Here is a 45,624-nt window from a genome sequence, read left to right as displayed (position 1 = left end):
TCGAATTCTTCAGCAGCTGCGTTCAGCCCATACTCAAAGGATGTCGCAATATCTCCTAACTTACGCTGTTCCCAAGCTAAAGCAAAAGGGCCGCGGCATTTACCGCGACCCAGACAAAAACCGTCACTCGTTGGCGATTTCGATATCGAATCCACCCTCTAGTACAAAGCGCTTCAATAAGTCAGCCGCCTTTACGTTCACCCTAAACAAAGGCACTGAACCACCCTCAATCGATTCAAAAAACGCTTTGGCACGCACTTTATCGACGCTATCCTTCAACCTGTCGAATCTTCCATACTCATTGAGATTGGCTTCCGTCAAATCAAGCGACATCAAGTCAGACAGCAAACCAGGATCAACCCCAAGTGCCTCGACGATGCCATCAAGCTGCTGGTTTTTCGCGCGATGAGCGTACGCGGTGATGTAATCCCTAAGCGTCTTGCCCTCCTCCGGAACCACATCGCCACGCTCAACGTCGTGTAGAAAGAGCTCAGCAAGCTTCTGATCTTCTTGAGATAAAGTTGCAAACGATCGATGCAATTCCTTCGATGCCGCCTCTACATCCCCGTCATCATGCAATGCCTTGAGCCATTTGACGAAATTAGAATTCATATAGTCGGTGTCAATACGCCCCGTATCAATTTCGGTAAGATGCCCGTCCAAATCGTAAGGCACACTGGGAACGCTGCCTCCCGGCTTCCTCTCGAATAGCTCTTTATAACGTTGCGCGAGAATAAGATACGTGCGCTCGTCTAAATCGGGCTTTGCAATTTCAACTATGCCGTCATCACGCTCAAACTCGTACGCGTCACGACCCCATTGGAACCCCTGAATCTGAGCAGACTCAAGAAAACGGCTCATCTCAACGAAATCCTTTGCGAATTTTCGTCGCGCCTCGCGCGATTCAGGCAGCCTATCAAGGTCATGTACGCCATTGGCCTCGAACAGGCTCGTAATTTCCAACAAGCGAGCGTTCATCAAGGCGATATTCTCAGGAAGCTTCTGAACGAAAAGATCGAGTGGCTTATCGCCTGAATACAGCTTCACAGCAGCATCGATAAACCCCTTCATCGTATGAGGTTTGCGATAGTAGCGAATTATTCCGAAACGCTTTTCGGGCCCAAACAATCGATTCGTTCGACTGAAGGCCTGGATAATGTTCTCGTAGTCGATAACCTTATCCAAATAGAGCGTGTTCACCCATTTCGAGTCGAAGCCCGTAAGCATTTGATCGACGACAATAAGCAAGTCGATTCGCTGATCGCGTTTCGAATCAACCGCGGTATAGGGCGTTTTATGCGCAAGGCGAGCGGAAATGTCTTTTTTCATATTCGCCCAGGTGGGAATGGAGTATTCCTTGTCATATGCGGCATTGTAATCACTGATTATCTCTACCAGCGCGTCTTCTTTTACGGTTGCACCGCCGTTGTTATCTATGCTCGGGTCGAACAATGCAGTGATTTTCAACTGGGGAGCGCTCTCCTTGATGCGCCGATAGTAGCTGATCGCCTCGGGAATTGAGTTTGTTGCAAGAATCGCATGAAACCTATTGCTGCGAGACAAAACGGGGAATTGCTCAATGATATCGGCTATAACCTGACCCTCATGCGGCGTATCCTCATCATATTGGGAAGACTTCAGGAAGTCCTCCACGCCCTTAATACGCTCCCCCGCACTGTCAACCATGGGGCCCATCGGCGCCGACTCCATGTAGTAATAGAAAATCTCACTTTTCCTGGGGTCGCTTACGGCGTCATCAACACTTTCCGCTTTAGATTGCTCCAAAGCAACAGCCTCACGAACGTCTTTATCGCGATACGTCGTCACCATATACGGGTCGAAGCCAAGCACATTACCATCACGAATACCATCAGCAATGCTATAGCGATGCAGGCAATCGCCAAACACCATTGCGGTAGTTGCGCCCTTCTTCTGGTTCTCAACTTGGATTGGCGTACCCGTGAACCCGAAATAGAGCGCATTAGGGAAACTGCGGCGAATATCCTGCAGCATGTCGCCAAACGTAGACCTGTGACACTCGTCAAGAATAAAAACTACTCGCTTTTTTGCCATGCGGTCTAATTCGGCCTGAGTGATACCGCCCTCACCCGCTTTTACCCTGCTCATCTTCTGGATAGACGTAACGATAAGCGTATCTTTGGGATCGCTGCTCTGCACAAGCTTATGGCGAAGAACATCCGTGTTCTCCGTCGCCTGAACGTCATCCTCGTCATCGGCAAACGCCCGATACTCCTTAAGGGACTGCGTTCCCAACTCGATGCGATCCATGAGGAACACGACCTTATCGGCGTCTTTCGAGTCAGCAATGAGCTGCGCCGACTTAAAGCTCGTCATCGTCTTGCCCGAACCGGTGGTATGCCAAACGTAGCCACCGGGACGTCCGGGAGCCCCAGCAGGAGTAGGCGCATCCCAATCGCATTTGCGAACCCTGTCCGATATAGCACTTGCGGCAAGATACTGATAGCTGCGCATGACCTTCAAACAGCCATCCCCAGAATCGGCAACCGTGTAGAATCCAATAAGCTGATGGGCCATGGGGATGGAAAGCAACTGCGCCGTAAAGCGCTTCCAATCATCCGCCCCGGGGTGTTCGTTAGCGCAAAACGGTTCGTTATTGAAGTCGGCCCAATGAAAGAAATAACTATCGTTAAATTTGGCCGACCCGGGATTAGCGAAGTAAACCGCGTCATCAGGATTCATGGCGACAAAAATTTGAACCAAGCGGAATATCCCCGTAAATACGCCTTCATGAGCATACTTTTCAATTTGATTGCATGCGTAGCTAATGGGGACGCCGCTCTTTTTCAGTTCGATATGGATAACGGGCATACCATTGATGAGCAGGCAGATGTCGCCACGCCTATCACTAATAAGTTTATGCTTGGCAGCGTATACGGGCTGTTGCGCAATCTGGTAACGACTTTTACCACCGGCAATCTCTCGGCGGTCGTATATCTTCAGACTCACTTCCTTGCCGAAGTGAAGCGCGTCAGAGGGATTGTCGCGCTTAATGGCGACCGTTTTCCCATTGATAAAACCATTTAGAGCAAGTGGCGTCTTCAGCGCTTCGACCTGCTCGATAACCTGGTCCATCTCACCTTTGGTAAGCGGGCACCCATTCAGACGATCGATGTCGGCATTGTTCTGGAAGAGGATGTCGGCCCAATTTTGGATCAAATCGGCTTCGGCGGGATATTTCAACACGCCACCCGCATCATCCCATCCATGCTGCTTCAAAACAGCAATAACAGCCTCTTCGAAGTCGGACTCCTTGTCGTAGAACATCTCAGCTCCTATACGAACATCTTATCGAGCATGGAACGCTTGACGTTTTGCAGCAATTCGAGCTTACGCTGATGAAGAGTGATGAGGTTTTCGATGCCGTGTAATAACGAACCGATTTTGGTTTGCTCCGAAATCGAAGGGAACACGATGTCAACTTCTTTGAGGTCGTCGTTATGAAGATGAACAATCGTCTTGCCCTGTGCGCGCCTGGCCATCTGTTCGTGGGGGCTTGCGCCAGTGATGGCGAACGCAAGAAACACCTGCTCCAATTCAGATGACGGACGTATGATATTGAGGTCACCGCCCAGCATAACCCCAGGTTGAGCTACGGCGGAGGCTACTGATATATCCTCCGCGGTCTCTCCCGAACCAGGCACTATCACCTCGTTACCTTGACTTCTGACAGAACCCTCTCGCTCGACTGCAAACGTATCAACATTTGAAATGACCGTTTCGTAGTTCGTATAGAGGCGACCGTACAAGATTATGGGTGTTCCCTTTTCCGTCAAGTCAGACTTTGAATAGCCTTGTCCCTTGGAAAAATCAGCGAGCTCGCCCAACTTACGCTGTTCCCAAGGGTCAGTGAAACCCTTGAAACGAATTTCGGGAACCGATTCACCCGGCTTCGGGAACATCTTATCGAGAAGAGCCTTCTTGGTTTGCGTAAGCATGTAACGCTTACGCTGATGAAGAGTGATAAGATTGTCGAGGCTGTCAAAGAGCTTTGAGATCTCAGTCTGCTCCTTACGAGACGGCAGGGTGAATTCGTATTCGAGCATGGTGCCAATGTTCAACGTTTTGTTGCGCCCAGCACCACTTGGAGAGGCCAGCCAAAGGTAGCGCCTAAAGTTTTCGTCCAGAGTTGCGTAACGAAAGAATCCCGGCTCCATGTCGTCATGGAAACTGAACTGAGGAAAACGGTGTGATACCAGCGCCTTTGCATCGTCCTCAGACGTGATTGCGACTGCGTGCTCCCACGCGAAAACGATGTTTACGACAAGGTTGTCTGCACGGACCTTTGAGAGCTCCTGTTCCTCGATTTGTTGACCCGGTTCGACTTCTGTAAGAAAGGTCCCCTTTGCATGGCTGCGCACGCCCATGCGAGTGTATCCATCACGTGGAGTCGGCACCAGCTCTTTATATCTATCGGTGATGTCACCCAACTTACGCTGTTCCCAAGGGTCAGTGAAACCCTTGAATCGGATAGATGGCACATTTGCATTCGACATGCTACTCACCACCAAGCAGCTTTTGAAGCTCAGCAATACCCGCCATATCCGACTCATTACCTGTCAGCTGACCAAGCATCGTTACGAGCTCGTCTTCGGCAGACGAAATCTGATTGCAAACATCTGCGTACGTCGTTTCGTATTTAGAGCAAAGCGCCTGAAGTTTGGCGGTGAAATCCTTAATAGCCCCTTCAGGAAGAGACAGCAATTCGGCATAGAGAGGCTCAACCCATTTTGCGGCAAGCATGTTGCGGCACTGCGCATCATCCATGCCTTCGATAACCCCCTTTGTCTTCTCCTGAACAGCCGGAATAAGTGCCTTCAACTCCTTTTTCAGACCCTTTTCCTCGTCAAGCAGCAGCTGTGCCCCAACCAACGACTTCTCGAAATCCGTCTGGGGAGACTGTCCGATAGACTTAACCACGCGCTTCAACTCCGCAGCCACAAACGCATCGCCCGCATCGTTAATCGCCTTTGAGGAACCCTTTTCATCCTCGTCCATGCTCTCGAGGATTTCGGCCACTTCCTGGTCGATAGCAGAAATGCGCTGCTCCTTAGCTCTCATTGCCTCGATTTCGCCTGCAAGCAAACGCTGTTGCACAAGCTCAAAGGGCAGCACGCGGCCCACCCATCCATCTTGAACTTCAACGTCTTTGCCCTTTTTGCTTTTCACGACCATGTTAGGGTCGACCCTACGAACAGCGTCGAAACCTTCGGTTTGGATAACTTCCAAGTCAATGGCAATCCCCTGCCAGGCATCATCCAGCTTCTGATACGCAACGTACGCATCAACAAGGGGGACGTCTTTCAACATGCCCGCGATGACATCGGCAAGCTCCCCTTCCTCCGACAAGGCATCAACGCTTTCGGGCCGTTCGATTAAACGCACGCTCATCTCCCGAGGGAAGGAAGAGACTCGCTGCTTATAACGGTCAAGATACGAACGAACGTCATCATTCGCGCGAACCGATGATGCGATATCGGAAACAGCAAGTCGAAGACACGATTCGCCATCGTCGCGGAAGAGCTGGGCTTTCAAACTAGGCCAAGCAGTCCAATACGAATGCAACGTCTCGATTTCACCCCGCGGAACGCCGCCGAACATGGTCGCAAAGATATCCCAGCTCTCGGTCGGCTCAGATGAATCAACGTACCTGGGAATATTGAGGTTGTAGTCGTTTTGGCGAATCTCTTCGATAGAAACCGAACGACTGAATCCCTCAACGTTGGCGTTAGACGTAACGGCATCGACAATGCGCTTGATATCGCTGGACTGCAGCTTGTTGTTCTTGCCCTCTTTAACAAAATGCTTGCTCGCGTCAACAATCAGCACATTGCTATCCTCAGCAGTGCGCTGTTTGCGCAACACCATAATGATGGTGGGAATACCTGTACCAAAGAAAATGTTGGCAGGCAAACCAATAATCGCCTGGATATGGCGATGCTCTACCAAATTCTTGCGGATCGCACCCTCCTCGCCCCCGCGGAATAGCACTCCATGGGGCAGAACGATACACATAATGCCGTCGTTGCGCAGATGGAACAAATCGTGAAGCAGGAAGGCATAATCCGCTTTCGACTTAGGCGCTACACCGTAATCAAAACGAGGGTCGATGTCTTTTCCATCCGAATCCCAGTTTTGCGAATAGGGAGGATTGGAAACAACAGCATCAACGAAGAGGGGGTCATAGGTCTCTTCCTTATTCTCGAGAGAATCGAACCATGGCCAGTCATCCTCGAGCGTATCGCCGTTGCGCACGACTATGTTATCCGGCAGGATGCCGCGCATTACCAAGTTCATACGCGTGAGATTGTACGTATTCTCCTTTAGCTCCTGCGCGTAATACTTGATGCCATCGGGGTCGCCATTTCGACGAGCCACGGCTTTGCCGATGTTGATGAGCAAGGAGCCTGACCCACTCGTCGGGTCGTAGATTTTGATTTCCCCGCGCCCGGAAAGATGCCAAGCAACGATCTCGCTCATGAGCTTGCTTACTTCGTGAGGCGTATAGAACTCGCCAGCCTTCTTTCCGGCATTCGCAGCAAAGTTCTCGATGAGATACTCGTAGATATATCCCAGCACGTCGTAATCCTGGCGCCCATCCATGGGGATATCCTTGATAAGGTGGATTAGGTCGCGCGCCGCCTTCGACTGACTACGCGCATCGGTTCCCAGTTTCGACAAGCCCGTTTGGAGCGTTTCGAAAATGCCATCAAAAACTTTCTTATGAGCGGGGCTTATGTTGCGTTCGAACGCAGAGAGCGCGTCACGCACATCGGCTATCTCGAAATCCTTGCCCTTTGCAATCCACGTTTGGAATAGGTTGTCATACGCAATGAAGTAGCCGCACTCGTCTTTAACGAAATCAACCGTGCCCTGATCTTCCTCGGTAAGAGTAGGTAAATCAGCCTCGGTAAAATCATTCGCCTTCAGGCGAGCAATCTCCGTTTCAGAGAGAAACTTATAAAAGATGAACCCGAGAATATAATCTTTGTACTGACTAGCCTCGATAGTAGACCGCATCTTATTGGCGGATTCCCAAATCTTGGCAGCCAATTGTTGTTTGTTCATCCCTTATTCTCCTTAGCGCGAATAGCTCTAAATTCAAGCTAGTTACCCTTTCTTCCGCGCCAGAAAGCCCCGGCAAGCAAACGCAGAAGAGTGACGAGCTTCGAACGATTATAGGCCAGCAAGCACACTCGTCAGACTTCGTATCGTAAATCGAAAGAGACGATTCGGTGTCCAGCCTTACGGACAAGCATGCACACTCGCATGCATATTCGGTATTTATGCTGCATGCAGCACTTTTACCGATGTTTGCACGAAGGAACCAAAGCTAGATTCAACCTTGCTTAATTCAGGCATCAAGAAACAAAGGATGCATACCCGCGAAAACAGAAAGCGCCGCACCCAAAGGGCGCGGCGCATGATGCGATATGTAGCTTCGCCTAGCGCTGCGGCAGAAGCGCGGCGCGGACCGGCGAGAACGACGTGGTGCGCGTCCAATAGCCCTTCACCTGCGCAGCCGAAGAGAGCGCAGCGGCCGCCTGATGTGACTCGCACACGGCAAACGTGCCCGACCCGCTGCCGCACAGCAGCACGTCGGTAACGCCCGGCGCCTGGGAAGCGAACTGTGCGATTTCTGCTAGCTCGGGCAACAACTGCTGCGCCGGGGCTTCCAGGTTGTTGAACAGCGGAACCTGCGTGGCCTCCGTTGCCGCACGCACGGATTCCAGCTGAGCGGGCTCGGGATACACCGGGTTCTCGTCGAACGCACGATACGCCTCCGCCGTGGACACGCCGCCTTCGGGACGAATGATGACCACGGAATCGCGACGCGGAGCCAGCGTAGCCACCGGCTCGTCACCACGGCCCTGCAGCAGCATGCAGCCGCCATGCAGGAAGAAGCGCACATCGGCGCCCAGCTGCTGCGCCACACGAGCGACCGCCTCGTGGTCGGCGGGAATACCCCACAAATGCGCAGCACCCAGCAGCGCAGCCGCAGCATCGGCGCTGCCGCCACCTAGCCCCGTCTGATGCGGGATATGCTTTTCAATGACCAGGCGAATGCATTCGTCCTCTTCGCGCCCCAGTTCCTGCGCCAACGCACGCACCGCCTTGCACGCCAGGTTGTCCTGCGAGGGAATGTCGAGAGGCTCGATGCCCTCACGCCAGATGACCGTGGCCTCAACCTGCAGGCCGCTGCCCGCATCTACGTCTACCTTCACTTCGCGCAACGGCTGAGCAGCATCGCAGGGCTCCAGCAGCGTAACGTGCTCGCCCGCACCCACATGCGTCATACGCACGCCATCGTGCATAGACAGCGCATGCATAACGGTAAGCGCATTGTGGTAGCCGTCTTCCTGGCGTTCGCCAATGCCCAGGTAAAGGTTCACTTTCGCGGGAGCGATAAGATTGATGGTCTTCACGGTAATCCTTCGTTCGTGGTCGGGTTACTTGGTTGATAGTTCATTATTCGAGGCAGCAGCCTCGGCCTTCGCCGCCTTGCGCGCGGAACGTCGCGCCGCAAAGAAATCCTTCAGCAGCTGCGAGCATTCCTGTTCGCATACGCCCGCCGTAACGGGGAACGCATGGTTCAGGCGCTCGTCTTCGTTGATGCGATACAACGTGCCCAGCGCGCCGGCCTTCGGATCGCTGGCGCCATACACGCACCGCGCAATACGCGCCTGGTGCATGAGGCCCGCACACATGATGCACGGTTCCAGCGTGACGTACACCGTGCAATCGGAAAGACGCCACGCTTCCAGTTCGCGCGACGCCTGCAACATGGCCAAAAATTCGGCATGCCCCGAAGGATCCATGTCGCGTTCGCGCCGATTGCACGCCTGCGCGATAACGCGCGGCTCCGCAAGCGGCTTGCGCGTACCCTTGTCGATAGGATGGTACACGACCACCGCGCCAATGGGCACCTCGCCCGCTGCGCCCGCCAAACGCGCCTGTTCCAAGGCAAGCTGCATGTATTCGATATCGCGTTCTTCCATAACGCTCAGAATTATATGGTAAGCTAACGCGAGCGGTATGCGCATTCGCACATGTCCATCGAATACGGAGGAATGGCCGAGTGGTTTAAGGCGGCAGTCTTGAAAACTGTTGAGCTGAAAGGTTCCGTGGGTTCGAATCCTACTTCCTCCGCCATGAATGTCGATCAGGTTCAGAAATGGACCTGATTTTTTGTTTTCCCTCCACCATCCCGCGCGTCGGGCGGGGTTGCCCCTTCGGGGCACCCGCTCCGCTGTTCGCTTGTTTTTGCCCTCAACGGGGCAAAAACATCGCTCATGCGCTCGCTGGTTCATGTATTTACACGGTTGCTTGGCTAAGCCAAGCAACTTCAATTTCTGCTTTCACAGTGCCCCGAAGGGGCAACCCCGCCCGACGCATGTTATCCCTGTTTGCAAAAAACAGGCCCTTTCCCTGCTAGCGCGCGGGGCGGAGGAAGTGGGATTCGACCGCGGGTCTTGCGCCCAGTTTTCAATACTGCGCTGGTGAGCGGGAATGGAGCATTCTTTCTCGCAAGCTTTCTGGGTCAGTTCCGAGACGCCGATTTGTCGCGGGCTTTCGCGAATCGCCAAAAAAGACCACCTGAGGGGCGCGCTGCATGAAGCGATTGTGACGCTTGGATGTCGTTCGAGGCTAACGGGGAAATTGCTGGTCAAGGCGGTGGGAGTAGGAGTATCCTCGGCAAGGAGAGAGTTAGACATACCAAACTGATTGGACCTGCACTATGTTCGTACACGAATACGGAAACCCAGACGACCCCACTGTTATCCTGCTCGCACCCATGATGATGTCGGGGGAAGATATCTATCGCATGATGAGCCCCCACTTCGCGAACTCGTATCACATCATCGCGCCCGACCAGGGCGGTCACGGCGATGCTGGTGCATACGTAAGCGCCGATGACGAATGCGCGCAGCTGAAGCACTACCTGGTAAAACAAGGCATAACGGATATCGAGCTGGTGTACGGTTCCTCGCTGGGCGTCGCCGTTGGCTGGCGCCTCTTTCTGGACAACGGCTTCAACATCCATCACGCCTGGTTCGATGGCGTGCTCTTCCGCGAAAGCGCGCCCTTCTTCGAGTTCGCCTTCAAAACCATGTTCAAGCAGAAGAAGCGCTCGCTCTCCAAGCACTCCGTTGAGGCATCGAAGGGACTCGAAGACAAATACGGACACGAGCGTGCCGTGATGATGACCAGGAACTTCAACCGCATCACCGACAGCGATATCGATGCCATCTGTCACACCTGCTGCAATTACCCCCTTGCGAAGCTCACGCCCGAACAGCAAGCACGCTTGCACCTTGACTACGGCAGCAAGGACCCCACATTCCGCCAATCCCGCCGCGGCATCGCCACGTGCATGCCAAACGTTGGCATTACCATTCGCAAAGGCTACCCGCATTGCGGATACGTTGCCGCGCACACCAAGGAATACGTGAAGGAAATCGAAGAGTTCATCCATGCGTAACGCACAAGCGTAGGTTTCGGCTAATAGCGTCTAACCACGAACAAGGGAGGTTCGTTCACGCGAACAACTCGCGTGTCGCGAGCGACAACCGCAAACATACCTCCGTCGCTTGTTCACGCAGGGCATAAGGAAAGGGCCCCGGAGGGCCCTTTCCAAGTAGATGCCGCTTGCGCAACAAGCAAGCAGGACTAGCCGTTTACGGCAACGCCATACCAGGCGGTACCCTCGTCATTCCAGCCAAGCGAAACGAGGTTCTTGTGCTCGCTTGCGCTCGTGGTGAAGTTATGCGCACCCGAGATGGCATTCGGATTGTATTCGCGCAGCACTTCCACGGACTGAGCGTCATCGGAATACCAACCGATGCCCTCGTACTTCCAACCGAGCCCACTCAGCCAATCACGCTCCTCGGTGCTCATCGTGTAATGATGATCGCCGCCATTGGGGTTGTACAGGCGATAGACCGGCGTCGCGGAGCTGGAAGGCGCATACCAGCCAATGCCCTCATACGTCCAGCCCAGAACCGTAAGGCCATCACGCTCTTCCTCGGAAGCCGTGTAGAAGTGCTCACCCGAATTGGGGTTGTACAGACGGAACAGCGCCTGAGCCGAAGCAGGATCGGAAACGATTAGGAACGTAGTGCTCTGCTCGCCCTCGTAGCTGCCCATTCCGGTAATGGTCACCGTAGCGGTGCCAAGCTCGGTATTGTTCTTGTATTCCACCGAGTAGTCAACGTTCTCCTCGAGCGTGATATCGCCGTCGGTCACCGTTACTTCAGGCTCGATAGCCTCGCCCGTGAAGACCTGGTTCGCAATCGCAGAAATAGTGCACTCCGAGAGGTCACCCTTATGAACAACGAGCAACGAATCGGTCTGATTCCACAGACGCTTGCCGGCAATCGTGGTACCAGAACCAGCCAGGTATTCATCGGTAAGGGAACCCATTACCGTGCGCACTTCGTTGGTGGTCGAAGCGTTGGCAACGTTGTACGCAACCGCATCGGTAGCGGTCGTCTGAACCGCCGACGTGCATTCCGTAATGGAAAGCACCATGGGAGCAGCAATATAGCTCGTAGCATCCGTTTCCGAAGACGTCGTGCTGGGGAAGAACTTCAGCTGCGAATTCGCCTCGTACGTCAACTCGTTGGTCGCCTTGCCCTGGGAGGCATCGCCACCCCAGCTAACGTAGTCGCCGCTGCCCCACGCCACGCCCGCGTCGCTCAGCAGATCGGTTAGCGATACGTACGTCGCTGCCGTCGTCACGTTCCAAACGCCACCCTTGTAATACAGGCCCGAAACAGGCGAACCGCTGCTCTGCAGCGCCTCGAATTCTTCTTGGGTATAGCTCTTGGCCAGCGTCGCATCGTGATTGCCCGTCTTCTGATAAACGGAAATCAGCGACGCACTATCTGCATACGCCTGAGCAGGCTGCGCAACCGCGCCCGCCACGGCAAGCGCAAACACACTCGCCGCAAACAGTCCCACCACCTTTCGTATTTTGCTCGATTTAAGCAACGCACTTTGCACGCGTTCTCCCATCCTGCAACTCCTTCCTTTATTCTCATCCGCATTTCTTCTTTGTTGCGGATAATTACCAATGCACGGATGCCCTCATGCCCGCCAATGAGACCCTATGGGCATGTCCTTTTCCGGAAAAGGACGCCTTCTCGCGCTCTACGAACGCATTTCCCCAGGTCGCTTCTTCCGCTTATGGCCCATGCCCCCCGAAAACCGTCCTTTTCCGGAAAAGGTACGCGGGAGCATGGGAAACGGCGTCAAAGCCCAACCGTTGGACGGCAAACCCTGCGCAACCCACCAAGCCACACCACTACAGGCCGTACCAGCCAATACCCTCGGCACGCCAGCCAACCTTCACGAGCATGTCATTCTCTTCCTTACTCGTGGTGTAGTTATGAGAACCAGACTGGGCGTTGGGGTTGTACTGCCTGTACAATGCAACGGTCTTGGCGTCGTCGGAATACCAGCCAATGCCCTCGTAGACCCAGCCAACCTTCACCAAGCCGTCGCGCTCCTCCACGCTTGCCGTGTAGTGATGGTCTCCCCCATTCGGGTTGTACAAACGATACACGGGCGTGTTGCTACTCGAGGGCGCCGTCCATCCAATGCCCTCGTAGACCCAGCCCAGCTTCACCAAGTAATCGCGCTCGGACGCGCTTGCCGTATAGAAGTGCTCGCCGCCATTGGGGTTGTACAGACGATTCATGGGCACTGCTTCCGCCACGATGGTGAACTGCGCCGTGGCGCTTCCCGTCCACGACCCCACGCCCGTAACGGTAACCGTGGCGGTTCCCACGTTCACGTTATTGGAATAGGCAAGCGTATAATCCGTACCTTCGGCAAGAACCGCGTTACCCACACTTACCGAAACCGTGGGTTCGATGGCGCTGCCCGTATAGTCGTACGTAGACGCATCGAAGGAAATCTGCGCGTCTTCCAGGCTAAACGGCACCAATGTAAAGCGCGCGCCACCATTCGTGCCAGCTACATCGTCACTATTCGCCGCAACAAGCTCACGCACAGCAGTCGCACTCGGATAACACGTAACCGAAACGCCAGCGCAACCCGCAAACGCTCCCTTGGTCCTACTCGTCGCAATAGACGACGGCAAAGAAGGATCCTGCGTCAGGAACGTAAGCGACGTAAGGCCCGTACACCCCTTGAACGCCGAAGAATCAAGCACGTCAACGTATTCGGGCAACGTAATACTCGTAATGTTCGTGCAGTAGGCAAATGCGTGATCGCCAATAGTGGTGAGCTTCGAGCTCTCGGCAAACGTCACCTCGCTCAACGTACCGCCGTAGCTGGTATTCGCCGAGCCAAAGGCGTAGTTTCCGATGGTCGTTACCGTAGCGGGAATAGACACGGCACGAACCTTCAGCTTCGACGTATTGGCAAGGCTGCCCTCGTAGTCGGTCTGCAGCTCGCCACCGAAAGCGTTGCTGGCAATAGACGTCACCTCGTAGGCAACGCCATCGTGCTCGACTGCAGCGGGAATGGCAATATCCACGTAATCGCGCTGCGAATATACTTCCACGCCCGTAACGGCAGCCGTAGCCGTCTCAGTGTCATAGCTATAGAGCAATTCATACACGGGGGCATCGGCAATCTGGAATGACCCGGAAATCGTGCCCGTATAGGCGCCCTTGCCCGTGGCGGTAAACGTTGCCGTGCCCGCTTCCACGTTGTTCTGGTACTCGATGTCGTAATCGGTTCCACACGTAAGCTCGGCACCACCGTAATACAGGGTCACCGGCGTAAATGCCGTTCCGTCGTACACCTGATCGGGGGCGCTGTAGGTGGCATACGCCAGATCGAGCGCTTCGCCCGAGTCGGTGATATTGAAGAACATGTTCGCGTAGTTGATGAAGTTGGAGTTCGAAACGTAACGCACCGTTACGGAGCCAATCGTGCTTCCACCCGCAACGCCAACATTGTTCTTGTCCGACGAAGCCGAATTGCCGTCATCGGAATTCGCATTGCCATATACGAGCCTGTAATCCACGCCCTCTTCCAACGTGTGCGTTACGCCATTCACCGTATATGTAACCCCGGAAACAGTGGGCTCAACAGGCGTTCCGCCGGCATACGGAAGCGTGGTAGAAGGATTGGACGCTTCTTCACTATTAGAGGTGGACTTCACCCACGGATACGTTTGACCGGCATACGTCAACACGACGTTGTCGTAGCTGCACTCGCGAAGCAAATCCACGGGCTTAATGCGATACGTGCCCGTAGCCTGAGTGCCTGCGGCAAAGCGGGTGGAACCTTCGACGGGCTCGATGGTCACGGTGTACGCTCCCGCGTTCGTAGGCGCATCGGTTTCATTGCCCTTGGAATCCTTCACGCTCACGATGCGATACTCGGAAGGATCAAGCGTAACGGTTCCAGACGTCACCTTCAGAGACGCCTCGGTGGGCATCTGAGACTCGTAATTGAAACTCACTGCGGTGGCGGTAACCGTACACGACGCGATGCTGCCCGCAACGATGCTATACGACACACCCGAAATGGTCCCCGAATACGCGCCCATGCCATGTATGGTAGCCAAATAGCCATCGCCCAACTCCACGGCGCCCGCTTGTGGCTCGACGTAGAAATCGACGTTCTGCACGAGCTGTTGACCCGCCAACGTTACGCTCACGGAAGGTACGCTTTCGCCACCTGTGTAAATAGCGTTCTCCGTTACGACGGCCGTACCCGCAGAAAGGTCATTCGCGGAGGTCCAGGGCGAATTCCACGAAATCATGGGGTAACCCATATTCGAATCGAAGCTTTCCGCATCACCATCGGAGGAAACCCAGTACGTGCTCCAACCGCCCTTGTTGGCCATCGTATTCAGAAGGGCCACAGCATCGGAAGAGCGCAGCTGCTCAGCCGTGTACACGACATTATTCGACACGGAACCCGAAGCCTCCGTCTCGTCCTCTTCATCGCCGTAAACGCAGTTGTCGTTTTCGACCACACCCTTCAGCGAGATGTTGTCGTGCGTATACCCATCGTTCTGGCCAACGATACTACGCTGGCGCATGCCGCTCTTGGCCAGAATGGTGCCCTCGTTATAGCAGCCATAGCACTCGGGGATGGGAGAAGACGGCTCGTAGACGTTCGTGGTCTCGTCCTTCTTTTCGTAATGCACCAGAAAGCCCGCGATGCCCGATGCGTAATAACCGCTCGCCACATCTACCGAACGCGTGGATTCGTCTTTCCACGTACCGCTCATGATGGTTGCAAAGTTCGCGCAGTAGCACACATCACCATGCGCATTGCCCACGATGCCCGCGGGGGCAGGCTTGTTCCAACGCGTGGCCACCACAAACGAACGCACTTCGGTGGTGGTATCACCCGAGGTATACGTCTTGTACATGTTCATGCAACCCGAGATGGTGGTGTAGCTACCCGTGGCGCCGGCAATGCCACCCACGGAATTCAGGCCATACAAATCGCCGTAGTTCACGCAATTGGAGAGTACAAGGGCGTCTTTTTCGTTGCCGTCGTCGCCCGAAGCAATAGTGGTGACGTTGTCTTGCTGCATGAAGTAGCGCAAAGACCCCACAATACCGCCCACGCTCGTGCCGTGCTCGGCGCGAATGTACCCAACATTAGACACGCTGTCATTCGAGGCCTGCTCGCCATTCACGCAGTTCGAAACGGAACCCTGGCTATACCCCACGATGCCACCCACAGCTTCGCTGCGGGCATACGCGGTGCTGCCAAAGCGATCGACGCCCGAGGTGCTTGGCGTATCGACGGTGATCTGGGCCACGTTCGTGCAACCCGATATGCTGCCATGCTGCGACGCTTCTGATTCAACCGCCTCCGTCGACGTTCCCACACGCGTCTCATCACCGCAGAAGCCCACGACACCGCCTACGTACTGCACGATGCGCGAAGTCTCCAGGTCGGTTTCCGGCGTGGTACCCGACGACACGGTAAGCGCCCCCGCATTCGAGCAGTTGGTTACACTACCGGCGCACGTGCCCGCCACGCCGCCCACATAGCCCACCATCTGAAGGGCACCCTTGGTCTGCACCGCATTTGAAGACACCTGCACGGAAGCTGCATTCGAGCAGTTGGACAGCGAGCCGCCACAATACCCGGCAACCATGCCCACGTGATCGAACACAAGCGTGTCGCTTTCCGCCACGAGGCTTGCATTCGAGCCAATGGCAACGTTGCTCACGTCGCCACCCACATACCCAAAGAAGCCCAGGTAACGTGTACGGTCGATAGCGTCGGCATCGCTGGTGCCCACGCAGATGCGGAAGTTGTCGAAGGTGCTTCCCCCGCCATCGAACGACCCAAGGAAGGGATGCTCGGCGCTACCGATGGGCGTCCACGACATGCCACCAAAGCTATACGACCCGTTCCAAGACTCGGCCACCGTAACCGTAACCCCCTGGAACGTAACCGCCTCATCGGCTACGCCGTCGCCATCCACGTCGGCCGTGCCATTTACCAAATTGGCAAAGCCGCAAATGTCGCCCACCGTGCTCAGCACGTAGGAGCTCTGGCCTGGCGTATACCAATCATACGTGGGGTCGGTCGACAAGGCGCGCGCTACGCCCACGCCCACCACCAGGCACGCCGCAGCCAAGGCCAACGCCAAAACGGCTGCCATCCCTCGTTTCACTACGCTCATCAGACATGCATCCTTCCCACGGACCCTTCCGCCTTCGATACGCTATTTGCCTGCAACGCCCTTTGGGCTGCGCACCTGCATGCGGAATCGCACGAACGACTCCACGCCACCCGCGGCAACAAGCCCCGCCGCACTAGGCAGCGCAAAGGGCTCGAACGGGTTCTCAACATCCAACTGATCGGCAATCGACTGGTTATTGCTTACCGCCTGGAGCACCGACCAGGCACGCTCGTTGGCGCTTCCATCCTGCGTCTCCGCTTCCTCTTCGGAAGTGGAAGCGGGGGTGGTATCGTCGGCGGTTCCCTGCGCGCCGCTATCAGCTTGCTCGGTGACATCCGAAGCGTCATCTTGCCCAGACGCCTCGCCCGCTACCGTAGCGTTGGCGGAATCGCTACCCGAACCGCTTGTCGCATTTGCCGAGGTACTCCCCCCTTGCGATGAGCCAGAATCGGCGTCGTCGCTTCCGCTCCCCGTTCCTTCCGAGGAACCATTCGTTGCCGGTGGGGACCCCGCCAAGACGATATGAATCGTATGAATCCACTTGATCTGCTTGCTCGTGGTAGTGCCACCATCCTGCGTGGCGCCGAACAGCAGACGGAAACGCGTTGCGTCGGAAAGCTCGTCGGCGGAATACACGGTGCACGAATTGACCGCTTCCTTCGAATCGATGGCAATCATCGGCCACACGGGCTCCGCCTCGGCATAGCTGCCGATGTCAATATTCGGGTAGAAGTAACGGCCCGTCTCACCCAGCAATGACCAGCTGATCGTAAAATCGCTATCGTACGCCTTGACCTGCAGGCTCTTCACGCCGCCGCTGGTATCCACCCCCGCAGCCTCCAGCACGTCATACAGGTTCGGGCCACGACCGGTAAGCGTAATGTACGAGCCGCCACCCAGGGCGGTATACGCCTTTACGCTCGTGCCAAGGGCCTCAAGATCGTCTACCGTGAAGGTCTTGGAAATGGCAATGACGCCCGGTTGGGTCTCCCATTCGGCTTCGATAGTGAGCGTATCCTGCGGGTGGGCGTCGCTACCCTGGCCGTTATCGTTTTCATCGGGCATGATAACGGCAATGCTGCCGGTCACCAGCGCCCCGCTTTCACCAGCCGTAGAGGACGCCACGACTTCATTCGTAGCAGCCACCGACGGACGGTATATGCCCTCCTCGCTTACGGTGCCAAACGCGCCCACCGTCACGCTCCACGTAAGATCGGGAAGCTCGCCGCCCGTTTGCGAAGCAAGCCCCGACGCAGGCGTAACCTGATACACCGTGCTCGAGCTCGCAACGGGGTCATACACCGTTACCGCAGCCTGCAGGTCCAGTTCGGCCGTTGCCAACTCGGAGCCCTTGGGAAACGAATACGATCCATCGATGGGGACGCCGTCTTCGCCGCACAGCACAATCTTCGTAACGAACGGCGCGGTGTCTTGCCCCGTAATGGTTACATTCACCTGGGCTTCAAGTGTGGAGCCATTCGTCTCGCCCGGCTTCGTGGTAGAACAGGTGACCGTAACGGTGCCGTTGGACTTCGCCGTGAGTTCGCCGGAACGGGCATCGATCGTTGCCACGCTTGCGTCGTCCACGCTCCACGTCACATTGGAATACCCGCCCTCGGAAGAGCCATCATCCCAAACGGAAAGGGCGTCAAAGTCAATCTGACCGCCGCGCGAGCTAATCTCGGCTGACCCCGCCTTGCTCGTGGCGTAGGCATACACCGTACGCGGGCTGTCATGATCGTAGATGCCGATATCTTCGACGTAATGCGTCGTTGGCTGCGTAGACGAACCACCGGAATTATCCAACGAGCCACTGGAATCGCCCGTCGAGCCCGATGCGCCCGAAGAAGTACCATCGCTCGCGTCGGAAGACCCAGCAGCGAACGCTCCCTGCGCGCCCCACGTAAGAGAAAACGCCAACACGAACGACAAGGCTATACGGCAAACGGAAGAAACCCTCATTAGTCGGCACCTGCCTGACGTTGCGTAAGCGCATCATTCGACAACCCACTCGAGGAAGAGCCGCTCTGCGCGCCATCACCCGAATACGTATACTTCGCCTGGCGCCCCACGGGAGGATAGCTGTTCCCCAGCAGGTCGAGCGCCTGGTCGACGGTAATATCGCACCAATACATACGACTATAGAAGTCGCGCGTAACATCTACCATATCGACATCGTAGGCATCGGGATACAGCATGTTGGCCAGCCATTGAATGCCGATGAAGCGATTGACTCCCGGCGGACGATCGAGCCACGCGAAGGGCGCATTGGGCATGGTATACACGCGCTCATTCTTCACCGCGCGAATGCCTGCCCACGTATCCTTCGTGCGAATGATTTCGTCGGCACCGCCGCGAATGGTATCGTCCCAAGCCACGATGACCTCGGGGTCCCAGGCTATGACCTGTTCGAGCGACACATTGCTCATACCCAAGCCCTGGTTGGCATCCACCGCAGCTACGTTCTTTGCCCCTGCCACCGCAAACGCGAGCGCATGCTGGCTCTCGTCGGGCTCCGTTTGCAGGCCCAGCGGACCTTCCGCGTAATACACGCTCACGCGCTGGGATTCCGGCACCGTAGCCACGGCGGAAGAAACGCTCTCGTAAACGTCTTCCAGATAGGTGGCCAGCTCCTCCGCGCGATCAGCGCACCCCAGGATGTCGCCCAGGAAGCGATACGCTTCGGCAATGCGGCTGAAGCTGCCATCGACCAGAACCACGGGTATGCCCGTCTGGTCCTGCAGCTTTTCCGCTTCCGAGATATTCGACGCCGTAAGGTCGGTGCCCGAGACGCTGAATACCACCTGCACGTCGCGCGCAATGAGCTCCTCGCGGTCGATTTCCCCATTGGAAGACAGACTTCCCAAGTTGGGCAGGTCAGCCATGTAATCGGGCATCATGGCAAGCTCCTGCTGCGAAAACGTGATTGCTGTTCCCGCCTGAAGCTGCGGAATAAGGCTGAATACGAAGACCTGCGCCAACGCGCTCGTAAAGTAGACGCGCTCGAGCGAGGAGGCAACCGGCACCGTCACTTCACGCCCCGCATGGTCGGTAATGGTGCGCTCGCCCAGCAACAGCTCGTCGCCAGCAGCAGAGCGACACCCCGTAAGCGCCGAAAGCCCACCCAGCGGCAAAGCAATGGATAGCGCAAGCGTACCACCAAACTGAATGAAGCCGCGACGCGACATGCCGCACGCGTTGGGGGTACCCCCACCCACGCTGTTTTCGCTAACCAGAGACGCGTTCGCGCTCATCTTTCCCCTATGCACTGCAGAACTCCTCCTCGTCGGCAGGCACGCATACGCGCTTAAACCGACCGTCTTCCAAACGCACATCAAGCACATCGACCCTCGTCTGGTAGATGCGCTGCAGAACCTCCGTCGTAATCGTTTCGCCAGGCGTGCCCTCGCAAAGCTTCTGCCCCGCATCCATAACGACCACCTTGTTTGCGCAGTACAGCGCATGATCGGGGTCGTGGGTAACCATAACGACCGCCATGCCGGCACGCGCCAGCTTGCGCATGCGCGCAAGCACCAGCTGCTGATTGCCGAAATCGAGACTGGCGGTGGGCTCGTCCATAACCAGCAAGCGCGGCTGCTGAGCCAGCGCGCGGGCAATGAGCACCAGCTGGCGCTGGCCACCCGAAAGAGCCGTATAGTCTTCGCCCGCCAGCCCCTCTATGCCCATCTGGCACATGGCATCGAATGCAATGCGGCGGTCCTTCGCGGAAACGAACGAAAGCCTGCTCAGGTAGGGGGTGCGCCCCATAAGGACCACGTCGCGCACGGCAAAGGGAAACGGCGGCGTATGCTCTTGCGGAATGTAGGCGAATCGACGCGCCAGCGCGCGCTCATCCATGGCGAGCACGTCTTCCCCATCCATGGAAACGCATCCCGCCGTGGGGTGCAGTAGCCCCATCGTGTTCTTCAGAAGCGTGGTCTTGCCGCAACCGTTTGCGCCGATGATGCAGCAAAATTCGCCCGCCTCCACGCTGAAGCTCACGCCGTGCAGTATTTCTGTAGCGCCATACGACGCATGCAGGTCCTTCACTTCCAGCAGGGCCATTACTTCCACCCCCTCATGTTGTGGCGGAAGATGATCACGAAGAACGGGACGCCCATAATGGCGGTCAGGATGCCAATGGGGATTTCCACGGAGAGCATCAATCGGGCGATATCGTCCACGATCAGCAAAAACGTGGAGCCGATAATCATGCTGGCAGGCAAAAGCACCCGATAATTGGGCCCCACCACGGCACGCGCCACGTGGGGCACCACCAGGCCTACCCAGCCTACAATGCCCGAAACGGCAACCGAGCAACTTACCACCAACGTGCTTGCGAAGATGACCACCAGGCGCACCAGGCGCGTGTTGATGCCCATGCTGCGCGCTTCCTCGTCGCCGAACGAAAGCACGTTGAGCTTCCAACTTTCCAGCAACAGCAATGCGAAGCCGCCCAGCATGGGAAGGATGATTACGGCCAACTGATCGGCGTCTTCGCTCGCAAAACTACCCATCAGCCAAAACGTAATGGAAGGCAGCTTGTCGTTCGCGTCGGCCAGCAGCTTCACGACGCTCGTACCGCTCTGGAACAGGGTGCTCACCAGAATGCCGCCCAGCACCAGGCCAAGAATGGGGTCGTACCGCACGAGCTTGTTCAGCCACACCGCCAACCCCACGGCCAGCATGCCGCCACAGAAGGCGAAGAGCTGAACGTAGGCATTCGGCAAATCCAGAAGCAGCGCCAGGCACGCACCGAACGAAGCACCCGCGCTAGCGCCCAAAATGTCAGGCGAAACCAGCGGATTCTTGAACATGCCCTGATAGCTGGCACCGGCAACGGCCAGGGCGGCACCCACCAAGAGCACCACGCAAATGCGCGGAAAGCGTATCTTGAACAGCACGTTATCCAACGTGTTATCGATGGGAGCACTCGGATCGATAAGCTGCGCAAAATGAGCTATCACGCCCTGGAACCATTCCACGGGCATGACAGGGTACCTACCCAGCATGAAGCTACCAAAGAACACCACCACGAACGCGGCAACGATACCCAGCTTCACCCACGGCGAGAGCTTGCGATTGAGAGCACGCTCCGCCTCCTGGGCAAGATGTTCTTCAATGATGCGTTCCTCTTGCGCGGCTGCTGATTCTCCTCTTACTTCCGTCATTCAGAGGAACCTTCGCTCGAAGAGGAATCGCTGGAACTCGCACCGTCGCCGTCTTCCAACAAGTACAGCTTTCCCGTATGCGGATCCTGGTATACCGTGCCCTTCTGAATGTAGCCGCTTCCGCTGCTATCGGGGTCTTGCAGCTGCTCGATATCGGCATCGGAAACTTCCTGGGATTCGTCGATTTCGACTTGCGTAGCTGCGGAAATGTTAACGTTGTACGCCACCACCAGCGCAACCAGAATGCCGCACGCAAACACGAGCATGGCGTCGCTTAGGTTGGCAAGGCCTGCAAGGGGATCGCTTTCCGCGTGCATTCGGCGCGTGTGCCGGAACGAACCGGCATCACCATAATACCCGGCCATTATGCTTGCGCCTTTACGGAATCGTGCGCCATTTCCTGCGCCAGAGGCTCTGCATCGGGAACCTTGGACGCTCCCACCGCACCATTGGCGAACACGATGGACGCAGCAGAACGATTTGCATCCATGGTCGTTTCACCGGGCTGTTTAGCGCTGGGGCCAAAATCCGCTTCGCGCATATCGCCAATCTTCTGCAGCATGGTGGCCATGGCGGAATCGAGCGCCGTCATGTAGTTCTCGTACCAACCACGGCGGACCTTCGCCACGATCAGGCAAACCACAGCAGTGGCCAAGCCCGCAACCGTCGTATCGAACGCAACGATAATGCTCTGCGAAAGCGACGTGACGTCACCCGTTCCCAGCGCCGCAATGCCCGGACCCAACGGGATAAGCGTACCCATAAGGCCCAACATGGGAGCAACCTTCGAAGCGATATCGTTACGGCCCACCACCTTATCGCGGCGCGCTTCCTCTTCGGAGACAGCGCGACGAATAAGCGCCAGCAAGCTATCCCCCGGCAGTGCGCGGTACTCGTATACGGTGAGTAGGGCATCCTTCTGACGATTCAGAAGGCCCGACGTGCGAACCACCTGCTCTATTTCGTTAGGGGCAGCATCGTTGAGCGCTGCAAGGAACTGGGGCATCGTTACGTGGAAATGCCGCCGTTCGGTAATTCCCTCCACCACTACGCTTCCGATGCAAAACAGGGCATACCCCATAAACACCAGCAAGAGAACGACATCGGGCAGCAACAACGCCTGCGACGCATCGTGCAAAATAACGCCCAAATACGTCTGATTTGATACAACATCCATACTATTTCTCGTCCATTATTCATCGCTACGTATAATGCACGTCGCAGTATATTCCTGTTTCTAGATAATGTCTATCATGCAATGCCTATGATTTCGGCGAAAAACGCCCAGCCATGAACAAGGGACGGAGGGCATAAGGAAAGGGCCCCGGAGGGCCCTTTCCAAGGAAGGTACTCGTTCGTGCGATTAACGAGTGGTGGTTAGCTTACTACGGCAACAGCGTACCAAGCAGTGCCTTCGTCGCGCCAACCAAGCTTCACGAGATTCTGGTGCTCGGTCTCGCTGGTGGTGAAGTTATGCGAACCAGAAGTCGCATTCGGGTTGTACTCGCGCAGTACTTTCACGCCCATGGCGTCATCGGAGTACCAGCCAATGCCCTCATACTTCCAGCCAGCCTTCGTCAGCATGTCGCGTTCGTTGACGCTGACGGTGTAATGATGGTCGCCGCCATTCGGGTTGTACAGACGATAGACCGGCGTATTGCTGCTGGAAGGCGCATACCAGCCGATGCCCTCGTACTGCCAACCAACCTTCTTCAGATTATCACGCTCGTTGGTGCTCTGCGTGTAGAAGTGCTCACCCGAATTCGGGTTATACAGGCGGAACATCGGTACCGACTCGACGATCTTGAACGTGCCGGTTGCCGTGCCCGTGTAGTTGCCCTTGCCCGTTACGGTAATGGTGGCAGTGCCCACTTCCTTGTTGTTGGAGTACTCGACCGTATAGTCGGTGCCATAAGTAAGCGTTGCGTCGCCAATCTTCACCGTGGCCGCAGGCTCCAGCGGAGCACCCGTGTAAGCCATGTTGGAAGCCGTCACCGTTGCCTGGGAAATCGGGGCCGCGGAGATTTCGGTATCAAGCTCTACCGGGTCAGTGTCATACCCAGGAATTCCCGCTTCCAAACCATCAGCCCAAACATAATTGTTCGTGTTGACCAGCTTAGCAATAACGGTGTATTCATTAGCGTTGATAGCGGTAGCATCCTCACCCTCGGGGAAGGTTGCATCGGGATCAGGCAGGGCCGACGACATGTGAAGTCCGCCATTGTACAGGCCAAGCGTATAGCCCTCGCCGCCCTTCACGAGCGTCTGAGCGGCGCGGTTGTACACCAGGCCCTCAGCCGCCGTGGGCTTCTCGACCTTAGCCGGGTTTATGGTGCATTCCAGATGAACCATCCCATCGAGATTGCCGATGAGATCCCAGCGGTAGTTGCTTGAGCTGAGCGAAGCAACTATCTTGTAGTCGCCCGCGTCGGTGCCGATAGCGTCAGACCCTTCGGCAAGGGGCTCGCCATCATTCACGGTCAGCTGGTAGCCCTCGCCACCGGCGACCATCACCTGGCCATCAGGGTCGTAAACAAGCTCGTCAGCGACAACCTCCGGAGCTTCAATGAGCTTCGGGTTAACCGTGATGGTGCTGACCTTGACGCCACTTGCCTTGTCAGCCCATTCGGTGTTGGTCGTGTCGTTGAGCGAAGCAACCACAGAGTAGGTGCCCGCATTTTCGACCGTAACGCCCGCTTCGGTAATCACCGCGATCGGGTCATCCGAGCCAGGAGCGAACGTGTAGTCATCGCTCGCCTCAAGCACAAGCTGGCCACCTGGGACGTAGTCCTTCTCGACCATGTCCACAGGAGCGTCAATGGGCTTCTTGGCGATTACGGCATCAAGCTCCTGATCAATGATGGCGCCGTTAGACCACATGTAGTGATCGGGGTCGGCCAACGTTGCGGAAATGCGATACGTTCCCGCCTTAGTAGCGGAAATATCACCCGTGAGCTGATTGAGCTCCGCACCAGCGGCAAGTGCCTCAGCGCTGGGGACGAGGCCATACTTGCCCAAGCTGCCCTTGGCAATCACCTGGGCATCGCCGTTATACACTAGCTCGCTTACGACATCGGGAACAGCGATCTTGCCCTTCGAAATCATGGCGTTAATGGTCTTGTTCTCGGTGGTGTCATCAGGCCAAACATAATCTCCCGGATTGACGAGCTTTGCGTAGACCACATAGTTCTGGTTCTCGATGGCCGTGGCATCCACGCCAGGCTCAAGCCATTCGCCATTGTTGATCTTCAGCTGATAATGCTCGTTGCCAGGAACGATTACCTGAGCTTCTCCCGTGTACTCCAAATTGGAGACAGCCTCGGGAACGGCAACTTCGAATTCGCTGATGGTAACTTCCATCTTTATAGGATCAGTAGCGGGATCGGCATCCCAAGCATAGTGCTCATCAAGCGTAGCAGTAATCGTATAATCGCCAACCTCGGTTGCAAGCGCATCGCCCGTTTCCTCGTCGATGGTCACGCCGGAGTCCTCGGTGGAAAGCGTGTAGCCCTCGCCGCCCGCAACGAGAACCTGGGGCTCGCCCGTGTAGGTAATCAGCGGCTCATACTCAGGCTTATCGACAATGATGCGGTCAATACTCACCTCAGCGACAAAGGGGTCGATATCGGGATCGAGGTCGGGATCAGACGCCCATGCATAGTTGCTATCGAGCGTAGCGGTAATCTTGTAGTCGCCAATCTCCTTCGCAATCGCGTCGCCCGTCTCCGCATCGATGGTCACATTCGGGTTGTCGCACGTGAGCGTATAGCCCTCGCCACCCTCAACGAGAACCTGGGGCTCGCCCGTGTACTCGAATGAAGAAGGATCGGGGATAGGCTTTTCAATCTGCTGACGCGCAATGGAATCGCCAAAGACAATAGGCGCATCGGGATCATCGCCAGACGCCCATTCATGCCCCTCGTCCAGCACGGCGGTAATGGCGTAATCGCCAGCGGCCGTACCAACCAGACAGCCCGTTTCTACATCAACGGCCACCGTTACACCGGCAGGATACTCAAGCGAATAACCAGAATCGGTAAGCAACGTAACACGGCCCGTTATGGGGTCAACCGTTTGCGAGACAATCGTGGCATCGCCCAAGTCGACAAGCGGCTTTTCGGTGCCATCATAGACATATGCCTCATGATTGACCTTCGTAGGAGCAGGCGTTTCGATCTTCACGATGGAAACGTTGAATTCACGCGGATCAGGATTCGACGTCAAGACCTCGTCGGACCACACGTAGTTATTTTCGGAGTCGCGATACGCCTTGATGTTATAACTACCAACGCTCGTTGCATACAACTTTCCATTGTCGTATGTGACATTAAGCGGATAGACCAGGGAATAACCCTTATTCGTATAGGCAATCGTTTCGCCCTCGTGCTCATAAGAACGCAGCACAACGGCGCCCTGGAGGTCCACCAGCTCGATAGGCTTGCCCGTCCATTCCGTAGTGTTGCCTTCAACGGAAACGGTGGGAACGGTAATGACGGCCTCGCCAATAGTTGGGTTCAGCGTAACGGGATTCGTTTCCGTGCCTTCATCAGCTTCGCTCCACGCATGGTTATCGTCGACATAGGCAACCACGTTAGCATACGTGCCTGCTGCCTTTGCGGTAAACTGATTGCTCGAAACTTTCAGGCCATTCTCGGCCTCCGGGTACACGATATAATACCCGCCATCCGTCTCGGCCTTATTGGTCTCGGTAAGGTCATTACTGGGAGTGACATTCGTAACCTCATAGCCACCCAAGTCGATAACCTGCTGGTACGCACCCGTATACGTGAGCCCCGTAAGAGCCTCGGGCGCGGACACGGGCTGCCTAGCAATAAGGCCCGTCACGCTAACAGCTTCGGTGCTGTCATCCGACCAAACATGATTGCCATCAAGCGTAGCCGTAAATGCACCATACTCACCTGCATTTACCCCAACAAGCTGACCATGATCTCCTTCAGAAAGAGTGAATCCATCGAGATCAGTGCACTCGATGATATAACCAAGATTAGTTAATGCGGTAATCTCGGTAGGACTATCGAGATCGTCGTAATTCCAGCTGGTTATTTCACCCTCTTCGCCCAAATCAATAATCTGCTGGGCCTTGCCGTTATACACCAGCTCATCAATAGCCACCGGCACCTCAACGGGAGCGCGGTCGATGGTAGCTTCGATAACCTTGTCAGCCGTAGTTTCATCTTCCCACATGTAATTGGGAGTAGCGCCCGTGTTCAAAGGCGCAAGGGAGGCGGTAAGAGTATAGGTAGTGGCCAGGGTGGCAGCAATATCATTATTGCTATCTCGCTCGGGAGCGACGCCAGACCCCGTGTTTTCGATTGAGTAACCCGCGCTCGTGACAATAGGATGGACGGGGAACGCACCAGACTCATACGTAACGCCCTCGCCATAGTCGATAATCTTCTGAGCCGAACCCGTATACACCACATTCTTGACAGCAGAAGGTATCGGAACAGACTTCATCTGAATCGTGCCCGTAACCGTAAATTCACCCGTCGTGCCATCGGGCCACGTGTAGTTAGCCGGTTCGTCCAGGTGAACCAGAATGTCATATTCCCCTGCATTCACCGCAGTGATTTTATCGGCATCGAAATCGACGGTGATACCAGCGCCATCGAGATAGTAAATCGTATAGCCCTTATTCGTGTTGACTACGTTATACGTAACCCCACCATCGTCGGGCGTAACAGTGCCGCCATTGGTAAGATTCGTACCCGTTTCAAAGTCATACAAGCTTTGAGCTTCGCCAGAATACACGACATTCTCGGCGGCGGTAGCGGGATTGACAATGTCGGCGACAATGGCCGTTTGAACGACCTTCGGATTGGTAGTTCCGTCAGCCCACGTAAAGCCATCAAGCAGCGTAGCGATTACGCGATACTCACCCAAGCGTTTAGCCTGCACGAACTCGTCCCCATCATGAGCGCTTGCGGAATTATCGTACTCAAGCGTATAGCCAGCATCCGTGTCAGCAACAACCCTGCCGTCGTACTCCGTGGGGTCACCCACGATTTGACCGCCCTTCAGATCAACGATGTTCTGCCAGTCGGCATAATCGAGCACGGGGGCAACCGCAACGGGAGCGTTCGGAGCCTTGTTAATCGTCCACATCTCTTTAGAATCAAGATACGTGCATACGTATCCCGATTCGACCGCTTGATACGGAACCTTGTTAGAGCTCAGCACGTTTGCGTGCACTAATGCGCAATCGGGGTCGCCTCCAACCACATGGTCCTCAGAAGCTTGAAGGATCGTCGGGGACGCGCTCTCGCTGTACACCTCCACGAAACCAGCGTCTGAAACATTGATGGCATCCAGGCCCTCTGCGAGCGCCGCCACAAACGACGCATTTTGAACAACAACCGAGCCGCCGGTAACACGCATACCGGCTCCGGCAGTCGAAGTTAGACTCGTGTTATCAACGATAACGTTGCCGCCAGATGCATCGACGGCGGCACCTTTCGCGGAAACGCTAGCATGAACAAGGCTCACATTGGCGCTGTCTTCCACCGTAACCCCAACGCCTTCAGAGTAAATGGTAGGCGCAGCAGCAGAGCCATTGGCTTGCCATGCAGAGGTGCCCACAATATCAACGTCAGCAGATTCCCGAGCCAGAATGCCTCCGTTCAACGCACCGCCATCCATGGAGAAGATGCCACCAGTTATAACGGCGTCATTCCCATTCGTCGCGGACACCTCGCCTCCATGCATGTAGAACGAGGCGTTCGGATTCGGAGCGACCACAACCGCGGTACCATATGAATCATATGAATCCGCGTCGAAAACAATCTTGCCAGATTCAAGGGTGAGGACGCCGCTCTGAATAATAAACGCCGGCATATCGGTACCGCGAATCACCGCACTATCCTGAGAATCGGAAATGGTAACAGCGGCATTCGCGCCATCAACAACGTAGATTACGTCTTCCCCCATCTCAAGCGTCTTGCCTTCAAGCAAAAGCGTGATCTTCTTCGAAATGGAGGTTCCCTTGGATTCCTGCGAATTGCCAATCATGGTGATGGTGGCTTCTGAGACGGTATCATCCGCTTCGATAGCCTCAATCGCATCGGTTAGCGTTTCGTAGTACTGGTTATTCCAGACACAAGAAACGCCCACCGCAGGTTCGAGCTGACTAGAATCGTCGCTCGCAGGTGCAAGCTGGGCGTTACCCTGAGTAGCAGCCCCGACAGAATCTGCCTGCGTTGTAGCATCTGACAAAGCTGGCGTTTGCGCAGTGTCAACTGATTCCTGAGCGGAAGGTTGCGCAGCCCCTTCCACCACTTGAGCCGCGGCTGGCGAAGCGGTTTCAAGTTCGTCGGCATGCGCCTGATACGGGACGATGGGTGTGAAACCCACCACCGTAACGACGGCCATGAAAGCGCTTAGCACCCCCTTGGCGAACTTCATACGCGAGTCGCGTATGCTTGCAGACCCACTCATTCGATCACCTTCCTCAATCGCACGGACCCAACCCCCATAAGTAAGGGCGATGAACGATGGAATGCAGGTATAGAGCGAGCGACGCAGACCCACTCTGCCCCCTTCATACCAACTTCACAATTGTAGCATCATTTGAGGTGGCAAAAGTCCCAATTCGTGGATTTGCTAGCACATTTTTTTCGTTACGGAACCGTCATTTTAGAAATAGTCGCTCAGTTCACAGAATTCCTAGAAACCGTACTTTATCAGGGGAAATGATATCGTCCCGCTTTCATACTATACGAATCCGACAGAATCGCCTTCCCCAATCGCGGTAACAGGGAGGCAAGAAGCGTATCGAGCACCGAATGCAGTTCGCGAAGGTCGCACCCACGCTTCTTAATGCGCTTAACGTCTTTCTTGAATTGAGTGGTAACGACCAGCCTAAGAGACATTGCTACACCTAGTCATCGAGCTCAAGCGCTGAAAACATCTCGTCGACCGACGAGAACGACTCGCCGCGCGCCTTGCCACTCATAATGTCGCGCGATTCCTGAATAGCCGCTTCGGTTTCAGCGTTATAGCGAGGCTGACGCACGTCGAACGGAAGACCGCCTTCCATGACGGACTTATGCAAAAAGATGTTAATGGCCTCGGTAAGCGTCATGCCAAGGCTCGAAAACACCGATTCGGCGTTGGCCTTCACTTCGGGGTTTACGCGCATATTGATTGTCGCAGACTTAGCCATAATGCAACTCCTTTTGTAATGGCAATGCATATACATTGTATCACCCTAGATATACATAGAGCAACACGCCAGTAGCAGGGCGTAAGCGAAGCGAAGCTTCACGCAAATCCGCGCCCAACCCCGAACAGCGCCAGTAAAAGCATGAATCAACGAGCGCACGAGTCCGGCGCACCCACCCGTAAACAAAAGAGGAACGCGAGGGAAAACCTCACGTTCCTCTATGGCTCCAGCAACACGCGCCGGACGAGCAGCGGAGCGGGTGCCCCGCCGGGTTATGCGCCCCGCCGCCCGGGACGACTCGCAGGTCAAGGGTTAGATGCTGAAGAGCCCGAACTGGGCGCCTACGTAAGCGACCAGAATGATGACGAGCAGAACGGGACTGACATATTTGATCATGATAGTCCAGACGCCCTCGAGGCGGAACCTGCTCGAACGCTTCACTTCTTCGACGATGACTTTCGGCTTTACGATCCAACCAACGAAAATCACGGTCAAAAGGGCCACGATGGGCATAAGTACCGAGTTGGAAATGAAGTCGAACAAGTCGAGCAATGTGCTGCCCTCGCCCAGCGGTTCCAGGAAGGAAAGGCCGTTATAGCCCAGGTTCACAAACATGCCGGCGAGAACAACAACCAGAATAGTGACGATCAGCGACTTACGACGCGTCCAACCCGTGCCGTCGGCAACGATGGAAACGCAAGCTTCGGCTAGGGAGATGGCACTCGTAAGCGCGGCAAACAACACCAACACGAAGAAGGCAAACCCAATAACAGGGGCAATGCCGCCCATCTGCTCGAACACGGTAGGCAGCGTGATGAACATGAGGGAAGGACCGCTCTTTGCGGCAACGGCTTCCGCGGAACCCATGGCGATAAAAGCCGCGGGCACGATCATAAGACCAGCAAGGATAGACACGACCAGGTCGGTACCGCCAATCCAGGGAACGCTACGCGTAAGGCTTTCCTTCTTATCCAGATAGGAACCATAGGTGACCATAATGCCCATGGCCAGCGAGAGGCTGTAGAACATCTGGCCAAGCGCGCCAATAAGCAGCTCGGGCGAGAACTTGCTGAAATCGGGCAGCAAATAATACACCAGACCGTCGGTAGCACCAGGCCAGGTAAGCACGTAGATGGCAATGGCCAATGCCGCTACCAGCAGCAGGGGCATCATGACGAGATTCGCCTTTTCGATACCACCCTTCACGCCCAGCGAAACGATGAGGAACACCACCACCATGAACAGCAACATGAACATAAAGCTACTGTCGGGGCTGGTGATGAAGTTCACGAAGAAGGTGCCACCATCGGCGATTTCGGCAGGAGAATTCACCAGGTAGCTAGTAGCGTACTTAGCAACCCAACCGCCAATGATGCAATAGTACGGCGTAATGATAAACGGCACGGCAGCAGCAAGTATGCCGATAAACGAATACTTTTTGCCGAACGAACTGTATGCGCCAATAACCGACTGCCCTGTCTTGCGACCAAGAGCAATTTCGAGCAGAAGCATGGAAACGCCGAACGTGAAGACAAGTACGACGTAAGTAAGAATGAACATGCCTCCGCCATACTTAGCTGCCAGGTACGGGAAGCGCCACATGTTTCCCAAGCCCACGGCACTTGCGGCGGCAGCGAGGATAAACATCCATTTACCCGACCAAGACGAGCGCTCCTTCGCGTTCTGCACCATACAAAATCCTTTCCTATGTAAGCATCCCGTTATTATAAACAGAGTAATGCGTCTACGCCGATGCGATTCCTTTCCGCGGCGAATTAATAAAGCCGAAATACACATAACAAGGTACCCGCGCGTAATATGCAGTTTTACCCCGTTTTAACCACTCGTGAACGCGAGCGCGGTACCATATCGCACAGCAATCGAATCGAAGGAGTTCTGCCTATGTGCGGCATCTGCGGTTTTACCGGCGCAAACAAGCGTACCGATAGCACCGAAACCCTAAAGGCCATGTGCGACATCATGGCGCATCGCGGCCCCGACGGCGAAGGCCAGTACATCGACGGGAACATCGCACTTGGTCACCGCCGCCTTTCGCTTATCGACTTGGCGGGCGGCAACCAGCCCATGGTGCGTTCCACCGGCCAGCACGAAGCCACTATCACCTCCCCCGCACGCCAGCTCGACGGCACGCCGTGCGGTTCCGAAGAGGACATGCTGGCCACGGGCGATTTCGCCATCGTGTTCAACGGCGAAATCTACAACTACCGCGATCTGCGTGCCGAACTTGAAGCCGACGGCTGGATGTTCCGCACCAATTCCGACACCGAAGTTCTGCTGACCAGCTATCTGGCCTGGGGCAAAGACTCCCTCACGCGCCTGCGCGGCATGTTCGCATTCGCCATCTGGAATCGCGCCGCCGGCGAGCTTTTCTGCGCGCGCGACTACTTCGGCATCAAGCCCTTTTACTACACGCAGCAACAGGGCCAGTTCATTTTCGCATCGGAAATCAAGTGCATCCTGGAGCACCCCGCTTACGAGCGCCAGCTGAACGAAGAGGCGTTGGCACAGTACCTGTGCTTCCAGTTCAGCGCCCTAGACGAAACGTTCTTCAAGGGCATCTTCAAGCTGCCGCAGGGCCACTGCCTCACCGTTCGCGCGAATGGCGAAGTAGAGGTCGAGCGCTGGTGGCACCCCACGTACAACTTCGACGAAAGTCGCAGCGAGGCCGACACGGTGGAAGCCATCCACGAGGCCATGCGCGAAAGCGTGCGCTACCACAACGTCGCCGACGTGGAAGTGGGCTCGTTCCTTTCCTCGGGCATCGACTCGAGCTACATGGCTGCGCTGCTGGCCAAGGAAAACCCTGACATCCATACGTTCACCGTTGGCTTCGCCGAGTACGAGGGCGAGCGCGACGAGATCTCGTGGGCCAGCGAATTGGCCGATGAGCTGCACATTGCCAACGACCGCAAGCACATCACCGAGGAAGAGTACTGGGCCAGCCTACCGCGCGTGCAGTGGCACATGGACGAGCCCTCCGCCGACCCCAGCGCCGTAGCCCTGTACTTCGTGGACCAGATTGCCGCCAAGAAGGTAAAGGCAGTCCTTTCAGGCGAAGGCGCCGACGAGTTCTTTGGCGGATACCGCGTGTACGAAACGCCGTGCGCCAACGCGCGTTTGTCCTGGTGCCCCAAACCGCTGCTGCGCGCTGGCGCCGCCGTGCTGGGCAAGCTGGGCATTCGCGGAGCCAACTACCTGCGCCGCGCCAGCGAAAGCGTAGAGGACTGGTATTACACGAACGCAAACGGCGTCGCGTTTTCCCAGGCCGAACGCGCGAAGCTGCTGAAGCACCTGCCCGAGGGCCTTCCCACGCCGCAGCAAGTGGTGGCCAAGGCCTACTCCGAAGTCGCCAACATGGACGAAACCACGCGCATGCAGTACGTGGACACGCAGTTCTGGCTGGTAGGCGACATTCTGCTGAAGACCGACAAGATGGCTATGGCGCATTCGCTGGAAAGCCGCGTGCCATTCCTGGACACGCAGGTATTTGGCGTCTCCGCCACCATCCCCACACGCCTGAAGGTAAGCAACGAGCAGAGCAAGCTCACGCTGCGCCAGGCCGCCGAGCGCGCCATCCCGCAGGCATGGGCGCAGAAGCAGAAGCTTGGCTTCCCCGTTCCCGTGGTGGGCTGGCTGCGTCAGGACACCTACTACAACCAGGTGAAGGAATGGTTCACCGGTCCCGAAGCGCAGCAGTTCTTCAACACCGACGAGCTTGTGCGCTTGCTCGACGAGCACAAGGCCGGAACGCGCGACAACACGCGCAAGATCTGGATTATCTTCATGTTCCTCATGTGGTACCGCATCTACTTCGTTGACCGCACGGTACCCGAAAAGGTTGTTGCGTAACGCAACGGCGCTCTTCTGACTTGCAGGCCTCGCTTCCCCTGGGAGCGGGGCCTTTTCATGGAAGGCGTTGGGCTATGCGGCACCCACCGCGTACCAGGCAATCTTTTCGTCGCGCCAACCGAGGCGTACGAGATTTTTGTGTTCGGAGGCGCTTGCCGTGAAGTTGTGGGCACCCGACTTGGCATTCGGATTGTATTCACGCAGGATGGTCACCGCCTGAGCATCGTCGGAGTACCAACCAATGCCCTCGTAGTTCCAACCCACGCTCACCAGGTGGTCGCGCTCGTCTTCGCTCGTGGTGTAGTGATGGTCCCCCGCATTTGGGTTATAGAGGCGATAGACCGGCGTGGAGCTTTCCTTCGGAGCCACCCATCCAATACCCTCGTACACCCATCCGGCTTTCGCCACCGTATTGCGCTCGCTTTCGCTTGCCGTATAGAAATGTTCGCCCGAATTCGGGTTATACAGTCGATACATGCAGTTGGTAGTACTGGAATCGTAGTCATTCGCCCAAGATTGAGCATCATAACCGTAGTATTCCATGACGCCAATAGCATCGGCATACCCTAGCTTCTTCAGCCACGACTTCTGCTGCAGAAGCGGCCCGTCTTCGGGGCTATCTACGTACATATGCTCCACGAGCACGGATGGCAAATTGTTCTTACGCGGGATACGCAGCATGCCGTAGTAGTCGGTCAACGATCCGTCGGGGTAGTAATCGCCACTCGACAGGCGAATCTTCAAGCCGTTGTACGCGGGATCTTGCGGATGCACGCCCGCAGCCTGCAACTGGGCGGCAATCTCCTCGGCAATGGCGCGTGAAGGCGTCGCCGTACGGGAAAGCCTGTATCCGCTTTCCACGTACTGGTGATACACCTGATAGCCCGAAGCCCCTATCGTGTCTTCACTCTGGGCGTTGTTGTGCAGGCAAATGATTACGTCGGCCCCCGCCGCCACGGCACGTGCCGTACGCTCGTTCAGGGAAACCGTCTCGTTCTTGCCACGCGTAAGCACCACGCGCACATTCGGATACTGCACGAGCTTTTCCTTGCAGTATTGGGCGATTTCCCAGTTCACGTCCTTTTCCACGACGTACGACACCGCGCCATTTTCGCTGCCGCCATGGCCAGGGTCGAGCGCCACGATAAGCGTACGATCGTTACCATACGAAGTAGGAATAGATTGGATGGCAAGGGAAAGCCCGTCGTCGCCCTCGTCGACAAGAGAAACGTCTTCGCCGTCGGAGGAGTAGGCGTCTTCGGGAGCATATTGCTCAGCCGCGAACGCCACATGCGGCTCGAAGGCAAGCGCAATCGCGAACGAACAGGCCAAACACAATGCCGCAGCTCCGACGAAACGTACAAAACGACCCCATACACGCATACTTCCCCCAACCTATGCAGTTCACCGCTCCGAATATACCACTTTCCCAATACACCTCTCGCATGCAGAAGGATGAGCAAGGGGCATCACCCCGCGCCAGGCGCGGCCCCGGGATGGCTCCCCTCGACCCGCGAGGCGGGCGGCGGGGCGCATGGCCCATCGGGGGCACTCTGAAAGCAAAATTTAAAAGGCCCAGCTCAGCTGGGCCCGAATTCTCGCCAAGGGCGAGAATTCCAAGTAAGCGCATGAAGCAGCGCAGCGCATGAGCGACGTCTTTCGCCCCGTTGAGGGGGCGAAAGACAAGCGAACAGCGGAGCGGTGCCCCGATGGGCCATGCGCCCCGCCGACCGCTCCCCGGGATGGGAAAGCCCAGCCCGAGAGGGTTAACCTGCAGCTACGCCATACCAGGCAGTGCCCTCGTCGTGCCAGCCCAGATTCACGAGGTTCTTGTGCTCCTCGAGGCTGGTGGTGTAGTTGTGGGAGCCCGACTGGGCGTTGGGGTTGTACTCGCGGTAGAGCTTGACGGTCTGGGCGTCGTCGGAGTACCAGCCGATGCCCTCGTAGCTCCAGCCGAGCGAGACCAGCCAGTCGCGCTCCTCGGCGCTCGTGGTGTAGTGGTGGTCGCCGCCGTTGGGGTTGTACAGGCGGTAGACCGGCGTGTCGCTCGTCTCGGGGGCTACCCAGCCGGTGCCCTCGTACTGCCAGCCAAGAGCTACCAGGCCATCGCGCTCCTCGTCGCTGGCCGTGTAGAAGTGCTCGCCGCCGTTGGGGTTGTACAGGCGGTTCATGGCAACGGTCGCCACTTCGGGAGTGGGGTCATCACTACTAGGTTCTTCGGGCTGATCCGGGTCATCCACCTCGGAGCTCGGTTCGCTCAGCACGGTTACCTGCGAGGCGTCAATCGAGGCGTATACAGTCGTAGTCGAAGGATTGAAATTTCCCACCTGCACTACCACAGAAAGAGGAATGGCACGCAACACCGATGCCACATGCAAGGTATAGGTGTGCGTGGCATCGTCGTTTACCGAAACATCGGCAACAAGACCCTCGCTGCCATAGGAAACGGAAGTCACGATTGCATCGTTTTCAGCCGTGGTCGTCAGCTGAACGTTATACGTATCTCCAGAACGTTCGATAACGACGGTGTCCTGAAAATAGCGACCCTCAAACGTCTTGAGGTTGCCCTGCAGCAACGTAAGCGGTGCCCTGTACGAACCACCGTCCTTGAAGGAATACGCCGACGCCCCCGTATAAGAATCCACCGCAGCAGCAAGATTCGATGTCTGCATGTTGACCTGCGCCTGCGTTGCTTCGGCATCGTCGTAGACGCTCTGAGCGTCTGCAATGGCCGCAGCGAGCACATCGTAGTCAATGCTCCCATCGTCGCTCACCGCTTGCGCAGCGGCAATTTGCTGTGCAAGCGCCGACCTATCGACTTCGACTTCTTCCTCGGCAGGGCCATAGGCAGCGTCAAACGCATCCCAATCAATCTTCATCGCGACGAGCTTGCCGCCCATCTGGGAGAACGTGGCATACATGCACACATAGCCCTCGGAAACGGACTGCGCATTAAGGGGCATTCCCACCTTCGTTACGTAGTTGACGCCGTCAACGGTAACGTACTCGTACTCGTCCACGCGAGAGGGGCTACCCAGAGCGGTCATGGCCCCACCTGAAAGCGTATAGCCGTCGGGATAGTAGCTCATCTTGCTGACATACGCAGCATACGATGCCCCAAACGCCTGCACGGACGCGCCCTGGTCGAGCGTAAAGCGCAAATAATAGCTTCCATTCGTTACTTTGAGCGTCGCGTCCTTGGCAAGAACTACCCCCGCCATGGATTCACTGTCCACAGCGCTGGCCTGGTTCAACGAAACGGATACGTCATATGAACCATCAGGTAAATTCGAGCGATCGTACGCAGCGCCCGACCCCGCCTCTTCAGCATGCGCAGAAATAGGCAACGCGCACATAAAAACGCACGCGCATGCAACGGCAGCGCACATCGCCAACAACATGCGAAACGCTGTTTTCACTTTCGATTTCATCCTTCCCCTTTCTTTATCGGAAACAAAACAGAGGGAAACGGGAGCAGTGTCCCGTTTCCCTCGCATCTAAAAACGATCGACTACAGGCCGAACCAGGCCGTGCCCTCGTCTTGCCAGCCAATAGAGACAAGATACTCATGCTCCTCGAGGCTGGTGGTGTAGTTGTGCGAGCCCGACTGGGCGTTGGGGTTGTACTCGCGGTAGAGCTTTACCGTCTGGGCGTCGTCGGAGTACCATCCGATGCCCTCATACTGCCAGCCAAGTGCGACCAGGCCATCGCGCTCCTCGGCGCTCGTGGTGTAGTGATGGTCGCCGCCGTTGGGGTTGTACAGGCGGTAGACCGGCGTGTCGCTCGTCTCGGGAGCCACCCAGCCGGTGCCCTCGTACTGCCAGCCAAGAGCTACCAGGCCATCGCGCTCCTCGTCGCTGGCCGTGTAGAAGTGCTCGCCGGAGTTGGGGTTGTACAGGCGGTTCATGGCAACGGTGGCAGCCGAAGAAAAAATGGTGACCTCGCATTTCGACGATTCAACCGAAGCCGCATTGGCAAGGAGCCCCACGACATTCGTTACGACCACGCTGTACTCATGCGTTCCCTCTTCGGAAGCGGGAACCAGATAGCTCGACGAGCAGGCGCCATCGATGGCAACGCCATCCTCGTACCACTGATACATGAGTGTGCCCCCATCGGGCGAATTCGCAGCGACCGAAAGCAGACCACCCTGCCCCACTGCGTACGCAGCCGCAGCGGGAAGATCGGTCTGGATGACCGGAGCAGAAGCCTGCGCAAGTACATCCACCGTAGCAACCGTGCTCTTCGAGGTGGCGGAAAGGCCATCGTGCGAGGCAGTCGCCACGCAATAGTACTCATGAGACCCAACCGTTGCGGCTTCGACGGTATAGCTCGAAGAATTCGCGCCCGCAATGGCAACGCCATCTTCGTACCACTGGTAGGAGATCTGCGGGGCATTCGAAGAAGCAGCCGAAAGAGAGTCGGCCTCTACGTGCAGAGTCACATCCGCACCACCCTGAACGATTTCTACGGGCAACGCACTCAGATCGGTAGAGAACACCGGTTCGTCAAGCTCGCCTACCGCAGCAGAAGCAACAAGGTAGGTTGCATCGCGGACATCGGCGCGGAGAATGGTTCCATCTGCGGGAACCTTCCAGTCGATGGTATCGTCGCTACTCCAGTCCTGAAGCACCGTCTCGCTACCGTCTGCATTTTCCTGCACGAATCGATAGCTTACGGCACCTTCCACGCCACCGGCAGACTCCGCCTGAACGGAGACCACGGCGCCACCATCGACAACGCCAGTAATGGACAGCGAAGCAGTGAGACCCTCGTACTCCTTCAGCTGGGTTGCGGGGTCGGCACCGATTGCCTCTAGTGCGGCCTTGGCGGTCTCGTAACCGGCGGAACCCGCGGGAGCATACACCATGATTGCAGAAGCGTCCGCAGAACCAAGATTCAATCGAGCCGTATCCTCGGCCACGACCAGCGTGTTCGGCGCACCCGACAGAGAGAAGTCAAGATTGGTCATGCCGGAGCCGAAGTAAGCAGTCTGGCCCGACGAACCCTTCGTGTCAGAATACTTGCCGTTATTGCCGCCACGAACGATGAGGTGGTTCGGCGTGGTGCCATCATTGGAGCTGTCATCGGCATAGAAGCTCTGGCGGAACGCGTTCTGCTCGATTTCGACGATATTGTCACCGAACTCCAGCACGTCAAAACCGCCAACGTTGTAGTACATGCCGCCAGAATTGCAATCGGCGAACGCATTGCTCTTCACGTACTTCAGGCTTTCGGGCAAGGTCACACTCGAAAGGCTCGTATCCTCGAAGGCAAACGACTCGATTGTCTCTACGCCCTCGGGCACCTCATAGCTACCCGTACGACCTGCGGGGTAATACACCAACGACGTTGCGTCCTTGTTAAACACCACCCCATCGATACCGGTGTAGTACAAAGCGTCGGCGGGCACATTAACACGCTGCACGTTGGGGCACCAGCTGAAGCTGTTTGCAAAATCGCCGTCAGCCAAGTTGCGGCCCAGCGTCACTTCGGTCAGGTACGTATTGTCGATAAAGATGCCGTCGTCGATGGTGAGCAAGCTATCGGGGAACGTCATGGACGTAATCGAAAGCTGATTGAAGGCACCTGTGCCAATCGACTCCAGACCCTCGGTAAGATCCAGGTTCTGAATGAAGCGATCGAGCGCAAACGCACTGCATTCCAAGCGCTTCAAGCTCGCGGGGAGCACGATATCGTCCTCCAGGTACGTACCCGCAAACGCGGAATCGCCTATCGTCTGCAAATGGGACGGAATGCCAGTCGTAGCCGCACCCACAGCCGTATCGGTCAGGTAAATATGCGAGAAGAACAGGCAGTTGCTGAATGCCGAAGCCCCAATAGACGTCACGTTATCACTCATGGTGACCGTCTCAATCGACGAGTTGCGGAAGGCGTTGGCGGGAACTACGGTAAGAGAGCTCGGCAGGGTGACGTTGCCCAAATTCGTACAATTCTCGAACGCCGCCTCCCCAAGCGAAACAACCGAAGAAGGCAGAACGACATCCCCCTTGGCACCCGCTTCGCTAAAGGCATGGTCGCCAATTGAGACAAGCTGGCTTGCATGCTCGCTCGTGTCCTCGAACGTAAAGTTCTTCGACGAACCAGAGCGCGACCAGCCACCATTCGAGGTATCTACTATCAGAGCAAATGCATACGATCCGATGCTGCGAACGCTCGCGGGAATCATTACGTCGGTCACAGCAGTATTGCCATAGAAGGCCTTATCGGCAATGGCGGTAACGTCGTTGGGAATCTCAATCGAGCTATTCGTGCCCACATATCCCGTAAGGGTATGGTTCTCGTCGATGACGAAATCGTCGTAGTCGGACGTACGCATGCGCACCATGGCAGTGGCTCGGTACGTCTTGTCGCCATCAACCACCGTGGCTACAAGCGTCACGTCGCCAACTTGATAATCGGCGCTCACCGCTGCCTGTAGGCTATCGGAGGCGTCAACCTGCACGGTTGCCACTTGATCGGTGCCCTCGAGCGTCCATTCGACCGTCTTTCCTGCAAGATTGCCCGAAAGCAACGCAGTGACATTAGACGCATTAGCATCGCCCTTCACCAGATTAACCGTCTGGGCAGACAGGGCAATTCCTGCTTCGTCGCTTACGTCGGCAACCGTAACGGAAGCGGTAGCTGTGAGGCTGGGATTGTCGGCAACGGAAACGGTAATCGACGTCGTGCCTGCGGCAACGCCAGTAATAACGCCCTCACTATTCACCGTGCAGACGCTAGGATCACCGCTCGACCACACGAGAGAAGTCTGTGTCGTATCAACGGGGGCAAGCGTGGCGCTTGCGCTAATCGACTGACCAGGTGCAACCGAATACGCATCACTTGAAAGCGAAATCTTGGTTGCGGCAACGGGATTAATGACGGCCGTCTGCGCACTGCTGCAGTTTAGGCCGTAATCCCATGCGCGCAGCTGAACCGTGTTGGTAATGGTAGAAACATCGCCCCAGGCATTCTTCACGTCGTCGATAGAAATGGCAAACGTATACGTGTGCGTGCCATCAGCATTATCAACCACGCTCACCGCATCATCACCATACACACGGTAAAAGCCCGAGCACGGCGTAATATCGGAGACATCATTCTTGAACAGGTCGATGCTTGCAATAAAGGTCGCATCGGTCACCTGCACGTCGATTTCAGGACCATTGTCGCCGTCGGCATTGTACGTAACGCTATCCACCGTCGGCGCGGTAGTGTCGTAATATACGGTGAACTCGGCCGACTGCTCCTCGCTGGTGGGACCCGACGTCTTTGCCGTCTCCGTAAGGGTATATGCGCCCTCGCCCGCAGTAGGAACGAATCGGGCGTAGTCGCTGCGAACCGCTTCCACGAGGGCATAACCCCCTGAAGCGCAGTACGTCTTCGAAACGTAGCTCAGCTCATACGAGCCATCGTCTTCGCCATTCGGGCCTGTAAGACTATACGTAATGGAATCCACGTTACGAAGCAGGCTTGTTTGGGTAAGAATGCCACGATTGGCACCATAGAACGCAGAATCGGAGATGACCATCTTGCTCGCATCTACCGTAGCGAAGTTGTACGCACCGTCCTTCAGAGGGTTCTGACCAAGGTAGCGGCCGGTAACGGCATCGCACAGCGCATTGGGATACATATGCACCGAATTGACGCTGGTCGCGTCGAACACGGAGGCATCGCTCCAGTCGCCGTAGAAACCCAGAAACGGAACCGACAGGTCCACGCCACCATCGGATGCTTCCAACATGGCATAGCCATCCACGAACGTGCCATTGGGCGTGTTTTCCGCGGCCCACGTAGTGAAAGCCTCTTCGCATGTGATGGTAACGATATAGCTCGCCGTGCCGTTTGCGGGAACGGTGACCGTGCCATTGTTATACGCATCGCCACCATACGTGACGCTAATGCCACTGTTCGTCCAGTTGGCTGAGCTCAGCTGGAAAAAGCCATCCTGCACCTTTTCGGAAAGGGCAGCTGCATTCGCGGTATACGTATGCTCGGTAGAGCCCAGATTATGCAGCGTCACGGTAAACGACCAGGAACCCGTGCCGCTTTCGCCCAGTTCGGCTTTCGGGCGCGAAGCGTCCTCGGCACCCTCCACCGTGAGATACACGTCACTCGTAGTGGCAGCCACCGTATTCACCTGACCCGCACCCGTATGACGCGGAGAGTAATACGAACTTTGATCGCTCGTATCAACCATGGGAGTTGCCGTGCTCATGAGCAGCTGCGTTACTACATCCGCCTTCTCGTCATCGGACATGCCGGCAAACTTGGAATCACCGTCAATGTACTCATGCACCTGGGCGGCAATGCCAGAAATCTGGGGAGTGGCCATGCTCGTTCCGCTCATGTACTCGTATTGATTGTTCAGAACGGAGGAATAGACGTTTCCACCAGGAGCCGTAATTTCGGGCTTGAGCTTCAAGTCGGACGTAACGCCCCAGCTCGACCAGGAATTTACGGGGTAAATAGTTGAAGCATCATCGTTTGAGGACGCCGCAGCCGACACGGAAATCGAACGGTCGGAAGCGCTTATGGCAGCAAGAGCAGCGCCATCCGCAGAAGAGACAAAGGCGACAGGGAAATCGACGGGAACGTCAGCATAATAGCTGTCACCCCAATCGTTATCGTCGGTGCTGCCAATACGAACGGCGGAACAGTCTTCCAGGGCGGGGTCGTAAATGATTGCGCCAATGGCACCCCTTTCGGCGGCCGCCGCAATCGCACGAGCATACGAAACCGTGCTATAGCCCGTAGGATTCTGATGCCCCACGATCAAAGCAACTTTGCCATCGAGGGTTGCCCCAGAAGCCTCGAAATCAACCTCGCCAAAATCCTGACGAGCACCCGTACCCACGTACACTACCGAACAATCGCCGCCCGCCAGACTCGAAAACGGTGTAACGCGCGCAAGCCCATCAGGGTCGAGGGCGTCATAGTACGATACCTCTGAACCCGCCGACGTCACAAACGTATTACCAGCGGAAGCATCCGCGCTCTCCGATACTTCTGCACTCACGCCCGCGGTAGCTTCACTTGCCACTGCAAAGGCACCAGAGATGGTTGCCGGGTTGGACACGATGCTGTCATCGGGGTCGGAAGCGTAAGGGAGATTGCTTCCCGACGTGTTGCCATACGCGGAAGAATACGAATTACCTGCGGCAACGTTCACCGTGGCACCCGTAGCCTCAAGCGCGTTGATGGCGTTGGCATACGTAGGCGAACCCTCATCGGAAAAACCCGCATCCGAGCCAATAGAAATGTTCACCGAATCAGCACCGAGCGTGGCAGCATCGTCGATGGCAGCCAAAAGCGAGCTGTCGGAAATGCCTCCCGTGCTATCGCTTGCAACTTTCATGATGGCCAGCTGGGCATCGGGCGCATTGCCTCGAATGGTCGTACCGCCATTGGCAGCGGCAATGCCCGCAACATGCGTACCGTGCTCCAAGCCGTCAATAGACGGGTTCACATCGGTATCGCCATCCGCATAGTCATAGGCGAAAACGATCTTCTCGCTTACGTAGATGCCATTGCCGCCCGAAGAGAGCGTCGAAGCAGCTTGCTGCGCCGCGCTCTGCGTAAAGCGAACCGTTTCATCTGCGATATCACCAGAAAACGCTTCATGATCCGTGTCGATGCCCGTATCGATAATGGCGATAAGCTGCCCGGCACCCGTATAGGAGACATCATCGGCACCCGTAATATCGAGCGCAGGCTGATTCATGAGGCTCGAATCATTCGCATCCGTTGCTTCGGTTTCCGCCTCTTGAGAAACGGGAACATCGTAGACAGACTCTACGAACGCATTAGCGACGCCATCCATATTCTTGATGTCATCGACGATAGACGAGGGCGCGGAAATGGCAAAACCGTCGATAGCCGTGTAGTAATCGGCAACGGTTTCCATGGAACCGCCGTTTTCGTCAACGGCTTCCTGCACGCTCATGAGCGAAAGGCCCGCATCGCCTTCGCCCTCAGACTCCTCCGAGGAGGCTTCTTCTTGGGCCTCGGCAACAGCAGTATCAGCCAAAGCCTGGATTTGGCTCTTCACGCGATCGTGACGGGAAGAATCGGAGTTATCCGACAAGATTCCCATTAGGTTAAACAGAGAAGGCGCTTCTTCGCCCGCGCCATCCTCCAGTTCGACGATGATGGTACTAAACTGGAGTCCACCATCATCCGAACCAGATGCGTCATCCACCCCACCAGACGACCCACTGTCACTTGAATCAACATTCGCCTCACAAGAGGCATTCTGCACGCTATCCCCTCCGCTCGCCGATACGGGTGCAATCGTATCGGCGAACGCAGCCGTCTGCGGGACCATCAGCGTGCACACCATAACCGCTGACAACGCGCCCCTCAGGCAGCCCTTTACGCTACCTTCCATAAACACTTCCTTTCCTTATGCGTTACTTTGTTGTTAACCAAGTGCAACATTTCTAGCATAAGTTAGGTAAGGCTTACTTTTCGTTCTTTATTGACCTGGCCTATCTCCTGACTACTTCACGAGGTTTCCATAGAAGAATGGCGTTCATCGCGTCCTTTCGGGCTATTCCCCATAGCGATTTGGAGCAGCCGCCATGTAACGAATTTCCACCCCTTGTTCACGCCGCCCCACTTCCACAAACGCAAAGCGCCCGTGCGGCGGAAAGCCAGCACGGGCGCGAAAGGTTATACGATAACGGCTAGGAAAGGCGATTCGTATCTACCGAGATGATATGACCTTCGGCATCTTCGTAGATGGCCAGCTTGCCATCGCGGGACGCATACAGCTGACGGAAGGTTGCGGGAGCATCATCGTCGCGATTCTGCTTGTCGCGCTTCTTGTCCTTTTCCTTCTTCATCTTCTTACCTTTCTTGCCCTTTTTCTTCTTCCCCTTCTTATCCTTGTCCTTCTTGCCCTTCTTCTTTTTCTTCTTGGGAGCCTCGTCGAAGGCATCGTAGTCAACGGGCGGGAACGAAGTGTCATAAGACAGGGTGGAGCCCTCTGCGATGAGGCGCTCGACCGCACGATTACGCAACTCAGCGGCCTTGCGCTCTGCCTCGTAATCGGCAGCAGCATGGCGATCGCGCTCGTACGAAGGATTCGAGGGGCGTTCAGTGCCCTGCTCGGGTTCGAATGCGGGCGCCGTTACGTAGACGAACGAAGGCATGTTTGCCGCACGCGGCTCGGTGCTGTCAAGGGCGCCCGCAGCTTCCTGTTCAGGGAAACCCGCATACCTGCGACGCTCGCGTTCCACGCTCTCGGCGACCTCTTCGGGCTTGGGAGATTCCTCTTCGGAAACGATGGACACCTCTTCACCCAGGGCATCGCTTGCAAGCGTTCCGTCGGGCGCAAATGCAGGTGCTGCCTGATCGGCGGAAATGGCAAACGACCCATCCTTGGGCTCGTACTCGGTAGCAACGGCCGCAGCAGCCTGCTGAGCAGCGCGCTCGGCCTCCTTCTTCGCCTCGGCTTCGCGCTCGGCGGCAAAGAGCGACTTCACGATCTCGTCGTCTTCGACAACCGGGGCTTCAGAAGCCGCAGCCTGAGAGGCAGGCTCGTCCTGGGCAACGGAAACGACATTATCTTCGTTGAGCTGCGGACGCGGAAGCGGTTCGGAGATGCTTCGCGCAAAGACGCCTGCAGCCGCAGACGCCGCAGCAATTGACGACGATGCGGAATCGGCCTGCTGCACAGGCTCTTCCGTGGATTGGGCTTCTTCTTGCACCCGCCC

The 45,624-nt window shown here is 56.3% G+C and carries 22 protein-coding genes and 1 tRNA gene (1 of these 23 cut by a window edge); 3 read left to right on the top strand and 20 right to left on the bottom strand.

Annotated features, from left to right (window positions below; translation table 11 throughout):
* Positions 1–123 precede the first annotated feature (123 nt).
* The 5 genes from E7002_RS07480 to E7002_RS07460 form a co-directional block, all read right to left on the bottom strand.
* The gene (locus E7002_RS07480; protein ID WP_303728242.1) at positions 124–3,306 is read right to left on the bottom strand and encodes an HsdR family type I site-specific deoxyribonuclease; all 3,183 of its coding nucleotides are present in this window, start codon (positions 3,304–3,306) and stop codon (positions 124–126) included.
* An 8-nt stretch (positions 3,307–3,314) separates the two neighbouring features.
* Entirely contained in the window at positions 3,315–4,535 is a 1,221-nt protein-coding gene (locus tag E7002_RS07475) for a restriction endonuclease subunit S (protein ID WP_303728241.1), read from the bottom strand.
* A 1-nt stretch (position 4,536) separates the two neighbouring features.
* On the bottom strand, positions 4,537–7,107 hold the full coding sequence (locus E7002_RS07470) for a type I restriction-modification system subunit M (RefSeq protein WP_303728240.1): 2,571 nt from the start codon (positions 7,105–7,107) through the stop codon (positions 4,537–4,539).
* A 377-nt stretch (positions 7,108–7,484) separates the two neighbouring features.
* Positions 7,485–8,465 carry a 4-(cytidine 5'-diphospho)-2-C-methyl-D-erythritol kinase gene (locus tag E7002_RS07465; RefSeq protein WP_303728239.1) on the bottom strand — a complete coding sequence of 327 codons (981 nt, stop codon included), beginning with the start codon at positions 8,463–8,465 and terminating at the stop codon, positions 7,485–7,487.
* 24 nt (positions 8,466–8,489) lie between these two features.
* On the bottom strand, positions 8,490–9,038 hold the full coding sequence (locus E7002_RS07460; RefSeq protein ID WP_303728238.1) for a nucleoside deaminase: 549 nt from the start codon (positions 9,036–9,038) through the stop codon (positions 8,490–8,492).
* 66 nt (positions 9,039–9,104) lie between these two features.
* Here E7002_RS07460 and E7002_RS07455 point away from each other — a divergent pair.
* Together E7002_RS07455 and E7002_RS07450 are read left to right on the top strand one after the other, a co-directional pair.
* Positions 9,105–9,192, top strand: a tRNA-Ser gene (locus tag E7002_RS07455).
* A 586-nt stretch (positions 9,193–9,778) separates the two neighbouring features.
* Complete coding sequence (locus tag E7002_RS07450) at positions 9,779–10,522, top strand: alpha/beta fold hydrolase (RefSeq protein ID WP_303728236.1); 744 nt, start codon at positions 9,779–9,781, stop codon at positions 10,520–10,522.
* 188 nt (positions 10,523–10,710) lie between these two features.
* Here the strand turns inward: E7002_RS07450 and E7002_RS07445 are convergent, their stop codons facing one another.
* From E7002_RS07445 to E7002_RS07395, 11 genes are all read right to left on the bottom strand, one after another.
* Positions 10,711–12,057 carry a hypothetical protein gene (locus E7002_RS07445; protein ID WP_303728235.1) on the bottom strand — a complete coding sequence of 449 codons (1,347 nt, stop codon included), beginning with the start codon at positions 12,055–12,057 and terminating at the stop codon, positions 10,711–10,713.
* A 289-nt stretch (positions 12,058–12,346) separates the two neighbouring features.
* Entirely contained in the window at positions 12,347–16,678 is a 4,332-nt protein-coding gene (locus E7002_RS07440; protein ID WP_303728233.1) for a leucine-rich repeat domain-containing protein, read from the bottom strand.
* Positions 16,679–16,720: 42 nt separating this feature from the next.
* Complete coding sequence (locus E7002_RS07435) at positions 16,721–18,640, bottom strand: Ig-like domain-containing protein (RefSeq protein WP_303728232.1); 1,920 nt, start codon at positions 18,638–18,640, stop codon at positions 16,721–16,723.
* Positions 18,640–19,932 carry an ABC transporter substrate-binding protein gene (locus tag E7002_RS07430; protein ID WP_303728231.1) on the bottom strand — a complete coding sequence of 431 codons (1,293 nt, stop codon included), beginning with the start codon at positions 19,930–19,932 and terminating at the stop codon, positions 18,640–18,642. Before E7002_RS07430 ends, E7002_RS07435 begins: the two co-directional genes overlap by 1 nt.
* Before the next feature lie 7 nt (positions 19,933–19,939).
* On the bottom strand, positions 19,940–20,743 hold the full coding sequence (locus E7002_RS07425) for an ABC transporter ATP-binding protein (RefSeq protein WP_303728230.1): 804 nt from the start codon (positions 20,741–20,743) through the stop codon (positions 19,940–19,942).
* A complete protein-coding gene (locus E7002_RS07420; RefSeq protein ID WP_303728229.1) occupies positions 20,743–21,849 on the bottom strand; it encodes an iron ABC transporter permease in 1,107 nt (368 codons plus the stop codon). The genes E7002_RS07425 and E7002_RS07420 overlap by 1 nt, the downstream gene beginning before the upstream one ends.
* Positions 21,846–22,214 (bottom strand): DUF2149 domain-containing protein, encoded by a 369-nt coding sequence (locus tag E7002_RS07415; RefSeq protein ID WP_066663557.1) that lies wholly within the window; start codon positions 22,212–22,214, stop codon positions 21,846–21,848. The genes E7002_RS07420 and E7002_RS07415 overlap by 4 nt, the downstream gene beginning before the upstream one ends.
* On the bottom strand, positions 22,214–23,026 hold the full coding sequence (locus tag E7002_RS07410) for a MotA/TolQ/ExbB proton channel family protein (RefSeq protein WP_303728228.1): 813 nt from the start codon (positions 23,024–23,026) through the stop codon (positions 22,214–22,216). Before E7002_RS07410 ends, E7002_RS07415 begins: the two co-directional genes overlap by 1 nt.
* 200 nt (positions 23,027–23,226) lie before the next feature.
* A complete protein-coding gene (locus E7002_RS07405; RefSeq protein WP_303728227.1) occupies positions 23,227–29,304 on the bottom strand; it encodes a hypothetical protein in 6,078 nt (2,025 codons plus the stop codon).
* Positions 29,305–29,746: 442 nt separating this feature from the next.
* Positions 29,747–30,031 carry a type II toxin-antitoxin system RelB/DinJ family antitoxin gene (locus E7002_RS07400; RefSeq protein WP_303728226.1) on the bottom strand — a complete coding sequence of 95 codons (285 nt, stop codon included), beginning with the start codon at positions 30,029–30,031 and terminating at the stop codon, positions 29,747–29,749.
* A gap of 312 nt (positions 30,032–30,343) precedes the next feature.
* Positions 30,344–31,723, bottom strand: a complete 1,380-nt coding sequence (locus E7002_RS07395; protein ID WP_303728225.1) for a sodium-dependent transporter — start codon at positions 31,721–31,723, stop codon at positions 30,344–30,346.
* Positions 31,724–31,933: 210 nt separating this feature from the next.
* Between E7002_RS07395 and asnB the strand changes: the two genes are divergently transcribed.
* On the top strand, positions 31,934–33,901 hold the full coding sequence (gene asnB, locus E7002_RS07390; protein ID WP_303728224.1) for an asparagine synthase (glutamine-hydrolyzing): 1,968 nt from the start codon (positions 31,934–31,936) through the stop codon (positions 33,899–33,901).
* A 72-nt stretch (positions 33,902–33,973) separates the two neighbouring features.
* Here the strand turns inward: asnB and E7002_RS07385 are convergent, their stop codons facing one another.
* The 4 genes from E7002_RS07385 to E7002_RS07370 form a co-directional block, all read right to left on the bottom strand.
* Positions 33,974–35,233, bottom strand: a complete 1,260-nt coding sequence (locus tag E7002_RS07385) for an N-acetylmuramoyl-L-alanine amidase (RefSeq protein ID WP_303728222.1) — start codon at positions 35,231–35,233, stop codon at positions 33,974–33,976.
* A gap of 434 nt (positions 35,234–35,667) precedes the next feature.
* Complete coding sequence (locus E7002_RS07380) at positions 35,668–37,122, bottom strand: hypothetical protein (protein ID WP_303728221.1); 1,455 nt, start codon at positions 37,120–37,122, stop codon at positions 35,668–35,670.
* A gap of 290 nt (positions 37,123–37,412) precedes the next feature.
* A complete protein-coding gene (locus E7002_RS07375; protein WP_303728220.1) occupies positions 37,413–44,294 on the bottom strand; it encodes a leucine-rich repeat protein in 6,882 nt (2,293 codons plus the stop codon).
* A 298-nt stretch (positions 44,295–44,592) separates the two neighbouring features.
* On the bottom strand, positions 44,593–45,624 hold the 3' end of the coding sequence (locus E7002_RS07370; RefSeq protein ID WP_303728219.1) for a hypothetical protein. It continues 2,199 nt past the right edge of the window; the window shows 1,032 of its 3,231 coding nt (coding positions 2,200–3,231); its start codon lies beyond the right edge, outside the window; it ends in the stop codon at positions 44,593–44,595.

This window comes from Denitrobacterium detoxificans (genome assembly GCF_015062615.1).
Taxonomy (GTDB): domain Bacteria; phylum Actinomycetota; class Coriobacteriia; order Coriobacteriales; family Eggerthellaceae; genus Denitrobacterium; species Denitrobacterium detoxificans_A.
Note: the sequence above shows the minus strand (reverse complement) of the source record. Positions and strands in the feature narration are given on the sequence as shown.

Excerpts from the sequence above, each read along its gene's own strand:
- asnB (WP_303728224.1), top strand. The coding sequence starts at position 31,934 with ATGTGCGGCATCTGCGGTTTTACCGGCGCAAACAAGCGTACCGATAGC.
- E7002_RS07410 (WP_303728228.1), bottom strand. The coding sequence starts at position 23,026 with ATGGATGTTGTATCAAATCAGACGTATTTGGGCGTTATTTTGCACGAT.
- E7002_RS07420 (WP_303728229.1), bottom strand. The coding sequence starts at position 21,849 with ATGACGGAAGTAAGAGGAGAATCAGCAGCCGCGCAAGAGGAACGCATC.
- E7002_RS07395 (WP_303728225.1), bottom strand. The coding sequence starts at position 31,723 with ATGGTGCAGAACGCGAAGGAGCGCTCGTCTTGGTCGGGTAAATGGATG.
- E7002_RS07380 (WP_303728221.1), bottom strand. The coding sequence starts at position 37,122 with ATGGCGGGGGTAGTTCTTGCCAAGGACGCGACGCTCAAAGTAACGAAT.
- E7002_RS07470 (WP_303728240.1), bottom strand. The coding sequence starts at position 7,107 with ATGAACAAACAACAATTGGCTGCCAAGATTTGGGAATCCGCCAATAAG.
- E7002_RS07405 (WP_303728227.1), bottom strand. The coding sequence starts at position 29,304 with ATGAGTGGGTCTGCAAGCATACGCGACTCGCGTATGAAGTTCGCCAAG.
- E7002_RS07435 (WP_303728232.1), bottom strand. The coding sequence starts at position 18,640 with ATGAGGGTTTCTTCCGTTTGCCGTATAGCCTTGTCGTTCGTGTTGGCG.
- E7002_RS07440 (WP_303728233.1), bottom strand. The coding sequence starts at position 16,678 with ATGAGCGTAGTGAAACGAGGGATGGCAGCCGTTTTGGCGTTGGCCTTG.
- E7002_RS07460 (WP_303728238.1), bottom strand. The coding sequence starts at position 9,038 with ATGGAAGAACGCGATATCGAATACATGCAGCTTGCCTTGGAACAGGCG.
- E7002_RS07415 (WP_066663557.1), bottom strand. The coding sequence starts at position 22,214 with ATGGCCGGGTATTATGGTGATGCCGGTTCGTTCCGGCACACGCGCCGA.
- E7002_RS07445 (WP_303728235.1), bottom strand. The coding sequence starts at position 12,057 with ATGGGAGAACGCGTGCAAAGTGCGTTGCTTAAATCGAGCAAAATACGA.
- E7002_RS07475 (WP_303728241.1), bottom strand. The coding sequence starts at position 4,535 with ATGTCGAATGCAAATGTGCCATCTATCCGATTCAAGGGTTTCACTGAC.
- E7002_RS07450 (WP_303728236.1), top strand. The coding sequence starts at position 9,779 with ATGTTCGTACACGAATACGGAAACCCAGACGACCCCACTGTTATCCTG.
- E7002_RS07400 (WP_303728226.1), bottom strand. The coding sequence starts at position 30,031 with ATGGCTAAGTCTGCGACAATCAATATGCGCGTAAACCCCGAAGTGAAG.
- E7002_RS07430 (WP_303728231.1), bottom strand. The coding sequence starts at position 19,932 with ATGAGCGCGAACGCGTCTCTGGTTAGCGAAAACAGCGTGGGTGGGGGT.
- E7002_RS07375 (WP_303728220.1), bottom strand. The coding sequence starts at position 44,294 with ATGGAAGGTAGCGTAAAGGGCTGCCTGAGGGGCGCGTTGTCAGCGGTT.
- E7002_RS07425 (WP_303728230.1), bottom strand. The coding sequence starts at position 20,743 with ATGGCCCTGCTGGAAGTGAAGGACCTGCATGCGTCGTATGGCGCTACA.
- E7002_RS07480 (WP_303728242.1), bottom strand. The coding sequence starts at position 3,306 with ATGTTCTACGACAAGGAGTCCGACTTCGAAGAGGCTGTTATTGCTGTT.